At 37.5% G+C, this 57,671-nt stretch carries 52 protein-coding genes and 3 pseudogenes (1 of these 55 running past the window's edge); 6 read left to right on the top strand and 49 right to left on the bottom strand.

Annotation, left to right across the window (positions count from 1 at the left end):
* Positions 1-410 precede the first annotated feature (410 nt).
* The 32 genes from ACFFIX_RS19940 to ACFFIX_RS20095 all read right to left on the bottom strand — a co-directional run bounded on the left by ACFFIX_RS19940 (position 411) and on the right by ACFFIX_RS20095 (position 34,912).
* Complete coding sequence (locus ACFFIX_RS19940) at positions 411-683, bottom strand: hypothetical protein (protein ID WP_378937170.1); 273 nt, start codon at positions 681-683, stop codon at positions 411-413.
* Between the two features lie 4 nt (positions 684-687).
* Entirely contained in the window at positions 688-1,578 is an 891-nt protein-coding gene (locus tag ACFFIX_RS19945) for an acyl-ACP desaturase (RefSeq protein WP_378937172.1), read from the bottom strand.
* A 558-nt stretch (positions 1,579-2,136) separates the two neighbouring features.
* Positions 2,137-2,745 (bottom strand): branched-chain amino acid aminotransferase, encoded by a 609-nt coding sequence (locus ACFFIX_RS19950; RefSeq protein WP_378937173.1) that lies wholly within the window; start codon positions 2,743-2,745, stop codon positions 2,137-2,139.
* A 60-nt stretch (positions 2,746-2,805) separates the two neighbouring features.
* A complete protein-coding gene (locus tag ACFFIX_RS19955) occupies positions 2,806-3,165 on the bottom strand; it encodes an aminoacyl-tRNA hydrolase (protein ID WP_378937175.1) in 360 nt (119 codons plus the stop codon).
* Positions 3,166-3,202: 37 nt separating this feature from the next.
* Positions 3,203-5,284: a transglycosylase domain-containing protein gene (locus tag ACFFIX_RS19960; RefSeq protein ID WP_378937177.1), complete on the bottom strand. Its 2,082-nt coding sequence runs from the start codon at positions 5,282-5,284 to the stop codon at positions 3,203-3,205.
* 206 nt (positions 5,285-5,490) lie between these two features.
* A complete protein-coding gene (gene speD, locus ACFFIX_RS19965; protein ID WP_378937180.1) occupies positions 5,491-6,312 on the bottom strand; it encodes an adenosylmethionine decarboxylase in 822 nt (273 codons plus the stop codon).
* 114 nt (positions 6,313-6,426) lie between these two features.
* The gene (locus tag ACFFIX_RS19970) at positions 6,427-7,338 is read right to left on the bottom strand and encodes a CBASS cGAMP-activated phospholipase (RefSeq protein WP_378937182.1); all 912 of its coding nucleotides are present in this window, start codon (positions 7,336-7,338) and stop codon (positions 6,427-6,429) included.
* A 406-nt stretch (positions 7,339-7,744) separates the two neighbouring features.
* The gene (locus tag ACFFIX_RS19975; RefSeq protein ID WP_378937184.1) at positions 7,745-8,458 is read right to left on the bottom strand and encodes a DsbA family oxidoreductase; all 714 of its coding nucleotides are present in this window, start codon (positions 8,456-8,458) and stop codon (positions 7,745-7,747) included.
* A gap of 146 nt (positions 8,459-8,604) precedes the next feature.
* Complete coding sequence (locus ACFFIX_RS19980; protein ID WP_378937186.1) at positions 8,605-9,144, bottom strand: biotin transporter BioY; 540 nt, start codon at positions 9,142-9,144, stop codon at positions 8,605-8,607.
* Positions 9,145-9,299: 155 nt separating this feature from the next.
* Positions 9,300-10,460 (bottom strand): thiolase family protein, encoded by a 1,161-nt coding sequence (locus ACFFIX_RS19985; RefSeq protein ID WP_378937188.1) that lies wholly within the window; start codon positions 10,458-10,460, stop codon positions 9,300-9,302.
* Complete coding sequence (locus ACFFIX_RS19990) at positions 10,453-11,994, bottom strand: AMP-binding protein (protein ID WP_378937190.1); 1,542 nt, start codon at positions 11,992-11,994, stop codon at positions 10,453-10,455. Before ACFFIX_RS19990 ends, ACFFIX_RS19985 begins: the two co-directional genes overlap by 8 nt.
* A 188-nt stretch (positions 11,995-12,182) precedes the next feature.
* Complete coding sequence (locus tag ACFFIX_RS19995; protein WP_378937192.1) at positions 12,183-13,199, bottom strand: LLM class flavin-dependent oxidoreductase; 1,017 nt, start codon at positions 13,197-13,199, stop codon at positions 12,183-12,185.
* A gap of 172 nt (positions 13,200-13,371) precedes the next feature.
* Positions 13,372-14,463, bottom strand: coding sequence for a PRK06851 family protein (locus ACFFIX_RS20000; RefSeq protein WP_378937194.1), 1,092 nt, complete (start codon positions 14,461-14,463; stop codon positions 13,372-13,374).
* Positions 14,464-14,924: 461 nt separating this feature from the next.
* Complete coding sequence (locus ACFFIX_RS20005; protein WP_378937196.1) at positions 14,925-15,761, bottom strand: undecaprenyl-diphosphate phosphatase; 837 nt, start codon at positions 15,759-15,761, stop codon at positions 14,925-14,927.
* A 117-nt stretch (positions 15,762-15,878) separates the two neighbouring features.
* Positions 15,879-16,529 carry a peptidylprolyl isomerase gene (locus ACFFIX_RS20010; RefSeq protein ID WP_378937198.1) on the bottom strand — a complete coding sequence of 217 codons (651 nt, stop codon included), beginning with the start codon at positions 16,527-16,529 and terminating at the stop codon, positions 15,879-15,881.
* 25 nt (positions 16,530-16,554) lie between these two features.
* Complete coding sequence (locus ACFFIX_RS20015; protein ID WP_378937296.1) at positions 16,555-17,955, bottom strand: AAA domain-containing protein; 1,401 nt, start codon at positions 17,953-17,955, stop codon at positions 16,555-16,557.
* Complete coding sequence (locus ACFFIX_RS20020; RefSeq protein ID WP_378937200.1) at positions 17,895-18,800, bottom strand: AAA domain-containing protein; 906 nt, start codon at positions 18,798-18,800, stop codon at positions 17,895-17,897. Before ACFFIX_RS20020 ends, ACFFIX_RS20015 begins: the two co-directional genes overlap by 61 nt.
* 308 nt (positions 18,801-19,108) lie before the next feature.
* Positions 19,109-20,065 (bottom strand): LipP1 family hormone-sensitive lipase, encoded by a 957-nt coding sequence (gene lipP1, locus ACFFIX_RS20025; protein WP_378937202.1) that lies wholly within the window; start codon positions 20,063-20,065, stop codon positions 19,109-19,111.
* 187 nt (positions 20,066-20,252) lie between these two features.
* Positions 20,253-20,654 carry a MaoC/PaaZ C-terminal domain-containing protein gene (locus tag ACFFIX_RS20030; protein ID WP_378937204.1) on the bottom strand — a complete coding sequence of 134 codons (402 nt, stop codon included), beginning with the start codon at positions 20,652-20,654 and terminating at the stop codon, positions 20,253-20,255.
* Positions 20,651-21,103, bottom strand: a complete 453-nt coding sequence (locus ACFFIX_RS20035; protein ID WP_378937206.1) for a MaoC family dehydratase N-terminal domain-containing protein — start codon at positions 21,101-21,103, stop codon at positions 20,651-20,653. Before ACFFIX_RS20035 ends, ACFFIX_RS20030 begins: the two co-directional genes overlap by 4 nt.
* Before the next feature lie 28 nt (positions 21,104-21,131).
* Positions 21,132-21,896, bottom strand: a complete 765-nt coding sequence (fabG, locus tag ACFFIX_RS20040; protein WP_378937208.1) for a 3-oxoacyl-ACP reductase FabG — start codon at positions 21,894-21,896, stop codon at positions 21,132-21,134.
* A gap of 45 nt (positions 21,897-21,941) precedes the next feature.
* On the bottom strand, positions 21,942-23,117 hold the full coding sequence (locus ACFFIX_RS20045) for an acyl-CoA dehydrogenase family protein (RefSeq protein WP_378937210.1): 1,176 nt from the start codon (positions 23,115-23,117) through the stop codon (positions 21,942-21,944).
* A gap of 145 nt (positions 23,118-23,262) precedes the next feature.
* Positions 23,263-24,036 carry a 2,4-dienoyl-CoA reductase gene (gene fadH, locus ACFFIX_RS20050; protein WP_378937212.1) on the bottom strand — a complete coding sequence of 258 codons (774 nt, stop codon included), beginning with the start codon at positions 24,034-24,036 and terminating at the stop codon, positions 23,263-23,265.
* Between the two features lie 95 nt (positions 24,037-24,131).
* Positions 24,132-25,280 carry an acyl-CoA dehydrogenase family protein gene (locus tag ACFFIX_RS20055; RefSeq protein WP_378937214.1) on the bottom strand — a complete coding sequence of 383 codons (1,149 nt, stop codon included), beginning with the start codon at positions 25,278-25,280 and terminating at the stop codon, positions 24,132-24,134.
* Between the two features lie 214 nt (positions 25,281-25,494).
* Positions 25,495-26,712 carry an ABC transporter substrate-binding protein gene (locus ACFFIX_RS20060; RefSeq protein WP_378937216.1) on the bottom strand — a complete coding sequence of 406 codons (1,218 nt, stop codon included), beginning with the start codon at positions 26,710-26,712 and terminating at the stop codon, positions 25,495-25,497.
* 99 nt (positions 26,713-26,811) lie between these two features.
* Positions 26,812-27,519, bottom strand: a complete 708-nt coding sequence (locus ACFFIX_RS20065; protein ID WP_378937218.1) for an ABC transporter ATP-binding protein — start codon at positions 27,517-27,519, stop codon at positions 26,812-26,814.
* Entirely contained in the window at positions 27,503-28,276 is a 774-nt protein-coding gene (locus ACFFIX_RS20070; protein ID WP_378937220.1) for an ABC transporter ATP-binding protein, read from the bottom strand. Before ACFFIX_RS20070 ends, ACFFIX_RS20065 begins: the two co-directional genes overlap by 17 nt.
* 2 nt (positions 28,277-28,278) lie before the next feature.
* Positions 28,279-29,283: a branched-chain amino acid ABC transporter permease gene (locus ACFFIX_RS20075; protein ID WP_378937222.1), complete on the bottom strand. Its 1,005-nt coding sequence runs from the start codon at positions 29,281-29,283 to the stop codon at positions 28,279-28,281.
* Entirely contained in the window at positions 29,283-30,146 is an 864-nt protein-coding gene (locus ACFFIX_RS20080) for a branched-chain amino acid ABC transporter permease (protein WP_378937224.1), read from the bottom strand. The genes ACFFIX_RS20075 and ACFFIX_RS20080 overlap by 1 nt, the downstream gene beginning before the upstream one ends.
* 21 nt (positions 30,147-30,167) lie before the next feature.
* On the bottom strand, positions 30,168-31,748 hold the full coding sequence (locus ACFFIX_RS20085; protein ID WP_378937226.1) for a long-chain-fatty-acid--CoA ligase: 1,581 nt from the start codon (positions 31,746-31,748) through the stop codon (positions 30,168-30,170).
* 645 nt (positions 31,749-32,393) lie between these two features.
* Positions 32,394-33,473, bottom strand: coding sequence for a branched-chain amino acid aminotransferase (locus ACFFIX_RS20090; RefSeq protein ID WP_378937228.1), 1,080 nt, complete (start codon positions 33,471-33,473; stop codon positions 32,394-32,396).
* A gap of 74 nt (positions 33,474-33,547) precedes the next feature.
* Complete coding sequence (locus ACFFIX_RS20095) at positions 33,548-34,912, bottom strand: aspartate kinase (protein WP_378937230.1); 1,365 nt, start codon at positions 34,910-34,912, stop codon at positions 33,548-33,550.
* A 251-nt stretch (positions 34,913-35,163) separates the two neighbouring features.
* Between ACFFIX_RS20095 and ACFFIX_RS20100 the strand changes: the two genes are divergently transcribed.
* Complete coding sequence (locus ACFFIX_RS20100; RefSeq protein ID WP_378937232.1) at positions 35,164-36,399, top strand: MFS transporter; 1,236 nt, start codon at positions 35,164-35,166, stop codon at positions 36,397-36,399.
* A gap of 146 nt (positions 36,400-36,545) precedes the next feature.
* A complete protein-coding gene (locus tag ACFFIX_RS20105) occupies positions 36,546-37,751 on the top strand; it encodes a 3D domain-containing protein (RefSeq protein WP_378937234.1) in 1,206 nt (401 codons plus the stop codon).
* Positions 37,752-38,009: 258 nt separating this feature from the next.
* Here ACFFIX_RS20105 and ACFFIX_RS20110 read toward each other — a convergent pair whose 3' ends face one another.
* The 13 genes and pseudogenes from ACFFIX_RS20110 to ACFFIX_RS20170 all read right to left on the bottom strand — a co-directional run.
* Complete coding sequence (locus tag ACFFIX_RS20110) at positions 38,010-38,741, bottom strand: DUF4386 domain-containing protein (RefSeq protein WP_378937236.1); 732 nt, start codon at positions 38,739-38,741, stop codon at positions 38,010-38,012.
* Positions 38,742-38,804: 63 nt separating this feature from the next.
* A complete protein-coding gene (locus ACFFIX_RS20115; protein WP_378937238.1) occupies positions 38,805-39,029 on the bottom strand; it encodes a helix-turn-helix transcriptional regulator in 225 nt (74 codons plus the stop codon).
* A gap of 2 nt (positions 39,030-39,031) precedes the next feature.
* A complete protein-coding gene (locus ACFFIX_RS20120) occupies positions 39,032-39,478 on the bottom strand; it encodes a hypothetical protein (protein ID WP_378937240.1) in 447 nt (148 codons plus the stop codon).
* Positions 39,479-39,573: 95 nt separating this feature from the next.
* The gene (locus ACFFIX_RS20125; RefSeq protein ID WP_378937297.1) at positions 39,574-39,816 is read right to left on the bottom strand and encodes a GNAT family N-acetyltransferase; all 243 of its coding nucleotides are present in this window, start codon (positions 39,814-39,816) and stop codon (positions 39,574-39,576) included.
* A gap of 207 nt (positions 39,817-40,023) precedes the next feature.
* The gene (locus ACFFIX_RS20130) at positions 40,024-40,197 is read right to left on the bottom strand and encodes a hypothetical protein (protein ID WP_378937242.1); all 174 of its coding nucleotides are present in this window, start codon (positions 40,195-40,197) and stop codon (positions 40,024-40,026) included.
* Between the two features lie 141 nt (positions 40,198-40,338).
* Positions 40,339-40,806, bottom strand: a complete 468-nt coding sequence (locus tag ACFFIX_RS20135) for a UPF0158 family protein (protein ID WP_378937244.1) — start codon at positions 40,804-40,806, stop codon at positions 40,339-40,341.
* A 63-nt stretch (positions 40,807-40,869) separates the two neighbouring features.
* Positions 40,870-41,571: a Type 1 glutamine amidotransferase-like domain-containing protein gene (locus ACFFIX_RS20140; protein ID WP_378937246.1), complete on the bottom strand. Its 702-nt coding sequence runs from the start codon at positions 41,569-41,571 to the stop codon at positions 40,870-40,872.
* 487 nt (positions 41,572-42,058) lie between these two features.
* A pseudogene (locus ACFFIX_RS20145) lies at positions 42,059-42,922 on the bottom strand (transposase); the annotation flags it as partial.
* A gap of 512 nt (positions 42,923-43,434) precedes the next feature.
* Complete coding sequence (locus ACFFIX_RS20150) at positions 43,435-43,941, bottom strand: dihydrodipicolinate synthase family protein (protein ID WP_378937298.1); 507 nt, start codon at positions 43,939-43,941, stop codon at positions 43,435-43,437.
* Positions 43,929-44,303, bottom strand: a complete 375-nt coding sequence (locus ACFFIX_RS20155; protein WP_378937300.1) for a dihydrodipicolinate synthase family protein — start codon at positions 44,301-44,303, stop codon at positions 43,929-43,931. Before ACFFIX_RS20155 ends, ACFFIX_RS20150 begins: the two co-directional genes overlap by 13 nt.
* Before the next feature lie 551 nt (positions 44,304-44,854).
* Positions 44,855-45,070 (bottom strand): hypothetical protein, encoded by a 216-nt coding sequence (locus tag ACFFIX_RS20160; protein ID WP_378937248.1) that lies wholly within the window; start codon positions 45,068-45,070, stop codon positions 44,855-44,857.
* Positions 45,071-45,201: 131 nt separating this feature from the next.
* Positions 45,202-48,345, bottom strand: a complete 3,144-nt coding sequence (locus ACFFIX_RS20165; protein WP_378937250.1) for an alpha-L-rhamnosidase — start codon at positions 48,343-48,345, stop codon at positions 45,202-45,204.
* A gap of 98 nt (positions 48,346-48,443) precedes the next feature.
* Positions 48,444-48,569 (bottom strand): annotated as a pseudogene (locus ACFFIX_RS20170) (FIMAH domain-containing protein); the annotation flags it as partial.
* 847 nt (positions 48,570-49,416) lie between these two features.
* Here ACFFIX_RS20170 and ACFFIX_RS20175 point away from each other — a divergent pair.
* Complete coding sequence (locus ACFFIX_RS20175; RefSeq protein WP_378937252.1) at positions 49,417-49,578, top strand: hypothetical protein; 162 nt, start codon at positions 49,417-49,419, stop codon at positions 49,576-49,578.
* Positions 49,579-49,670: 92 nt separating this feature from the next.
* Here ACFFIX_RS20175 and ACFFIX_RS20180 read toward each other — a convergent pair.
* Positions 49,671-50,100 (bottom strand): annotated as a pseudogene (locus tag ACFFIX_RS20180) (reverse transcriptase domain-containing protein); the annotation flags it as partial.
* 606 nt (positions 50,101-50,706) lie between these two features.
* Entirely contained in the window at positions 50,707-50,898 is a 192-nt protein-coding gene (locus ACFFIX_RS20185) for an IDEAL domain-containing protein (RefSeq protein WP_378937254.1), read from the bottom strand.
* A 1,204-nt stretch (positions 50,899-52,102) separates the two neighbouring features.
* Between ACFFIX_RS20185 and ACFFIX_RS20190 the strand changes: the two genes are divergently transcribed.
* Complete coding sequence (locus ACFFIX_RS20190; RefSeq protein WP_378937256.1) at positions 52,103-53,290, top strand: MalY/PatB family protein; 1,188 nt, start codon at positions 52,103-52,105, stop codon at positions 53,288-53,290.
* Here ACFFIX_RS20190 and ACFFIX_RS20195 read toward each other — a convergent pair.
* A complete protein-coding gene (locus tag ACFFIX_RS20195) occupies positions 53,244-53,528 on the bottom strand; it encodes a hypothetical protein (protein ID WP_378937258.1) in 285 nt (94 codons plus the stop codon). The two genes, ACFFIX_RS20190 and ACFFIX_RS20195, sit on opposite strands and share 47 nt — an antisense overlap.
* 620 nt (positions 53,529-54,148) lie before the next feature.
* Positions 54,149-54,601, bottom strand: a complete 453-nt coding sequence (locus ACFFIX_RS20200; protein ID WP_378937260.1) for an ASCH domain-containing protein — start codon at positions 54,599-54,601, stop codon at positions 54,149-54,151.
* 404 nt (positions 54,602-55,005) lie between these two features.
* Between ACFFIX_RS20200 and ACFFIX_RS20205 the strand changes: the two genes are divergently transcribed.
* Both ACFFIX_RS20205 and ACFFIX_RS20210 read left to right on the top strand, forming a co-directional pair.
* Complete coding sequence (locus ACFFIX_RS20205) at positions 55,006-55,149, top strand: hypothetical protein (RefSeq protein ID WP_378937261.1); 144 nt, start codon at positions 55,006-55,008, stop codon at positions 55,147-55,149.
* A gap of 188 nt (positions 55,150-55,337) precedes the next feature.
* Positions 55,338-57,671 carry the 5' portion of a M36 family metallopeptidase gene (locus ACFFIX_RS20210; RefSeq protein ID WP_378937263.1) on the top strand. It continues 882 nt past the right edge of the window, so only the first 2,334 of its 3,216 coding nucleotides appear in the window; it begins with the start codon at positions 55,338-55,340; its stop codon lies off the right edge, out of view.

Genomic DNA, 57,671 nt, shown 5'->3' on the forward strand with positions numbered 1-57,671 from the left:
AGCCCTCCAAGACTCGCTACGAGCGAATGGCTAGTTCTTACTCGACGGGAATCCCACCCGCTATATGATACGACCTAAGCTCGGCCGCACAAGCACCAGTTCGTTTAAGTACATTTCTTCACAAACGATTAGTTCAATATATAATAAATAAAAAGCCAGTTTTCCGTAAACTAGAAAAACTGGCTTTTTATTATTGTGCTATGGAATCCTGATAGCTGCCGAAATGGAGTTAAGTAACCACGGTATTCATCGGTTAATCCATGGTAGGTTATCAAAAATGAAGAACTGAATTATAATTGGTCTAGCCCTTTGTATACTTACTCTTAGAGGACAAAAAAAAAATCCCTCCTTGAAAACTAGTCAAATTATTATTTCATATATTTTCTAAGTTAAGTAACTTGCAACTAGAATTAACTTTCGATTTCAAGAATAGCCTCGATTTCTTCTTGGATCTCTCTATTTACCGAAAGAGAACGTTTTTTTCTCAATTCAAGATCCATTTCTTTATCAATAAAATTATTGGTATGTTTGTCAAAACAATCAAAACAAATAGAGTAAAAATCTTTTTTCTCTTTGTTTAAAAAATCAAATTCCCACGTATCAAGCTCTAAATAACTTACTTTATCTTTCGTTTCTTTTTCACATATTTCGCAAGTTGTTTTCATTATAAAAAATCCTTTCATACATCTATTTTTTTGCTAGATGGCGATCTCTAATTCTTTTTAAACGCCCATGATATTTCAATATATTCGCTTGTGATTGTTTGGCATCTTCGCTAGTAGGTTGTAAGTTAGCAATATCCCAATAAGTCACAATTACATCTAATACCTGGTCAAAGTATTGTAGTGGGCCATAATTCGCATCTATTGCAATGGTTTTCATTCTATCGCTATAGTCTGGCATAACGGCGCCTGGCATAGAGAAATTAATAATTACATTCTCAAAATAAACAATGAAATTAGGATCAAGTTCAAGATGTGCTTTCACTGTGTCGCGATAGAATGCATAATGAAGTGCTTCGTCTTTCGCTAAACGTCGAAGTAATGTTGCTAAATCTTTGTCGTGTGGACTCGCTATTTTAGCTACATTATTATAAAAAACTAGTGTGGCTAACTCTTGCAATGAAGTATAGGCCATTGTTGCTAGAGGGTTAGTGAAGTCTGGAAACCAACCACTTTCAACTACTCGTCTTCTTAATTCATGCAATCTTGTAGGATTTACGTTTCGTGTCACCAATAAATACGTTTCAAGTAAGTTAGAGTGCTGGTCTTCTTCAGCCGTCCAAGTGCGTACGAAATCATTTATTACTTCCATTGCATTTTTAAATGTATAATCCAAATGCGAAGTATACCAAGGTAAATTTACTTCTGTAAGTAATGCTGTTTCTATCGCTACAATTACACCTTCTGGAAGAGTTACTTGACTCTCATCCCAAGGAACTCGTTTAAAGGACATGGCCTTGTCCCATGGAATAAATTCGTGATAGCTCCAGTCAATATTTGCAGAACGTTCCTTATGTAATTGGTATAATTCTTTAATGCGTGGTTCTAAGCGTATATCCAAATCAGAATTTAACATTATCTTTTCTCCTTAAGTTTTTTTCTTTTATGGCTATTTTAACAGTTTTCCTAATTATACAACACTGCTCGTTACTTGAATAAGAAAAGGCTCTACTCCTTATTTAAGTAAAACACTCGTTCGTGAAAATACGAGTAAAAAATTTTAAAAGAATTTATGGATTTGAATTTGTTGCCATACAATTTTATAATTGTATGAAAAAGGATGAGGATTGTGCCTATTAATTCGTTTGAAAATTATCCAATGACATGGAAGCCGACCTTTATTTGACTTATTGAAATCGATGTTACAAGAATCAGATTGTGCGAAATGGTTTGGAATATGGCCCTTTAATGGAATAAGAAAATGACTATTTGTTCCATTCTAAGAATATCGAAATATTAGGATGGTTACGGATGAGCTGGTCACCCTTCACCCGAGACATTTCTAAAAGTAATAGAAATACTTTAATAAATACGAAGAATGGAACTAGAGAAAGTTAACGTTAACATTAATTGCATGTTACAACTTACAACCTGATCATGAATTAATCCATAAGGCTTTTATAATTCATAAAAATCAAGGTTGTTCTCTTTTGTTCTCCTCAACCTCTTCTATCATTCTAAATAAAAACTGATAAACCATGCCATAAACTTCACTAAAGGACAATTCTTCATTGAATCCTTCTATGTCATCTAGCGCGAAATTCAAATCCCATAATCCATCTTTATCGTTAAACATCATTTGATAGCTTGTTTCTTTTCCACTAAGTTTAGTTGATAAAACGCTTTTTATCTTTTCTCCTACTTTTTTCTTTAGTTTCAATCCTAAAAGAACATTAATGCTTTTGAACACATCATCCTGCTCAATCATAAGAGCATCCACGTTAATAAGTTCGAGCCAAGGAGATTCCATGTAAATGAACTCATTTTTATGTTGTTTCACAAAGGATACTGGCTTTTTTAAAAACAGTTCTGCTGCCTCTTCTGAGATCAACTCTTCTGTCTCTTTGTCAACTCTCTCAACGTAAGAAGTAACAAATCTAGTTTGTGGTTCTTTAACGGTGACGTTTATACCTTCAGGTAGTAGTTCATGCTTTTCGGCAAATTCTTTTTCTTCTTGATAGAGAGCTAGTTCATGATCTAATGAGTTTTCTTTAATATAGAGTGAAATTGATTGTGTTAGCAAGGTAAAGTCCTCCTCGGGTGTAATCTCTTTATCATAACCTATTTAATACTATTTCAAAATTTATAACAATGCTAGATAGCCGACGATTTCTTTACCAAGAGATTTTGGCATTGGTGGCAATACGATGACAGTTAATGAACCAGATGCAATTTCTGTTCGCCCGCTATCATGAATTGCATAGTATTCTAGTTTTTCTAACTTCTCCAAGTCTTTCTGCCGCCCCTTAAGTATCACTTTCTTCATTCCTGTTTGGTACCATTCAACAAAATCCTCTTTATGTGTAGCGAATCTTGACGTGGGTGATAGGATATCAAGTGTACTAATTGTTGCAGCATGCGCGACTTGAGCAGCTATTTTCCCTGGTGACATGTTTAATTCTTTGTTTACAATATAGTATTGAACAAGATCTCTTTGTGTCATATAGCCTCCTACTATTCCAAATGTTAGAGATTTCTATTTAATTCTCAACGAATTCCTGCACCTTATCCTTAATAAGCCGACTAACTTTTTCAAAGTCTTGCTTTGCTTGTTCTAGCATGATTGGCCACTTCTTACTTTCTTCTTTTACAATCCCCTCAATTTCTTCTGCTTTTTCTTTAATTGCTTTCCTTGTTTCTTGCTTTTGTTGTTCTCCCGCTAACATCGCATTTACTGAGTTCACTTCAAATTCTGCTGGTTCAGTATATTGGAGTGATTTTTCCATGACCTTCTTAAATATTGGTACAACATCGTCAGAGCTTTTACCAGATAAATAGTGCTCTCTATCTGTTTGATCATATCCTAGCCATATTGATCCGACGAGATTTGGCGTATATCCGACAAACCATTGATCTTTTGTTCCATCAATATCGCTATAAGGAAGCTGAGTTGATCCGGTCTTACCTGCAAGTTGAACACCTGATATACTTGCCTCTTTACCTGTCCCTGTTTCAACAACATTTAAAAGCATTGATGTGATGTCGTTTGCTACAGCTTTGGATGTTACTTTTGTTGTTTTACCCTTGTGTTCAGTTATAATATTACCAGTTGGACCCACGATTTTCGTAATAAAATGGCTATCATTTCTTTTTCCTTGATTCGGAAATGCTGAATAAGCCTCAGCTAACTCTAGCGGAGAAATCCCTTTATGCATGCCGCCTAGAGCAATTCCTAAGTATTTATCTTCCTCATCCACTGAAATTCCAAAGCGATTCAAAGCGTCAAGGCCTTTTTCTAAACCAATTTCATTTAGAAGCCATACAGCCGGAACATTTAACGAGTGTTCCAATGCTTTATACATAGGAACATCTCCACCAAAGGTTTTTGAAAAGTTCTCAGGCTTGTAGCTTCCGACAACAATTGGCTCATCCTTGAGAATTGAATCGATCTCATATCCTTCTTCAAGGGCTGGCGTATATGCAGCTAATGGTTTCATTGTTGATCCAGGCTGTGCTTTTATGTGTGTGGCACGGTTAAACCCACGAAATACAGCATCGCCTCTTCCACCAACGAGTCCACGAACTCCTCCGGTGCTTGGATCCAAAAGCACTGCTCCACTTTGGACCATTGCACCTCCTTTATCACGTGGAAAAAGACGATCTTGTTTATAGACATCCTCAAGGGAAGCTTGAATGTTTTGATCAAGTTCAGTATAAATACGATATCCCCTTGTTAAAATTTCATCTTGAGATAATCCGTACTTGTTAATCGCTTCATCTAAAACAGCATCAACATAATAAGGAAAGTCGCGCTTAATAGTGCTTCCGCCACCATCTTTTAATTCAATTTTCTCTATTTTGGCGTTTTTGTATTCTGAATCTGAAATCATGCCCATTTCATTCATATTATTTAAAACAAGATTTCGTCTTTCCATTGCAGCTTTATAGTTATTATAAGGATCTAAAGCTGAAGGTGCTTTCAATAAACCAGCTAGAAGTGCTGCTTCACTTATACTAATGTTCTCGATGTTTTTGTTAAAGTATTTCTTTGACGCTTGGTTAATTCCCCATGCACCACTTCCAAAATAAACTTGATTTACATACATTTGCAGAATTTCATTTTTTGAATAATGCTTTTCAATTTCCACTGCTAAAAACAATTCCTCGACTTTGCGTTTATATGTCTGAGTTGATGACAGTAACGCGTTTTTAGTGAGCTGTTGGGTAATTGTGCTTCCACCACCGGTAATCCGTCCAGCAAACAGATTATTGAAAAAGGCTCTGGCCATTCCTTTAATATCAAAGCCATTGTGTTTATAAAAGCGTTCATCTTCGATTGCAATGATGGCATTTGGAACGTGATCCGGCACTTCATCAATCTCAATTCCCTCTGTTCGGTTTGTTGTGATTGCAGTGGCCGTTTCTTCATTTTTATCATAAATCACGGTTGATTGACTTAAACCTTCTTTTAACGAACTCACATTTGCTTGACTTGCCATGAAAGCAAAAAAGAGGATTGATAGTAAGAATAGAACTAATAATAATAGTAAAAGAATTTGATTAATATGTCTGTTTTTCCAAAAGCGTTTAATTGCTTTCCATAATGATCTTAATCTTTCCATAATGTCCCCTAGCTTTCTTAATGTGTATTCTACTATCATGCAAACTGGTGATTTGATTTATATTATAACTTAATTCGATAGTTAACAATGAAAATAACAGAAAAGAAGAGCAGTTTAGAACTGCTCCGCTTTGTTAATTAGATCCTTTACCAAGGAAGGTTTCTTTTTCTTAGATCGTCATTTGCATCTAGAATGTGATAGATTCATCATTCATATGAGGAAGAATTGATATTTTTCCCATAAAATATTTCATCCATCTCAATCGTTACTTTTTCAGTAATTTCTTCTACTTCCTTTGGATCAAGCTTTTCCTTTGTATAGCCAAATAAATAGTTATTGATATCAAATTCTTTTAACTTGCACTTCGTATGAAAGATATTTTCTTGGTAAATATTTACATCGATCATGTCATACAAGTTTGCTACTTCTTTTGGGATGTAATTTTGTATTGAATTGATGTCATGATCAATAAACAGCTTTTTACCTTTTATATCCCTAGTGAACCCTCTTACTCGATAGTCGAGTGTCATGATATCCGTTTCAAAAGAATGGATCAGGTAATTTAAGGCTTTAAGTGGAGAAATTTCTCCGCAGGTAGATACATCAATGTCCGCTCTGAATGTACTAATTCCCTCAAATGGGTGAAATTCAGGATATGTATGAACTGTAATATGACTTTTGTCTAATTGGCAAACAACAGAGTCTGGAAGTGGACCTGGAGATTCCTCAAGTGATTCGTTTGGGACCTCAACAATAGGTCCCTCTGAGACAAGAATCGTTACACTCGCTCCTTGTGGTACATAATCCTGTTTGGCGATATTTAAAACGTGAGCATCAATGATATCCGCAACATTTTTCAGAATTTTCGTTAGGCGTTCTGCATTATATTGCTCATCAATATATTCAATGTAGGCTTCCCGTTCTTCTCTAGTTTTTGTGTAGCATATGTCATACATATTAAAACTCAATGATTTTGTAAGGTTATTAAATCCGTGTAACGAGATGCGTTGCTCTGGTGTTAAATTCAAGGTGCAATCCCCCTGTTTTTTAATTACTATCACAATGGCTCAGAACAAAGAATAGTTTTATAATACCCTTACCTGTCAATTATAAAACAAGACGGTAACCCGTTGGTTATCTTTTTATTCATTCTCTAAAAACCTCTTAACCTCATCTAGTTGCTCTGTCAAAACTTGCTTTCCTAACATACTAAGCCCGTCCATGAATTTCACTTCATCAAATGGTACTTCTTCGCCAAGCTCCTCATTTATTCGGAGATAGTTGTCTCCTAAAAGATGCTGACAATGATAGGAAACCGATTCTGATGACAAGTTGAGAGCTAAATCGAGCAATTTTGGCGTTACTTTCATTGATGGGAAGTGGAAGGGTAGCCAGTGCTTAACACCCCAGTATTTATTATTTTCGATCGGAAATGAAATCTTCTGTAGTCCTGTCCCAAGAGACAAAATTTTCATTTCATTTATATTCTTCTTAAAGTGATGAAGTACCTCTGTTACACAGACTAAAGAGGGGTTATTCGCCCACATACCTCCATCAATCGATAAGTATTGATTTTTAATATTATTAGGAGGAAAATAAACAGGTGCAGAACAGGAAGAAAGAACAGCATCCCAAAGCTTTATCGTTAAATCCCCTGCTTTTGGGCCGTAATTTGATCGATGTACATATGGCTTTCCATGGGTAAGATCAACAGCTGGAATTAATAGGGGCTTCCCGATATCAGCTAGTGTTAAGTCACCGAACGTTTTTTGAAAAAATCGGCGTAAATAGCGATCACTATAAATACTCTTAAATAAACCAACCTTTGCTTGCCTAACAAAGATTTTTTCTCCGTACGTTTTATACCTTTCGTGAACAACGCTCATCTTCTTTTCTAAAGCAACGGATGCTGCGATTATCGCACCGGTACTCGTTCCCGCAATAACGTCAAAAAGTTCTCCAACTGGGTGTCCATACTCTTCCTCTAAGGCTTGTAAGATGGCAACAGCAAACACACCACGAATACCACCACCATCAATGCATAACATTTTCATTTCATTCACCTATAGACAATGTATTTTTCTTAGAGTTCCCAATTAGACTAATTCTATTATGGAAAAGACTCATTAGAACCAACTTTTAGTAAATAAGCGATAATCCATCAGAACAGAACAAAAGCGCGGGGCGCCTTGAACAGCCTTAGGCATAGCATAAGGCGATTATAAATAGAAGGTGTTCTTTACCTTCAATTTATAATTGACTTATGACCTCGAGGCAGTCAAAAACGCGACATCCTGTCGCATTGACTGCACTAGCACGTCCTGTGCGTCGGGGCTAGGCGCTGGAGCTGGATGCAGAAACGTTATCCACAGTACAAGAATTTTATAATTTTCTAAACAATAAAAAAAAACGCTTGGATCCAATATCTTCCAAGCGTTATTATCAATTGATAAATTCTTTTTACACTTCACAACCATCGTCAGTACATGTCGCACCTAATTCAGTTTTTGAAGTGATAGTCTGTAGAGGCGTTTTTGTGTTCTCTTCTTCCCATACCTTTTGTAAAGTTTCAAGAAAAACCTCTGTAGGTTGTGCGCCAGATATTGCGTATTTACGATTTAACACAAAAAATGGTACACCTTGGACACCAATTTCTCTTGCTTCCGCTTCATCAGCACGTACACTTTCTTCAAATTCCGTGCCACTTAATAACAATTCCACTTCTTCTCTGTTTAACTCTGCATCTTGTGTAATCTGAAGAAGTGTTTCGAGATTCCCAATGTGTTTAGAATCGATAAAATAAGACTTTAACAAACTTTCTGTGACTTCAGCTTCTTTGCCTTTTGTTTCTGCAAACTTAGCAAGACGATGAGCATTAAATGTATTAGTTGGCTTCATGCCATCAAAGTTAAAGTTTAAACCCACGGTCGTAGCTTGTTGTCCTACTCCCTCGCTCATTTTTTTAGCCTGTTCTACTGAAGTCCCGTATTTTTTTGCCAAAACTTCATGAATAGAAAGATTCGTTTCTGAACTAGAGTTAGGATCTAATTCAAAGCTTTTAAATGTAACCTCTACCTTATCTCGATGTGGAAACTGTTCTAATGCTGCCTCCAAACGACGTTTCCCTATATAACAAAATGGACAAACATAGTCAGACCATACTTCAATTTTCATGTTCAGCACCTCTTTAACTTTAATTGTATGATTATCATATCACTGGTTTGAAAATAACGAAAAAGATCTGCTTAAACATTAACTTCTACTTGTATACGTAAAAAGCACTCCCAAGTTGGAGTGCTTTTTACGTATAATAATCACTTTCATTTCCTTAAATTCAGTCTTTTAATCAATTGTGGAGCAAACGATGACACAATAGCTGCTTTGATAAGATCACCCGGTAGAAAAATCGCAGAACCGATCGCTGCTTGTGTTATTGAAATGTTTGTCATTACCGCTATCCAAGGTATACCAATTAAGTAGACTAGTAGAATTCCAGCTATAATATTAATGCCGAGCACTTTAATAAAATTTAAGTGCGGTACTGTTTTTTCAATTAGTAAGCCAATCACAAAAGCAGATATTGGCCAGCTTAAAATGAAGCCACCACTTGGTCCAAAGATTACACCTAAACCACCTCGTCCACCTGATAATACTGGTGCACCTGCTATTACAAGTAATAAAAATACGAGTAAACTTAGTCCCCCCAACCTAGCACCTAGAACTGTTCCAGCAAGCATAACTCCTAGTGTTTGGGCAGTTATTGGAACAGGAATGAAAGGTAATGTAACAGGAGGTAGAATTCCTAACGCTGCAACAATAGCAGTGAATAATGATACGTACATCATTTCTTTAGTTTTCATTTTATGTATCAGTCCTTTTGCTAAAATATAAGACTATTTTAACAAGTAAGAGAATCTAATGTCAACCAATATATTAAAATGGTTAACAATTAAGGTGATGAGCATTTTCCTTTGCACACCTCTCTAAACAGAGGACTATCCCATCCGAAAACTATTTATATATAACGCTCAAAAAGTGTTGCCAAGCCAATTCCCCCACCAATCCCAAGGGTTGCCAGTCCAGTTTTTGAGTTTCTATTTTGCATTTCTTTGCATAAACGGGTCACTAATATTGCCCCTGAAGCACCATATGGGTGACCGTAGGCAATAGCTCCTCCACCGACATTTAATTTTTCATATGGGATACTTAATTCTCTAGTAGAGGCAACAACTTGTGCAGCAAAGGCTTCGTTAAACTCTACAAGATCTATGTCATTTATTTCTTTTTGATTTTTAGCTAGTAGTTTTTGAACTGCTGCTACAGGACCTATCCCGAGGTAATTTGGATCTACTCCCGTTGCTTGCGAGTCAATAAATGAAAGAATAGGTTTCAATCCTAGCTGCTTTGCTCTTTGTTCTGACATGACGAGAACGATTGACGCTCCATCATTAACTGAACAAGAATTTCCAGCAGTAACTGTTCCATCTTGGTCAAAAACAGGTTGTGAACGTTTTAGTATTTTTTCGTAATTCGCCTTTTCTCTTGGGGTTTCATCACTTCTCGTTTCACACCCATCTTCGGTTAATAAAAAAGGAGTGATTTCATCATAGAAATTCCCGTTTTGTATAGATTGAATTGTTTTTTGATAACTCCTCAAAGCGAATGAATCTTGATCTTCACGTGATACATGATATTTTCTAGCAACATTTTCAGCTGCGACTCCCATATCAGGATCACCAATCTCATCAGGGGAAAATCGAGCTCGTTTAATGATTTCTAGGTTTCCTACTTTAAAATCTTGATAATCAATTTTGATCGGTTCTGTACTAGTGCTTTCAACTCCACCTGCTAAATAAATATCACCAGCACCTGCTTGAACGAATCTTGCGGCAAGGTTAATTGCCTCTAACCCTGAACCGCATTGACGGTCAATTGTGAGACCTGGGACATGAACAGGAAGTCCTGCCGAAAGTGATGAGAGACGAGCAATATTCCCACCTGGGCCGACTGCATTGCCGAGGATAACATCGCTTATTTCTTCAGGATCTAATTGACATTCTTCTATAATATTTTTTATGACAGTTGCTGCAAGTGTTTCACACCTAAGGTCTTTTAAAATGCCGCCCTTTTTGCCGATAGGGGATCTTTTTGCTTTTACAATCACAGCTTTATTCATAATAATCGTTCATCCCATTTTCTAGCCAATCTTTTAAACGTTTTCTTGCTATTTTTCCACTAGATGTGTAGGGGAAAAAATCGACTGTTACTATATCGCGCGGACATTTATATGCAGCAAGATGTTTGCGACAGTATGCTTTTAGTTCACGATCACTCAAAAGCTGATTTTCCTTAAATTTAACGACACACGTGATTTTTTCTCCCCAATAAGAATCAGAAACACCAATCACGATAACCTCATCAATTTCAGGTAAGTGTAGAAGTATTTTTTCTACTTCCTCTGGATAAATATTGAGTCCACCATAAATGATCATATTTTTTTCTCGTCCTACAATTGTTATATACCCATCTTTATCAACTACTGCCATATCACCTACTGTCGCCCAACCATCTTTGATAACTAATGCAGTTTCTGCTTCGTTTTGATAATAGCCAGAAAATATATACTCACTTTGCACATATAATTTTCCGACTTCCCCATCCTTAACTACCTGATTATTTGGATCTCGGAGTTCTATTTTGACGTTATGAAACGGGCGCCCAACAGAATCAGGTCTTTCTTCGTTTCCTTTAGGGTCTAGAATCGTAACAAAACTTAATTCCGATGCCCCATAAAATTCATACATATTCACATTTGGAAAGATTTCTTTTAAGTGCTGTTTGGATTTCGGACTCCATTTTGCACCAGAAGAAATCACAGTTTGCAATGAATATTCAGCAATATTAGGATTTTTTTTGCTAGACTGATGGATTGCTTCGAACATTGTTGGAACAAAATAAATGACAGATATCGACTCATGCTCAAGTATTTCAAGTGTTTTCGTAGGGGAAAACTTGGTTAATAAGGTAACATGTCCACCTATGAACAGGGTATGTATGGCAGCATATAAAAATAGAGAATGCACGAGTGGCCCTAGAACAAGTACTCGATCATTTGAGCTACATTCAAATTCAATGTTACCTCCTTTAAAGCTTTCTACCCAAGAATGATGTGAACGAACAAAAGCCTTTGGATTACCTGTCGTGCCTGATGTAAAGCCCATATAAAACAGTGAGTCTTTTGTAATTTCTAGCTTTGGTGGGATTTCGGACTGCAAATCGATCCATTGTTCTAGAGATTTCATTTTCAAAAGATTATTTTTACTCTTAAATGAAAGTACCAAACAAGACGAACCTGCTTGTTTCAGATTCTTTTGGTATTTTTCTTCAGTAATTAGGAAATCAGGAGAGCATTTATGTGTAATCGTTTCGATTTCATTTGAGTTCCATTTCGTATCGAACGGAACAGCAATCCAGCCTATTTTTGCAACTGCAAGAAAAGTTTCTAAAAATTCTATGCCATTATCGAGCAACAACGCTACTTTTGGAGTGCCTTTCACGGGTTTAATTACCCCTAAGGAAAGAAGTCCATTTGCAATTTGATTGATTCTCGTATTCAGTTCATTATATGTAATTTTCTTTTGATCGTTTTGGATCGCAATTTTAGTTGGGTTATTTTGTAAGATAGTCGAAAAATTATCAGTTATAAGCATTATAGAACTCCCTTTTAACAACAATTACGAGTTGATACTCTGTCTATATCTTCCCACTTTTCAGTTTTTATAGCAATCAAGTAAACTGAGTTTTTATAGCTTAATATATGTAAAAATCGCCTTGAAGCAGTCAAGGCGATTTCTACGTTTTATAAAATTTACATTTTAAAGGTTCTCATTTACCTGAGCTATGATTTAATAATCTCCGAAAGAATCTCATACGAACGCAATCGATCATAATGATCAAAAACTTGAGCATTAACCATAATTTCATCCGCCTGTGTTGCATGTAAAAAGTTTTCTAATTTCTCTTTAACTACAATCGGGCTTCCGACAATAGAAGAACCTAACTGTTGATGAATTGCTGATTTTTCATAATCACTCCATACTTCATCCATGTTTTCAACAGGGGGATTCAGTTTGCCGGGACGGTTACGAATTAGATTAAGAAATTGCTGTTGCATGGAGGTAGCTAGATATTCTGCCTTTTTATCGGTCTCTGCAGCAACAACATTAGCACATACCGTCGCATAGGGCTCATCTAGGACTTCAGAAGGTTGGAAACTGTTGCGATAGAGCTTCAATGCTGGCAATGTTTGATCTGGAGAAAAATGACTTGCAAAAGCAAACGGTAATCCTAGTTTCCCAGCCAATTGTGCACTAAAACCGCTCGACCCTAATAACCAAATTGGAATGTTCAATCCTTCACCAGGAATTGCTCTTACATGACGAGTTTCAGCCTCTGAAGCAACTCCTAGATATGATCTTAATTCTTCTAATTGTTCAGGGAAGTCCTCGCCATTGCTTCTAAGCTCACGCCGGAGAGCACGTGCTGTTAGTTGATCAGTTCCAGGTGCACGCCCAAGGCCAAGATCGATTCGTCCAGGGTATAACGATTCCAATGTACCGAATTGTTCTGCTATAACTAATGGTGCGTGATTCGGGAGCATAATTCCACCAGAACCTACACGAATTTTAGATGTACCTCCAGCTACATGTCCGATTACGAGCGAAGTAGCAGAGCTCGCAATTCCAGACATATTATGGTGTTCAGCTAACCAATATCGATTAAATCCCCATTTCTCAGCATGTTGAGCGAGATCTAATGTGTTCTTAAAAGAATCACTTGCGGATCCACCAACCACGACTGGAGCAAGATCCAATACAGAAAATGGAATTTCATTTAGGTTTTTCATACTGGACATTTTCCTCTCCTTCTATTTGCAATGTTCTTTTATATTTACTTCATAAAGTTAACATTTCTGATTATATCAATATAAATTGTTTTAATAAAATAGTATGCTCGTCCATCTTAAATTTAGTTGATTTCTTAATTGTATATCAAAAAAAGGAAGGGATTTCTCCTTCCTTCTAGGCTTATTTTAGTAACAACTCAATTTCACTCAATAGTGTTTGTTTAATATCTTTAACCTTATTAAAATCCATCGCTTCTATATAATATTTTTCTAACTCGTCATGGAGGACTTTTGCCTCTGCTAACAAGGCAGTTCCCTCCACCACTTTTGTTTTATATCCATCTGTTGTTTCTTGAATTTCTTTTGCGAATTTTTCATCGGTACCAGGTGCAATACATCTTGTGTACATATCTACAATCTCATCTGTTTCTCGGTTAGGAAAATACTCGTGAGGGGCCGTGCTATCAAAGATGGCAATACTTTGCTCAGGTAAAATCACCATATCTAGACTGTGTGGATCAAAACCACAATGATAGATTTCAACATCAAATCCACGATTTTCTGCTTCATTTGCAATTTTTTTAAGCATTGTAGATTTTCCAGAACCAGCTCTGCCCTTTATAAAATATCGCTTCTCGACCTCTTCGGTTAAATTTTGAATATAGTCGACTGGACCATTAGGTGTTGCTGCACCTAAGAAGCTATGTCTTACCTTAGATTTTTTACTTACTTCTTGATTACCATAAAAAATCTGGATTAATTCTTCCGAAAGTTTGTTCGCTTCCTCAAAATCCATATTGTTTATATAGATTTTTTCAATATCATCATGACGTCTAAGACCTTCTGCAAATGTTTTATATGCATGATCAAACTTGTTAGAAATTTCAACCGTTAATTCTAGGATTTTTTCTTTATGCTGGGCGAGCTTTTGTGAATCCCATGCAACGCCTAAGTTTACATACTCTTCAATTACACCCGGAGCTTTTGGTTCAATGATATGCGGTGCTGTTCCATCAACAATGCCTACCTTACATGATGGAATAATCACCCCATCAATTGAGTTGTTGTCAGACGCACAATGCAAATACTCGACAGATAAACCCTTTCCCACCATTTCCTCTCCTATTGCTTTCATTAAAGAGGACTTTCCGGTTCCTGGCCCACCCTTTAGAATATATATTCTTTCTAGGCCTTCAAATGCTGAATCATATAAACTAAAAAAACCTTTTGCTGTGTTTCCACCAGCATAAAAGTTACGAACTTTCCCTTTCATCCAGGTCACCCTTTCTGTAACGTTTACATTTTTAGCTTATGTGTTTTTCAATGAATAGGTGAATGCCTACTTAAGAAAATACGATTTTGGATAAGAAAAGCGCAAGGCGCCCTTATCGGCGACAAGCATAAGACGAGCCGGCTGGAAGGTTGTTCTTTAACCTTCTGGACGGATTGGCTTAGACCATAGAGCCGATGGCGCCTTGCGCTAGACACAAAAACTAAGTACAAAAAACTTATATTTTCTTATCTTTTTAAAAAAGCGCGGGGCACCTTGGTCAGACTTATGATCTCGAGGCAGTCAAAAACGCGACGTCAATCGCCATGACTGCACTAGCACATCCTATGCGTCGGAGCTGGCGAAACGCATACTTTATAATAAACTTTGTGATACTATAAAAAAGAGGACCCCAACTAGTAAACTGTTTCTAAACTAGTTGGGGTCCTCTTTTAGCTATACTGTTAAACAACAAAAACAAAAAAGATAATTGCTGCAAGTACAATTCGGTATATCGCAAAAGGTACTAATTTAATTTTGTTAATCAACTTTAGGAAGAATCGAATCGATATCCAAGCAACGACAAAGGCACTAATAAAACCAACGATAAAGAATAGAAGAGCGTCAGGGGTAAAGTGTTGCCAGTTCTTAAGTAAAGAAAGTCCACTTGCACCTAACATAATTGGCACAGCCATAATAAACGTGAAATCAGATGCGGCACGATGACTCATTCCTAAAAGCACACCACCTGATATTGTCGAACCGGATCGTGAAAAGCCAGGCCAAAGGGATATACATTGAAATAGCCCAACGATCAAGGCTTGCTTATATGTAATTTGATCCACAGATTCAACTTTTGGAGTGCTTGGTCGTAAAAAGTCAGCTGCAATCATTAGAATTGCACCAGCAACAAGTCCAATTAGCACGGTTTCTAGCGAAAATAAATTCTCATCAATATAGTCTTCAAAAAGTAGTCCCAGTACTGCTGCAGGTATTAAACCAACAATGACTTGTGTTAACTTAAGTTTCTTCGCTGATCCCACAGATTCAGAATTTACATGTTTTTTTAAGCCGAGTAGGTCCATAAAACGGTCTCTAAACAAAATAACAACTGCAAGAATTGATCCTAATTGTATGACGATTTTAAACGTATTTGCAACTGGTTGAGTATACAATTCTTTAGACTTTAGAAACATATCATCAACGATAATCATATGACCCGTTGAAGAAACAGGTGCAAATTCCGTTAAACCCTCAACTATTCCTAACACAAGTGCAACAAAAAATTCCCATAAACTCATAATTTTCACCTCATATTTTATTAACCTTTTCAATTCTATCACCTGAGATGAAATATTAAAATATCAAAATGAATTTAAAAAAGCCAACATAATTAGTTGACTTTTTGTTGATTCCATCTATTCTTCAATTACTTCTGGATCTTTATAGTCTTCACCGAAGGTCTCAACGGTAACAGTTTTCATTTTTTGGTCTTCTGTCGGTTTATCCTGTTGATCAGTTGTAACTTTAACGATATTGTCTGCTGTTTCCAGTCCCTCTATAACTTTGCCGAAAGCTGCATATTCCTCATCCAAACTCGCAGCATCTTCAACCATAATAAAAAACTGTGATCCCGCTGAATCCGGACTCTGTGATCTAGCCATAGAAATAACACCACGTTCATGCTTTAGCTCATTATCAAATCCATTGGAGCTAAATTCGCCCTTAATTCCGTATCCCGGGCCTCCTGTGCCAGTTCCTTCAGGATCGCCCCCTTGTATCATGAAGCCAGGAATCACTCTGTGAAAAATTAATCCATCGTAAAAGCCCTTTTCGACTAAGGATATAAAATTCGCGACTGTATTTGGTGCAATGTTCGGAAACAATTCAAGTTTAATCTGTTCATCGTTCTCCATTGTAATAGTAACGATTGGGTTTTTTTCTACTTTATTTTCAGTAGTCTTTTTATCGCTATTTCCTATGGAGTTGTCCTTCTTTATTCCACAGCCAACTAGTAAAATTGCTAAAAGAATGCAGGTAATAATACGAATAACGTATTTATTTTTCATTTTTTGAATTTCCTCCTGTTTCAAGTCATTTTATTGGTAATTGAGAAAGGAATTGCTCTGTAAAAGCAACAGAATCCAATCGGATCGCTAGATATGGTGGTTGTACACATTTGGCTCCTTCTATGGGTAAACCTAGCCATAGATAGCGTTTGTCAATGATCACAAACGGAAAAGGAATCGAAGAATACAACCACTCTTGAGAATCCACCCCTTCAATCTTTTCACTTGAAATCATCGTTAATTTTACCTTTTTATTCCTTTTGGTTAATTGATCGCTCCAATTTTCAGAAAGTGTTGTTTGCTCTGGAAGTGAGATGATAATAGATCGCTTTGAAGCCTGAATATCATTGAACACACGCTCTAGTTTTCTAGCATGCATCCATTGTACTTTTGAATGCTGATTTTTAATCCAAGATCCTACTTCCTTCATCTGCACATTTTGATTCGAACGTTTTTGATGTTCCACAAGCTGCCTTAAGGTTTTGCTAGGATAAACATGACGACCAATAAACGAGGTGTCACTTACTTGAATGAATTTACCTTTAGTTCGTGTTATTGCAACATTTATAAGTCGTTCACTTTCTTTTCCAGTGAGAAGCATACCCGCCCGTTCTTGTGGGTAGCTGTCAACTGTATCAAAAATCATTACATCACGTTCACTGCCTTGAAATCGATGAACAGTTGCTGAAATAATGTCTGCTGTTGAATGCTCCTGCTTATAAAGATCATTAAGTAGCGTTTCCATTAAATTAGCTTGGGCACGATATGGCGAAACATAGCCAATTGAACGAGCACCCGCTAGGTATGATTCATGAAGTAATTGAAAAGACAACATTAAATTGAAAAGATTCAATCGAGAGTTAGAAGTTCGCTCATTTATTGCGTGCTGACCTGTAAAGCTTGTGTCGATCATAATGGAAGCACGGTTTGGAAATGGGGCTTTTGCAACAATATCATTTCGATTCGTTATCACACTTTTATGATCGCCTACGAGCGACTTGTATATCACTCTGTTTGTAAAAGCTGAAATGTCAGGATGCATTCTTCGTTGTTCTTTTAATAGAAATAACTGTGGGTGAAGCTTACCTACTTGCAATGAATCAACAACATTAGCTCTGTGAAAAATATCCTCCTTCAGCCAGTGATTAACTAATGGATGACGTGCACTTGCAATAGGTGGTAATTGTTTAAAATCACCAGATATGATTACATGTTTTCCTAGTGAGGCTGCGAATCCGGCTTGTGGAACATATGCCATACTCGCTTCATCTACAATTACAATGTCATAATCCTTCTCATAAATAGTCGGATCGCTAGCTGCTTTTGCCAATGTTGTCCCAATAATTTGAGCTTCTTTTACAAATTCTATTTCTTTTTGGCGGATTTTCTCATGAACCCTAGCAATCTTTTTTCTAATTGCAATAATTGATCAGAGTCACGCTTACTGAATGAACGGGCTAGATCTTGCTTTAGCAAGCGTTTTTCTTCTGTTAACTCTTCCTTATTATCAAAAAGACTGGGCTCTCGCTTTTGAAGCAACTGACTTGTTGTGATTCCTTCATGCACTAACATACGCTCTCCGGATTGTGATCCATACCGAAGAATATCACCTAGTTGAAATCGGTCTTTCTTTTTAACAAAGAAGGAGACTTCACTAATCAGCACATCAACTGCTTGATTGCTGTGAGATAAGATAAGTACTTTTTTTTCTTTTAAATAATGATTTGCGGCAACTCTAGCAAGTGTATAGGTCTTACCAGTACCTGGTGGACCCCACACAAACGAAACGGAATTATATTTTGATCTTAGAAATAATTCATGAACACCACTCTTAAAATCAATGCTCGGATGCTTCACTGTCATCGTTGGAGTCATTAGTCTTTTAATTCGAAGTCGCTTTTTCTTACTTTTTTTCACTTCATCCAAGCGAGAAATTAATTGCTCTAGGAGCTCCCAAGGGTCGTGAAACAGAAACGCATCTTGAATTAAATCACCTATGTATTTGTCTAGCTCAATAATAACACTTTTCCCTTCGGAAGAGAGCATGCGACCGTTTTGTTTCAAATTTCCCCACTCAATACGGATCTGTGAACCAATTGGAGTTTTAATTGAGGAGCTTGTTTCAAAATAATACGTATATGTTTCGGCTTTAGTAAGCAAGCGTCCGTTTAGTAGAAGGTATTTCGTACTTCCAAATTTTTTAAGATGGTGAATTTCAATTTGTAATGCTTCTTGCCACTCTTTAATTAATGTGTTCGTTGATTTTTCCATCGATCTCTTCCTTTTGAATAAAAAAGCGCAAGCGCCTTGTTCAGCTCCGACAAGCATAAGGCGCTCTTTGCCTTCAATTTATGAGCGCCTTATGACCTCGAGGAGCTAGGCGCTGGAGCTAGATTCAGAAATGCAGACATAGTATCAAATTTTATACTATCTTATTTGAATAAAAAAAACTCAATCGTTTGGATTGAGCTTTCATGTTGATTTATTAAATATAGCATTAATTTGCTAGGGGTGCCAGGCACCCGTGGTTTTCACAAGTTTCAATGAATACTATGTACAAATCACTTGTGTCTGCCATCTTAAACTTGGCTTCGTTCGACCCTTTTAATATACTGCTCTCTCAAATGCTGGGCCACATCCTTAATCGCCTTTTTAGCATCGTCTAATGGATTTGTCATACATAGAAATCCATGAATCATTCCCGAAGAACAAACATACGTTGTATCTACTCCAGCATTCTTTAGTTTTGTAGCATAATTTTCTCCTCCGTCACATAGAGGATCATATTCTGCCGTCAATATATAAGCTGGAGGCAATTTTTTAGTTTCATGATCTGGAATCAACATTGGCGCGGCAAGGGGATTCATCATATCATCGACAGAGTTCAAATATTGTTCTTGAAACCATCGCATCGTAGATTTGTTTAAATTATAATTTTCACCATATTTTTCGTATGAATCCGTTTTTGCATAACCTGTAGAAGGGTAGAACAGAAATTGATAGGAGATCGATGGCCCTTTTCTTATGTCTGCGAGGTAACATACGACAGCCGCTAGGTTTCCTCCAGCACTGTCTCCACCAACCGCTATAAATTGCCTATCAATTCCTACCTCATCAGCGTGGTCTGCGACCCACTTTGTCGCAACGTAGGAATCTTCCAACGCAACTGGAAATTTTTCTTCTGGTGATAGACTATAATCTACTGAAACGACGATACTCCCTGCTTCATTAGCTAACGAGCGACAAAGCGCATCATGTGTGTCCAAATTACCAACTACCCAACCCCCTCCATGAAAATAAACAAGAGCTGGGAGATGTTTGGGTTCACTAGGGGTGTAGATTCTTAATTTAATATCATTTTTAAAGCCCTTGATTACTCGATCCTCAACCTTATAGATGTCTTCTTTTGTATTTAATTTTTGTGTCATTAAGGTAAAACCGGACCTCGCAGCTTGCAATGGCTGTTCCTCAATGGGTGGAAGATTTCTTGCTTCGAACATGGTTAGTAGTGATTTTACTTGTGGGTGCAAGCTCATAATTTCGACCTCCTTTGACAATGGGTGCCAGCGATTTGTTGGGGTGCCTGGCACCTACAGGGTATTTAGATAGGTAGACTTTTTTTAGCGCTTCCATCGGAGCCAGGCACCCGTGGTTTTTACAAAGTTCCAATGGGTACTAAGTTTCAAAATACTAGTGTCTGACACTCAAAAAAAGCGCTTTTAATCAATATCGTTTAAAAACAACTCTTCCCTTTATAACTTCAACCCCAGTTTGATTAATAGCTGCAACATCAAACTGAAGATCCTGCTCAGACATTTCAGCTAATGTTGCTTTCAACGTAATAACATCTTCTAAAAAAACCATGCCTCTGAATCTGATTGAGTAGTCTTGTATATAACCATCTTCATAGAATGGTGTGAATAGTTTTGCTAGGTTTCCCATAGTCCACATTCCGTGTGCAATGATACCTGGTAAGCCAGCTTTTGTAGCTTCTTCATCAATGGTGTGAATTGGATTATAATCACCAGAGGCGCCAGCATATTTAATTAAATCAAGTCTTGAGACAGGTGGTAGTTGCACCTCTTCTAGAGTTTCACCGATTTGTAGTTTTGGTAAAGTTTTCACACGCTCAACGCCTTTCTAACGACTTCATTTATAATGACAATTTGTTCGGCAGTAAAAATTAATTCCCCTACTGTATCTTCACCATATACCTTCAAAACTAAAAATCCCATTTCACCATTTTTTCCTTTTCGTTCATAATACTTCTTTACCTCGGTATAACAATTAATTTCTTCACCGACAAATAGTGGTCTAGTAAAATGATAAATTTGTTCCCCATGAATGAGTCCTTTATTTGGTAGATTTAAACCTTCTACTACACCATAATCAAATACTCTAGAAAATGTAGGTGGAGCGATGTTGTTTTTATACCTCGATTTTCTTCCTACCTCTTCATCGATGAAAATGGGATGCGGATCACCAATTGCTTCAGCAAACCTTTTTACTGCGCCTCTTTCGACGATGTTTTTTACTTTGTTAGAACGTTTTCCAACTGTCTCTTTTAGCCTCATTTTTTTCACCTCTATTGTGTTGTTTTTTTTAGTCCTTTGGTCCACCAGCTACATAGATTACTTGCCCATTAACAAAAGATGACTGCTCATCTGCAAAAAATGCAACGGCATTTGCGATATCAGATGGTTTCCCACTTCTCGCAACTGGAATTCGGCTTACACTTGCTTTAATTAATTCGTCAAAAGGAATTCCGATTCTTGCAGCCGTTTCTTTTGTCATTTCGGTCTCGATAAAGCCCGGTGCAACTGAATTTGATGTAATTCCATACTTGCCTAGCTCAATCGCAAGCGTTTTCGTAAAGCCTTGCAAGCCTGCTTTCGCTGTTGCGTAGTTTGCTTGACCACGGTTTCCAAGTGCGGATGTGGACGAAATGTTAACAATCCGACCATATTTTTTCGAAACCATATGAGACTGCACGGCACGAGCAGAATTAAAAGATCCTTTTAAATGAACGTCCATGACTGTATCCCAATCATTCTCTGTCATTTTAAATAATAAGTTATCTCGAATAACGCCTGCATTGTTGACAAGGATATCGATGGAACCAAACAATTCTACGATCTCTTCTACTGATTTTTCGACTTGCTCGTAATCGCAAACATTGGCGACTTTTGAATAAACTTCATACCCTTTTTCCTTTAATTCATTCGTCGTTTCATGTAACGCTTCTTCGTTTAAATCAATAAAGGCTACCTTTGCGCCTTCTTTAGCAAATTGTTCGACTATAGCTTTGCCTATTCCTCGACTACCTCCAGTAACAAATGCCACTCTTCCTTGAAATCTTTCAGACATAGTTATCTCCTCCTTAAATTTTTACAAAGTTTATTAAATCTATAATTAGACATATTGGCCGATTTTGACATACCCTTTTAATAAGTTTCTTGAAATAATTAAGCGCTGAATTTCATCTGTTCCATCGTAAATTCTCCAAAGTCTAGCTTCTCGATACCAACGTTCAATCGGTAATTCTCTCGTATACCCCATACCGCCATGTATTTGAAGAACACGGTCTACGACTCGATTACCCATGTTTGCTCCATATAATTTTGCCATTGACGCTAAGTGACGGTTGTCTTCACCTTGATCGAGTGTGAAGGCTGCATTCAGAACAAGCCATTTTGCTGCTTCAATTTCAACTGCTGAATCAGCAATCTGCCACTGAATTGCCTGTCTTTCCGAAATCGGCTTTCCAAAAGTTTCTCTTTCTTTTGAATAGTCAATCGCCATTTGCAATAACCTCTCTGCAGCTCCTACAGCGCGAGCACCTACGATCCATCTTGCAAAGCCAATCCACTCTAGTCCAAGCTTGTATCCTCCATTTACTTCTCCTAAAATATTTTCCTCTGGAACTCGAACATTATCAAAAACTAAAGCAGCAGGTCCCCATTCACCCATTGTGTGAATGTATTCGGATTTCCAGCCCATATCGCGATCTACAATAAAGCATGTCACTCCATCTTGACCTGATTCTTGATGTTTTTCTTTATCTGTAATCGCAATTACCATCACGAAATCTGCTTCATTCCCACCCGTAATGAACGTTTTCTCTCCATTAATTACCCACTCATTTCCATCTTTCACAGCCGTCATTTTGATGTTTCGAGTATCAGATCCAGCTCCTGGCTCAGTAATGGCAAAGCATGATTTTTTCTCTCCACTTATTGTCGGAATCAGGTATTTTTTCTTTTGTTCTTCATTTCCGTAGTAGAGAATATTATCAGCAGATCCACCGAACTGAAATGGGACAAATGTTTTAGCGACCTCCATTTGTACAATTGCAAGCATCATTTGTCCGATATCTGCTCCACCATATTCTTCAGGTGTATTAATTCCCCAAAAACCAGATGCCTTTGCTTTTAATTGAAGTTCTTTTAACTTTTCTTTAGGCAAGCCTGGTTTTCCTTCTCTTTCATTGCGCAAAACTTCATTTTCAAGAGGCATTAATTCATTTTCAACGAATTTTCGAATTGTTTTTTGCACCATAACTTGTTCTTCTGTTAATCGTAAATGCATTCTAATACACTCCATTCAATTCTATTTTTTCTCTATAAAAATTAGATACCTACTGGTTAGTATGTTACTGCTATTTTAGTTAGAAATTTCAGAAAATACAATGAAAACTTCTTTATTTTATTAAAGAAACTAAGTGTCTATATGTTTATTCTTTTAAAAATGTTCGTCGATTTAACCATTGCCCTCCATCGACTGTTAAACATTCTCCATTAATAAATGAAGCAGATTCGGATAAGAGATAGGATGCTGCATTGGCAATCTCCTCTGGTTGACCTAAGCGTTGTAATGGAATGCTTGCAACTGTTCGCTCATATGCACCTTGACTTGCCCACAAACGCTCAGCGGCACCAGTATTTTCAATTGGGCCAGGGGCAATTGCATTGACACGAATCCCATATTTTGTTCCCCATTCCACCGCAAGTGTTCTAGTCATTGCAAGGACACCTGCTTTTGCGCTTGCCGAGTGAATGACTCCAGGACCAGAAGTCCAAGCATATGTAGCTAGAATGTTAAGAATACTCCCTTTTTGCTGATTTGAAATCCACTCTTTTCCAACAGCTTGACTACAATACCAGGTGCCATTTAGGACAATATCGATAACAGCTCTCCAGCCGTTGATTGAAAGATCTTCTGCTGGACAAATAAAGTTTCCAGCAGCATTATTCACTAAATGATCAATTCTTTTAAAGGTATCCTTAGTCTCTTCAAGCATACGCTCAACGTCTTCAGGGTTACGAACATCCATTTGTACAGTTAAAACCTGTCCATTAAATGTCTCAATTTCAGCTTTTGTTACTTTTAGTTTTTCAGAATCTCTGCCGGTAATCGTTACAAATGCTCCTTGTTCAGCAAATTTTTTTGCCATTTCCTTCCCTAAACCACTGCTGCCACCTGTAACAATTGCAACTGAATTCTTCATAATTACCTCCTGAGGTGAATCTAAAATATAATTCAAAAGATAAGCCTCCCAACAAACGAAGTCACCCGCTCTAAAGAGACTCAAATTCAATTAACCTATACTTCTTCTAATATATGTCTAGCAACGATAATTCTTTGAATCTCATTTGTTCCTTCATAGATCTTTGTTATTCTTGCATCACGGTAAAACCTTTCGACAGGATATTCAGCAACATAGCCCATTCCACCATGTATTTGTACGGCTTTGTCAGCGACACGATTAAATACCTCTGTTGCAAACATTTTTGCCATCGACGCTTCTTTAATGGCCTTGTTCCCTTCGTCAACTAAACTTGCAGCTCGCATGGTGAGTGCCCTTGCCGCTTCGGTTTCAGTTGCCATGTCTGCTATCATCCATTGAATACCTTGATTATCTGCAATAGGTCTTCCAAATTGGTTACGTTCTTTAGCGTACCTAGCACTCATTTCAATTAACTTGTCACAAGAACCAACAGACCTCGCAGCTAGACCTATTCTACCTTCACCGAGAATCTTCAAGGCAGACATGTACCCCATGCCCACTTCACCGATGACATTCTCATCAGGTACCTCACAGTCTTCAAAAATAATTTGTGATGTGTAGGAACCTCTTAATCCCATCTTTTTATCATTTTTCCCGACAATTAGGCCTGGAAAATCCTTTTCTACTAAAAACGCGGTAATTCCACCCTTTGCTCCCTTAGCTTTGTCTGTCATTGCAATCACTGTAAAAACATCTGCAACAGGTCCATTTGTAATAAAGTGTTTCAAGCCGTTTAAAATCCATTTGTCACCCTTTTTTACTGCATTTGTTGAAAGATTCGTAGCATCAGACCCTGCACCTGGCTCTGATAAAGCAAAAGCGGCAATTTTCTCACCGGCAGCCATTTCAGGTAAGTACTTTTTCTTTAAAAAGGGAGATGCTAATTTGACTAGTCCAGTACTCCCGATACCTGTATGAGCACTGATCAGAGAAACGTACCCATTATGTGTTCTACCAAGCTGTTCTAACACAATTGCTTTGCCAACTGTATTTAAACCAATGCCCCCATATTCTTCAGGGATACTAATCCCAAATAACCCTAGTTGTTTAGCTTTTGTAATCAGGTGAATTGGTATTGCATCTTCTTCCTCAATTTGCTGTGCAAAAGGTTCCACTTCGTTTTCTACAAAGTTTCGAATCAGCGTTTTTATTTGAAGAATTTCATTTGATACTTTTGTCACCATTTTCCCACACCTCATTTGCTCTTTACCTATATATAAAGCAAGAATTATGCCAACAAAGAAATACACAATCTTCATAGTAAGAGAAGCTTTATTAATTCAATAGTGAATTATTTAATTCATTTCTGATTCCGTATTATAGAAAATAAAAAAAGAGGGCGACTCTTAGTGTCTGACCCTCTTCCTGCAGTTTATTATTATTTCTTCAACAGATTATTTATTTAGCCTCTGTTGATTGGTTAACTATTTTCCCATCTTCAACGACTGCCATACGTAGTGGTGTATACAAGCCACCGTCTTCTTCAACTTTTTCAATTTCATAAATCATTTTATCAGCTGGGATCGCTTCTAAACCTTTTTGTAAATTTGCCATAATTGCTTCAGAATCATCAACTGAACCAGCTGCTTTCATAGCTTCTACAAATAAATACATCGCTTGATAGTGGTAACCTGCTTCAGAGCCTGGATTTTTCCCATTTTCTGCTGCATAGTCTGCAATGAATTTTTCATTACCTTCGTATTTAGAGTTGATTAACGGTAATACACCTACAGAGCCTTCAATCATTTCTGGTCCACCTAAAACTGCTTCAATTTCATCAAGTTTTGCTTGGTCCATAATGAGGAAACCACCTTTAAAACCTAGCTGTCTAGCTTGTTTAATAACGAGTGCAGTTGGTTCAGAAGGACCTCCTACAAACATTACATCTGGTTTTTCCTTCAGTGCATTTGTTACGATTGTGAAAAAGTCTGTATCTTTACTAAAATCAATTGATCCTTTATAAACAACTTCTCCACCCATTTCCTTCCATTTCGGCTCTAACGTTTCAGCCCAATCTTTCCCATACTGAGATGATGTTGGTAACATTGCAATCTTCTTACCGAATCGCTCCATTTGGTATTCTGAGAATGGTTTAATATACGCATCGTATTTTGGTGGGATGCGCAATGTTAATTTATTTCCTTGTTCATTAATTTTCGGTTCACTTGAATATGCACCGATAATAAATTTGTCTTGCATGTTAAATACTTGTGTCGCAAAAATCCCTCCACTATGTGGAACGAAGATAATTGGTGTTTTATTTTCCTGTACAAGTCTTTTAGCATTTGATCCCGTTTCATTTGGTAAATATTTATCATCTAATGAAACGAGGTTTAATTTATGAGTTGCGCCGTTTACTTCAAATCCGCCGCTTTCATTAATTTCATCGACTGCCATTTTTAGTCCACCAAGTGTATTCTCCCCATAATAAGCAGCAGGACCACTTAGTGGGCCACTGTAACCGATGTTTACAACCTTTTCACCCTCTTCAGCTTTTGTATCCGTATCCTTTGTTCCGCTTTCAGCTGGTTGAGAAGTTGTATTACTACATGCAGCGACTACTAAGATCATTAATAAAAGTACTGTGTACAAAAATCCTTTTTTAAGTTGGTACATGAAATTGCCCCCTTTAATTTAGATGGTCACTCTTATGCACTGCTAGATGAAAATAACCAGTGTAACGAACGTTCACCCCCTTTAAGCGAGTTTAAGTGCTTAAGCTCCAATATAAGCTTTTCTGATTTCATCATTATCAAATAGCTCTTGACTTTGTCCTTCTAAGACAATTTTGCCGTTCTCAATTACATAGCCACGATCAGCAATTTTCAAGGCTGCATTTGCATTTTGTTCTGCAAGCAACACAGTCGTACCATCACGATTAATCTGCTGAATGACTTCAAAAACTTGTTCAACAATTAACGGTGCCAATCCAATAGAAGGTTCATCTAGTAAAATAAGTTTTGGATTTGCCATTAATGCTCTTCCAACCGCTAGCATTTGTTGTTGCCCACCACTTAATGAGCCTGCTTGATTATCTTTTTTTTCTCGTAAAATTGGAAAGAGTTCATAAGACTTCTCGATATTTTGTTTAATTCTTTCTTTATCCTTTCTATTTGAGAAACCACCTAAAAGCAAATTTTCTTTTACAGTCATTTGTGGGAAAAGCTTTCTTCCTTCTGCACATTGGACAATCCCTGATTGTACAAGCCGGTCTGGTGAAAGACCATTAACATTTTTATTCATAAATTCGATTTTTCCTTTTGACGGCTTACTTAAACCACTTATCGTTCTGAAAATAGTACTCTTACCTGCCCCGTTCGCGCCTAGCAGGACGACTAACTCGCCATCTTTTACTGATAGATTAATGTCACGTAGTGCTAAATACCCTCCATAATGAACAGATACATCAGTTAGCTCGAGCAACACCGCCACCTCCTAGATACGCTTCAATAACGACCTCGTTATTTTTAATTTCCTCAGGTGTACCTTCTGCAATTTTCTTCCCATAGTTAAGCACCATAATTTTATCTGCTAAATTCATAATCATTTGCATTTTGTGTTCAATTGTACATACAGTAATTCCTTTAGTTACCATTTTTTTCATTAATTCTGCCAAGCCATCCGTTTCCTCTGGATTTACACCCGCTGCGGGTTCATCTAAGAAAACAATCTCTGGATCGGTTGCCAACGCAAGTGCAAATGCAGTTCTTTTCTTCGCTTCTTGAGAAACCCCAGCAACAGGCATATCTGCTAGATTTGTTAATCCAACAAATTCAAGGACTTCGTAAGCTTTTTCTTTACATTCGTTTTCTTCTCTTTTTAACCTGGGTGTTTGAAAGATTGCATCAAATAGCCCTGATTTCGTTCGAAGTCTGTGTCCAATAATTACATTGTCTAATACGGTAGATTGTTCAAATAAATTTGTCGTCTGAAAGGTTCGCGCAATGCCTAGTTTAGCAATCTGATAGGACTTTAAAGGTGTAATATCTGTACCATTGTAAACAACTGACCCTGATGTAGGTGGATGAAAGCCACTTATGAGATTGAAGAATGTGGACTTTCCAGCTCCGTTAGGACCGATGATGGCCGTGATCTTTCCTTTTTCAATTTCAAAGTCTACGTTGTTTACTGCCGTTAACCCACCGAATGATTTAGTTAGTCCTTTTGTTTGTAAGAGCATCTTCACTCCTCCTTTACACTTACTTGGTTTATAGATTGATTGATGATAACTTGCCTTTTTTTAGCATCTCTCTTTGCCTTCCACATTTTGAATCCACCAACAATTCCGTATGGATAATAAATAATCAGGATGACTAACAAAGGTCCAAATAGGAGCATTCGATAATCTTGTAAGAATTGTAGGGATTGAGATAACCAAACGATCAATAATGTACCGATCAGTGGCCCAGATAATGTGCCGATACCTCCGACTAATAAATACATAAGCATGTCAAACACCACATTGGTATAACCTACATCAGGCCCAATAAAGCGGATAAATGAAGCATATAATGCTCCTCCTAAGCCTGCAAAAAAGGTTGATAGAATGAATGAAACTAATTTATGCTTCATCGTGGCAATTCCAATTGTTTGAGCAAGTTCCTCACTATTACGAATCGCAATATAGGTTCTTCCTGTTAATGATTCAATAATTCGTTTAACTAAGAAAATAACCAATACGAGAAAAAAGAGAACTAAGTAGTATTGTGATATTGGTGTTTCAAATTTTATTGGACCAATGGGAGAAGGTGCTGGAATTCCAATTAACCCTCGTACTCCTTCAGTAAGCCCTTCCCATTTATAAATAATTAGGTAGATGATATACCCGACACATAATGTATAAATTGCAAAGAAATGTTCTGTTGTCCGAAGTGCAATCAATCCAATCAAACCACCGATTGCTGTCGTAATTACACAAGCCAAGACAAGGGCGAGCCAGAAATTCATTTCCGCTTTTACCGTTAGCAATCCAAGCGAATAAGCACCGATTGCGAAGAAACCTGCATGTGCTAATGAAAGCTGTCCTGTGTAACCCCCAATAATATTTAATCCATAAACTGCAATCGTAAATATAAACGCTAGTGTCAAGACGTGTAAATAATATTGATTATCTATTAAAAGAGGGAATAAAACAGCCACTAGTAAAAGAACAATAATACTATTTCTTCCGTTTATAATATGAGACATTAATGAACCCCCTTAACAAATAACCCTTTTGGTCTGATTGTTAAGATTACAACTAACAGTAAAAATGCAATGATATCTTTATAATCGTTGGAAATAAATGTTGCACCTAAGCTTTCCGCAAACCCAAGAATAAACCCACCGATTATTGCTCCTGGTATACTTCCCATTCCACCAATAATGATGATGACAAATGCCTTTAAAATGACTAAGTGTCCCATTCCTGGAAAAACGAGATTAATAGGAGATGAAAGTGACGCTGCGATTGCCGCAAGTCCTCCTGAAATAAAAAACGTTAGCATCGCTATTTTGTTCGCGTTAATTCCTACTAAAAATGCTCCTTCACGGTTTTGAGACATGGCAATGATCGCGGCACCAATCATTGTCTTTTTCAAGAACAAATGAAGTATAATCATTACAACAATAGCCGTGACGATGATCAGTATTCTCTGTGCTGTAACGGTAAGACCAAATACGTTAACAACCTCACCATATGGTGTTGGCATACTTCTATACTCTGGTCCTAATAAAAACTGAACAAGTGCTTCTAAAAATAACAAAACACCGATTGCCGCAATTTTGTCATGAATTGGTGGAGCATGTCGTAATGGATTAAAAACAATACGCTCCATAAGAACTCCTAACAATCCAACGACAATGATTGATAAAAAAGTTGCAATCCAGTAATGCAATCCCATAGAAGTCATGAATAGTAGCGTGAAATAGCCCCCGACCATATATAATGCTCCATGAGCAAAGTTCGGGATATGTAAGATCCCATAAACAAGTGTTAACCCTAAAGCTACTAAGCTGTAAACGCTTCCAATGGTTAGTCCATTAAATAATTGCTGTAATAAAATATCCATACTCTACCCCCTCGTAACAACTTAATTTGATAACTGCTCCTGCAATGTTCTTTTTAAAATCTTACCAACTGCTGTTTTCGGCATTTCTTCTACAAAGACAACCTCCCCAGGCACCTTATACGTGGCTAGTCGTTCTCGACAAAATGAAATAACGTCAGCTTCATTTAATTCCCCTTCTTTTACCACAATAACTGCCTTAATTGTTTCGCCACGATATTCATCTGGTACTCCAAAAACAGCCGCTTCAAGTACTTTTGGGTGTGTATAAATCACATCCTCAACTTCGATTGGATAAACGTTAAAGCCACTCGCAATGATCATTTCTTTTTTTCGACCAACAATATAAAAATAACCATCTTCGTCCATTTTGGCTAAATCGCCTGTAAATAACCATCCATCACGAATTGTTTGCTTTGTTTCTTCAGGTCGATTCCAATAGCCCTTCATAATTTGCGGACCTTTTATAATTAGCTCCCCAACCTCTCCAATTGTTAATGTCACCTTTCCAGTCGCAATATCAACAATTTTTGCATCTGTATTAGGAATCGGTATACCAATACTGCCTGCCTTTTGGAGACCTACAATAGGATTACGATGGGTGACTGGTGAAGCTTCTGACAATCCGTAACCTTCTGCCACAGTGGTTCCACTTACTTTATTAAAATGATGTAAGATATGCACTGGTAGAGGAGCGGAACCACTCGTACATGTTAACAAACAGCTAAGATCAAACTGTTTTGTTTTATAATATTGCAATAAAGAAATATACATCGTCGGAACACCAGGAAAAACAGTTGGCTTCGTTTTCTCGATAACATCTACAACTTGTTCAACCTCGAACTTCGGAATTAATATCATGTTTCCACCATTATAAAAAGTCAGGTTCATCCCACTCGTCATTCCATACACATGGAACAATGGAGAAATGGTTAAAACTCTCTCTTGACCAGATCGTGTTTTCACGGCAGAGGTTGCTGCACTTTGTAAGGTGTTAGCGACTAAATTGTAATGAGTGAGCATCGCCCCTTTTGATCTTCCGGTTGTTCCACCCGTATATTGCAAAACAGCTACATCTCCTCTAGGATCAATGGAGATATCAGGAACCTTATCCCCCTCATCTTCTAAAAGGCTATTAAACTCACTTTCTTCGTCAAATGATACTGTGATTGTCGTAGAAATAGAGGTTTGATTTCCTAAGCTCTCCACCACAGGGAGAAGTTTATCCAAAACAATTAACACTTTTGAATTTGAATCGTTAAGAACATACAATAATTCTGAAGCCCTGTACATCGGGTTTACTTGAACAATTGTTGCCCCACATAGCAGTGCTGCATAATAGCTAATTGGATATTGGGGACAGTTCGGAAGCATAACAGCCACCCGGTCTCCTTTTTGAATTCCAAGTTTGGCTAGTGAACTTGCAACTTTTTGGATCGCTTGATTTAGCTGTCCGTATGAATAACACTCTTCATTAAAGGTTATAGCAGGATGACTTTCATATTTTCCAACAGATTGTCTAAATAATTGAGGTAAAGAAATTTCAGGAATCTCAATTTCAATTGGGTTCCCTTCTGCAACATGCTTAAACCAAGGTCTATCCACACACGCACCTCCTTGTTACGTTATTCTCAAAAAATAATTGAGCTTAATTGGACCTCATTTTCCAACCTGAGAATCCTCCCTTTTTTGCTTATAAGTTATAATGCAATAATCATGCCAATAAAAAAAAGCGCAAGCGCCTTGTTCAGCCTTAGGCATAGCATAAGGCGATTCTAAATAGAAGGCGTTCTTTACCTTCAATTTAGAATTGACTTATGACCTCGAGGCAGTTACACCCGCGACGTCCTGTCGCTGTAACTGCACTAGCACGTCCTGTGCGTCGGGGCTAGGCGCTGGAGCTGGATCAGAAACGCTAACCACAGTTAAAAAAATTTATAGTTTCCTATACAAGAACAAATTCACTTTTTAGCTAATTGAAGAAAAAATACATTAATATCTTGCTAATATAGAACTTTGGATCTATTATGGTTTTTAAAAATTGAGAGGCGTGTGAATAGAAGGATTTTAACAGGAATGATCAAATGGATTATTTACTGCTTTACTACTTTGAAGTAAAAAAACGCCAATTCACGGGAAAAAATCCACAGAATTGGCGTTTAATTCATTAATGAATTAATTATTTCAATATTCAATCGTTTTATAGCTTATCTTTTGATTTACAAATGAATCACATAATTCATTTGCAAATTATGATTGAACTTCTACCATCCAATTGAAAGGGTCAGGTTGTGTACCAAGTTGAATTCCAGTTAACGTATCATAAAGCTTCTTGGATAACTCTCCAGTTCGTCCATTATTTATTAAAATTTCTTGTTCATTCATAAACAATGCACCAACAGGCGAAATGACTGCTGCCGTTCCGGTTCCAAAAGCTTCTTCTAGTTCACCATCAATTGCTGCTTGATACACTTCATCAATCGATAATTTTCTCTCAGTTACTGGGACACCCCAATGATTCAAAAGCATTAAGATAGAATTTCGAGTGACACCTTCTAAAATACTTCCATTAAGTGCTGGCGTTATGACTTCTCCCTTTATCTTAAAGAAGATGTTCATACTACCGACTTCTTCTATGTATTTTCTATGAAGACCATCAAGCCAGAGCACTTGTGAATAACCTTTTGAGGTAGCCAATTCCTGGGCTTTTAAACTTGCTGCATAGTTGCCAGCTGTTTTTACAGTTCCAGTTCCTCCTGACACAGCTCGCACATATTCGTTTTCCACTAAAATTTTTACTGGGTGAATTCCCTCTTTATAGTAAGAGCCTACTGGAGATAAAATGATCATAAATTTATACTTTTTAGAAGGCGCTACACCAAGATAAGGCTCAGTAGCAATAACAAATGGTCTAATATAAAGGGATGTACCCTCAGAAGCTGGAATCCAATCCCTATCAATAGCAATTAGCTTTTTTAATGCTTGTAAAACTAATTCTTCATCGATAGGTGGAATACATAATCTTTCATTGGAACTATTCATTCTTGTCATGTTCTTTTCAGGTCTAAACAAGAGGACTCGATTATCTTCTGTTAAATAGGCTTTTAGCCCTTCAAATACAGTTTGACCATAATGGTAAACCATCGCTGCAGGGTCAATTATTAGTGGTTGGTATGGAACGATCTTTGGATCATGCCAGCCTTTTTCTTGATCATAGTCCATCATAAACATATGATCTGTAAATGTTTTTCCAAATTCAAGTTGATCAGTAAGAGGTTTTTCTTTTTTCATTTCAGTAGGTACAAATTTAATTCTATCTGTATAGTTCATTGAGAGTTCTCCTATTCTATTAACGATCTATTCCGAGCACTGCAGCGTTGTGTTAACAGTTTTACATATTCACTTTATATTAGTACTCCAACAAAGAATTCTTCGTAAAGTGCTTGAACTGCCTGAATTTCTTGAGCCTCTTTCACACCAAACATCATACTAACTTCAGAAGAACCTTGATTAATCATTTCAATGTTAATTCCAGCTTTCGCTAAAGCTTTTGCAGCTCTCGCAGTAGTACCAACGTTTTGCCTCATTCCTTCACCTACAATCATAATTAAGGATAAGTTATGTTCCACTTTTACTTCATCAGGATTTAATTCTTGGTTAATTCGAGCAAGCACATTGCGTTCGATATCTATGTCCATCTGTGTCTGCCTAAGTATAACCGTCAGATCATCTATACCTGAAGGAATATGCTCATAAGACAGGCCTAATTCTTCTAAAATAGTTAATAATTTGCGGCCAAAACCTATTTCTCTGTTCATCATATATTTACTTATATAGATACTGCAAAAATTATTGTCACTTGCAATGCCTATGACCGGACCATTTGTAAATTCTCGTTCTTTAACTATCTTTGTTCCTTGGGCAGTTGGATTGTTGGTATTTCTTATATGAACTGGTATTTCCGCATGATAAGCAGGTAATAGAGCCTCGTCATGGAAAACAGAAAAACCGGCATAAGATAGCTCTCTCATTTCTCGGTAGGTAAGCTCAGCAATTTCTTTTGGTCTTTCAATGATTGAAGGATTCACAGAATAAACCGCATCAACATCAGTGAAATTTTCATAAACATCTGCTTTGATAGCATTTGCCAAAATCGAACCAGTTATATCAGAGCCGCTTCGAGAAAAAGTAATAACGTCACCTTCCTCACTATACCCAAAAAAACCAGGAAAGATAAGAATTCCTCTTCTTTCTCTTAATAAACTTAAATTCTTATATGATTCAGCTAACACTTGTGCATTTCCAGCTTCATTACTAACAAATAATCCTGCCTCTTTTGGATTAATATAATGGGCTTCAATTCCTTGCTTTTGAAAAAAAGCAGCGATTAACTTCGCATGGTTATCCTCCCCACTTGCCATTACTGCATCAAGATAGCGATTTGGTTCTAGATTTAATTTGTTATCCAAAACCCTCTGTAAATCATTCTGTATTCGTGACATCACGTCGTCAGACAGATTTAATTCGTTTGCGATACTAGAATATCTTTTTAGAACTAATTCAACCAGATCCGTAGTCGTACCCTCTGATAAAATTCTTTGTGCACATTCAATCAATAAATCTGTTACCTTACGATCTTCTGAAAATCGCTTACCAGGAGCTGATACAACAACAATTCTCCGTGTGGGATCAGACATCACAATATCGAAAACCTTCTTAACTTGTTTAGCAGATGCAAGCGAAGATCCACCAAATTTTATTACTTTCATTTTGACAACCCCTGTTGTTATAATTTTCACGCAAATTTTATTATTTAATTATCACTCGTTTCCCTGGAAGAATCAAGGGTTTTCTTTTCGAAAAATACAGTTGTACTTTTTAAGTGGACATTCAGTTATTAAAGGCATGCTTTTTTATATTTGTAAATTTCTTCTTGCATTATCTCTAGGCGTTGTCAATAATATGATTATTGACTACCTTTCGTGTTCCGAAACAAAACATACAGAAGGGAACTTTTTAGATGGGCGCTACCACGTTAATTAAAAATAATCATCATAAGGTAAAAGATGATACCAAAACCATGTACAATATTTTATTTATAATTGGGTTTTGTCATTTGCTCAACGATTCAATTCAGTCTGTTATTCCAGCGATGTTTCCAATTTTAGAGAAATCAATGGGTCTTACTTTCACTCAGCTAGGTTTAATTGCTTTTACACTGAACATGGTTTCCTCTGTGATGCAACCCGTTGTTGGTTGGTATTCGGATAAAAGGCCAGTGCCTTATGCACTTCCAATCGGATTAGCGATTAGTTTAATAGGGATTTTAGGCTTAGCACTAGCTCCTTCGTTTTATACTATTTTGGCAAGTGTCGTATTTATTGGCCTAGGGTCAGCCATTTTTCACCCTGAAGGTTCTCGGGTTGCCTTTATGGCAGCTGGAAGTCGAAGAGGACTTGCCCAATCAATCTATCAAGTTGGCGGAAATACTGGTTCTGCTTCTGCCCCATTAATTACAGCACTCATTCTTGTTCCAATGGGGCAGATAGGTGCGATGTGGTTCACGATTACCGCTGCACTTGCCGTTATCTTTCTTATTTATATTGCGAATTGGTACACATATCGACTAATTGCAATTAAAGAAAGCGATAGGAACAAAACTTCATCCAGCAAAAAGAGTCAGACTACCATTTCAAAGAAAACCATAATGGCTCTAGTAATCATCGTCTTTTTAATTTTTGCACGGTCCTGGTACTTAAGTGCACTAGGGAACTTCTATACGTTTTATGTGATTGAAAAACATGGAGCATCTATCGCCCAATCGCAAGTATATATTTTTATCTTTCTATTCATGGGGGCCGTTGGTACCTTTTTAGGTGGTCCCTTAGCAGATCGATTTGGAAAAAGAACCGTCATCCTATTATCGTTACTTGGAACAGCACCATTAGCTCTACTCCTTCCCTTTGTAGGGCCAATTAGTGCATATTTTGTTTTAGCTTTAATTGGACTTTTGTTAATGTCCAGTTTTTCTGTCACAGTTGTCTATGCACAAGAACTCATTCCTGGAAAAATAGGAACAATGTCTGGTTTGACTGTTGGTCTTGCTTTTGGAATGGGAGCAATCGGAGCTGTGGCTTTGGGATCATTAATTGATTCGTATGGGTTAACATCTACTATGATTGCCATTGCGTTTCTACCATTGTTAGGACTTTTAGCTTTCGTACTTCCAAGTGATCAAAAGCTTAAGGAAGTTTAGTAGATTCAACATTTAACGGTGAGAGAGAATGTCCATTCTCTCTCTTTTTTTGGTTTTTCAAATGAAATCTACTAAATTTAATCTAATTGTAATCTTAGCAACTCCATTTTCATGCTATAACAGTATTATGAGAAAGGGGTTGTTTTATGCGCATTTCAGGTCGTATGATTGCCACGCTTTCTATAAGCTTAACATTGCTTTCAACTTCAGTCGTGGCACAAGCAGAAACGAGTAATGATTCTTTGGAGAATACGAAACAAAAGCTTGAACAGAACGAAGAAAAAATAATCGAAAAACAAAAAGAACAGCAATCTGCTAATGATGCAATTAATAACATTCAAGGTGAATTGCAATCACTAGAAGAAATCATCCATAATAATCAAGCAGAATTAACATCCATTGAACATAAAATGGAAACTACATATCAATTAATTGAACAAAAAAAAGAAGAGATTATCATTCTCCAAGATAAAACGTTCGAAAGACAAAAAGTCATGGAAAAGAGATTCATCTCTCTTCAGCATCATGATCGTACCAATCTCGTCATAGACACACTGATCAATTCTGAGAGTATTACAAATTTTGTTGAACGTATTGGTGCAGTCGCTACATTATTAAACGCTGATAAAGAATTACTAGATCAACAACAAGTCGATCTTAAACAAATTGAAGATGATAAAAAAGAAATTGATGAACAAGAAAAACAGCTAGCTTCCCAACAAGAATCTTTAATAACCAAACAAGACGATTTACAACAAAACATTCAAAAAAGAAACGAATCTTTACTAGCAATGGAGAAAAGTTACCAAAGCTTATCAAAAGAAGTAACATTAGCGAATCAAGAAAAAGCGAGTATTGAATCCCAGCTAAGTGCTATTCAAACCACTATTAAGAATGAGCAGGCCGCAGAAAAGGAGCGAGCTGCTAAAGTAGCAGCAGCTAAAAAGAAAGAAGCAATTATTGTCACACAGGCTCCCGTTCAGGCTCCAGCTAAAGCTCAAACCGTGGCAGCTAAGCCGGCGAAAAAAGAGTCGAATTCTACTAATCAAGAAAAGCCAAGTCAAGGCCGTCAGTTATATGTAAGTGCTACTGCTTATAGCCATGAAGATACTGCTAGTGATATTACTGCAGCAGGTTATAACATAAAGAAAAATGCAAACATGAAGTTAATTGCTGTTGACCCAGCTATTATCCCTTTAGGTACTAAAGTTTGGGTAGAAGGATATGGTGTTGCGATTGCGGGTGACACTGGTGGAGCAATTATTGGTCATAAAATTGATGTTCTAATGCCATCAAGCGCTCAAGCCATCGCATGGGGACGCAAAACTGTTAAAATTGAAATCTTAGATTAATAGATCAGCAAAAGAGAACGTTTGATTTTAATAACGGGTTCCGTTTCCTATCGCAGAACTTGAATTTACACGGAAAAATGTACAACAAAAGGCACCGCAAAATGCGGTGCCTTTTGTTTGCAAAAATAAAATAGCCCAGTTCGATATGAACTGAGCTATTTCTTGTATTTATTTACAATCACTTCTTCAACTAAAGCACCTGTTCGTTTAAGAACATAGCTTCACAAAGTTAATAAAATATATTTGCAAAGAATCAGCCTAATTTACGAGTGTGCTAATATCTCGTCGCTTTCTTTTTTCAGACAGGGAAGCAAGTGCAGATTCATTGAATCCTTTAACGAGGAGCCATACGGCTAAAATCATTTCATTTGCTGCTACTGGTAACGCCAAAATACCACCCCAAACAGAAACTTGTTGAATGACACCGAACATGACTAACAAGGCACAAATAAAAACAAGAGTTGCCCCTGTCATACCCAAGATTGATATAAACCTCGGTACGAGCTTTGTTTTATAAAATATATAACTGTACATCATCGTATTTAGCCCCAGCATGAAGAGGGGACCAAGCATAAATGTCCAGTCATGTACTGCCCTTAATACTATACCTGAAGCTTGAAAAGAAGCGGTATCCGGGGCTCCTGCTGCTACAAATTCCCGGCTTAAGGTCAATAGGGACAGTACGCTGATTACACCAACAGTAATGATAATCGCTTCAAGAAACCTGAAGCAAACATGCCAAAGAGCTATAGTTTCATTATACTTTCTTAAAATCGGAAACATGGTAGTTGAAGTACCAATCGCTGATGCGACTAGAGTTAACTCCATAAGCGCTCCTAATATCACCTGGTTGGCGTGCTCGGAACCTTTAATCAGGTAATCAGGGCCTTTTAGGATTGGAGCGTATAAATTAAGACCTATTATCGCCGTAACGGCTGCAAGTATAAACAGTACCCCCACAATTTTTGCTGCTTTTTTGTTTGAATTCATTTTTTATCCCCTTCTCTTAATAAATTCAATAACGGTAAAGCAAAAACAATACAATAATAGTTCTTACAGCGTTGTGTTGTCCCCATAAAAGAATACCTCTTCTAACGGTAAGTTAAAGGCGTGAGCAATGCGAAAAGCCAGTTCTAGAGATGGGGAGTAGTTTCCCTTTTCGAGAGCCACGATTGTTTGTCTTGTTACGCCCGCCTTGTCAGCTAATTGCTTCTGAGTCATTTCATCATGGTTGAATCGTAATTTACGGATGTGATTGCCGACAAGATTTTTGCCCACTCTTACACTCCTTTCCGATAGTGATAAAATTTTGTAACGGAGCCGGTCACATCGGAAATGAATCCTGAAATGATTAGGATAATGAACATCACCTGAGACGGCTGATAGATGAACAGCGAACCCATTGCAAGAAGAAAACCGACGATAAACACAAAAAAAGAATTTCGGTTCGCTTTCAAGTCAATTAACTTATCGAGTTCATCCGCAAATGCTGGTTCCTTTTCTCTGGTTGTTATTCTAAAGACAATGTTAAAAATTATGCTGATAATGATATGTGAGACTATTGAAAACAAAGTAAGGATGAGGACGAAGGTACCCCAATAACGAAAGGTTTCCGTCGACTCCAGACCCCCGCCAGGGTACCGCGGGTACATGTACAAACAATAAAAACCAAAAATGAGTATGGCACTGAACAACGATACGATGCTCTTCTTTTCTTGATAGGTCATGGTTTACACCTCCTGTCTATTCCATTTTACACCAAGTAAGGTATAATGTACATAATGTATTATAAACTTTACATAAAGTAAACTATAGATTACGTTTAATAGTCCGGACACATCCTTATAGGGCAGTGTTCCGAGCTTCTGAAGACGTAACTGGTATCAGCTTGTTCGGTATCTGTCTGAAGCACTAAAACTTTAAAATAGTTTTTTGCTTCGTAAATTATTTTTTTTAACAAGAGACTTCCAAGACCGTTTCTTCTATACTCTCTACTAACGTAAAACCTTCTCAACCTACCTATATTTGGTTCATTTGAGAAAGGGTCTATATTAAGTCCACCAATAGCAACAAGTACACCTTGTTCATTAAAAACACCATATAAAGCCTCGCCTAGATTATTAAAATTATTTGTACCTTTTTATAATCATCGACTAACCTTTTTACAAAAAGAAAACCCTCTTTTTTGCTTTCCGTCACTAAAATATTTAAATCAATATTAAGCAGATTAGTTATTTGCTTTATCTCGTACTCTCCCATATACCCTTAATTTCTAACTCTTATCCTTAAAAATTATCTTAGCAATTACTGCACCAACAATAGTTGTTATGCCTGCGAAAATACCCGCATATATTTGTTTATCCCATTCTATAAAAGAACTTGAAACGGTAACTACTGTGGCAACAAACGCCGATGTAAATATGATTTGTGGAGTATTTAATTTCATTTTTGATCTCCCCTTGTATTTTACAAAGAATTCCTGTACTATCCAGCCCCGTTAGTGAAAGATGAAAAGCATTACTTCTTGATTTGAAGCAATGCTCATCGTTAGCTAAAATCATCTAACCACCTTAGATTGATTATTAATTTATTCAATATAGTTTATTTTATTATCTCGGCACCATTTAATCACTATTTGTTTTAAACGATCATCACGATATGAATACCATTGATCCTCGATTTCATATTCTATTGTTTTGTCTTTAAATCTTCTAAAGGCACCCTTTCCCTTAATTGATCTTAATAATATATCTTGTTCTCTTTGGTCACTGATTGTTAGGCAAAAGTCTTCCATAATTTCATATTCATTGATTTCATATTTAGTTGGTAACTCTATGTAATTCTCAAAGTTTTCAACAACATCATTAGCAACCATTAAATTTTCTTGTTGCCAACGCTGTAAATGATCCAATGCTTCTTCATCTTCAACAGCTCTTATGTCATCTGAAGTTACTACAATTATTTCACCTGTTTTAATATTTAGAAATGTTCGAGACTCTTCAAACTGTATTTCCATTTCTTCAATAATAGCTTGAAGCTTTACTTGAATACTCATAGTTACTGAATCACCTCTATAATTTTTTACTATTGCACTCGTTAGTTGAAGATGAACAATTTATTATATTGAAGTTTTTGCTCTTTCGATAAACTTTTGTTTTAATAATTCATTTTCTATAACTTGAAACTCCCACGCCTTTGAAGGTTCTCCAATAATTTCATAAGTATCATTTGTTAAATACAAAGCACAATTGTCTTCTAAAGCAATTGCGTGTTCATTTTCATTGCCATTTTGCAATAGCAATCGATGAAACTCATTAGCTCTATCCATTTGATTGTAATGTGGACAAAAGATTTTGTTAATCATATTCCAGCCTGGACTCTCTATGTAGCCTTCACCTTCATAATTGGTACGTATTCCACATTTAAACCAACATATAGCTCCTGCACTAATGCCTGCGATTAAAGTGTCGTTTTGTAAAGCTTCGACTAATCTTTGGTTTATTTTGTATTCTTTCCACTTTTCCATCATATTTATATAATTTCCGCCACCAAGGTATATTAGGTCAGCAGAGTTAATCATCTTTTTTATTTCAGCTTCACTTGGATTATTATTTATACAACGCAGCACATTAACGTGACATTCTAACTGCTTTTCAAAAATCTCTGTGAATTCTGTTATATAATCCTCGTTATCATTGCTTGCGGTAGGTATAAACAAAACTTTGGGATTGGTCTTCTCAACAAGTTCAACAATTCTTTTATTAATATGAAAATTATCTGTATGTTTTACAAATCCTCCACCTATTAAAGCTAACCTCATTATTAAAGAACACCACGCATTCGATTATCTATCTTTTTAACCTTCGATACTGGAGCATAAATCCTTCTTCAACTCCCTCAGTTCAATACGTATATCTCTCGAATGCTCACTTATTCGCAGGATTTCATAACCCTTGTATTTGGAGTTACAGATAAATGAAATGAGTTCAGATCATTTTGGCTTCAGTTAAATAAAGGAGTCAGCTACCACTCCACATTTTACCATATAATGTACATCTCCACGCCGCCCCTGGAGGCTTTCCCTCCCATGTCTCAACGGGTCAAATTGCCCTCTCATTCCTTCGTCATGCCTATCCAAGGGGTGGAGGCCAGTTATGCTAACCTGATGGGTCACAGTGTCCTTTTGTTGAATAAACCTGGTACTCCGTACATATTTGAAATCCTACGAATAAGACAACATTCAAAATTAAAGATAACTAATTTAAGGTAATACTTTTTAAAACTAGTGTTTTAAAGTCTACTGATTCCTATGCTGCTAAAAAAGGGATTGAGGCTTGGATCTTATTTGGACAGTAAGACTCGTTTCGTCGTGCTATTCCTACAAAAATCCTTGCTAGTTTGCCTATCAGTTTCATGATTGATTTCATTTTCTTCATCTTCTTGACCTTTACATTATGGGAATGGATGGCTTTAAACTCAGGGTTATTCATCACAAGGCTAATGGTTGCTAGGTAGAGGAAACGCCTTAGTCTAGACCTTCCACGCTTTGAGATGACAATCTGACCTTTCCATTTTCCTGAACTTGCTTCAGCTAGATGTAATCCTCCATGTCGTAATAAAGAGTTCCCATGAGAAAAACCACTTAAATCTCCTGCCTCACCTAATATACCAGCTAATGAGATTTCACTTATTCCTTTAATCATAAGCAGTTTCTTTGCGTATGGTATTTGATTGAGAACATCTTTAACTTGTTGTTCAACTCTTTCGAGTTGTATTACAGCGAGGTCATATTCCTCTAATAATTGTTCTAAATGGAATTTATAAGCGTCTAGTGCTTGTCCAGTTCCAATAGAGGTTTTTGCTAGTTGGATCAGTAATTGTGCCTTTTTAGGCCCTGGTTGTCTTTTCATTAATGACTTCCATCCCCTCATAACATCTAGGGACTGCAGGCAAGAAATTTCATCTGGAGTAGGAAAGAGACGAAGGGTTGCGATTGCCCCTTTACACGTGACATCTTTAAATGCCTGTCTGAATTCTGGAAAGACAATATCTACCCATCTATTTATCTGATTACTAGAGCTAACGAGACGTTTAACAATCACATCACGATTAGACATTAGAACTCTAAGCTTTTCGAATGATTCTGATGTTGGACGAACATAGGAATAATAGCAATCCTCTGAACTTCCTACAATATATATCATTTGGTACGATGTTGATATGCCTGTGGACTTTCTCTCACTGGATAAACAATGAGTTTACCGATGATAGAGTGCAGGATAGAGATTTTTATTAGTCAACAATTTCAAAATATTCCGATGGAGTATATCTAGTATAATAGATAAATAAGAGTGAACACTATTTTCCATTAGAGACGCGCGCTTTATATTGAGCGGCCGGCATGATACCCTATTTAGGTTAAGTCAGATTCATTGGTACATCTGGCTTCATGGCTCATGATCTTGCCCTCATAGGCTCAATGTAAAGTGACAAAGTGACAATATGCCCCAGCTAACTTCCAGTAAAGTGTTCACTTCTATTTAGCATAAAGTATTCAAAGTTATCAGGCGGCTACACCGTTCTGGATTAACTGAGTAGTTCCTTTTAATAGTTGTTTCAAACAAAGATTAAAAAACAAACTGGATAAATGTTGAACTAGCATTATGAATAATCAAAGCGTACTTTAACTAATTCTTATATTAATCATAGCCTCATCGATAATGTTTTTCATCTTACTTTTATCATCTTGACTTATTTCTAGCATCGGACTTCTTACAAATCCTCCTTGGTATCCCATGAGGTCACACGCATACTTCAGTCCTGGAATGCCGTATGTTCCAGTAACTGCCGTATTCACAGGGAACATAGTTTGGTATATTTCCCTTGCTGCTAAAATATCTCCTGCTTCATAGAACTCTTGTACCTTTGCACATTCAATTGGATTACAGTTTGCTAAAGCCAAAATCGCTGCGTCTACTCCAAGGGTTAGAACAGGGAATAATGCTGAAGCCGTACCTACTATTAAATTAAAATCCTCGGGTACTATCCTTTTAAAAGTAGCAAGTTGTGGAACATCACCGGTACTATCCTTCATTCCAATAATGTTTGCATGATCGCTTAAAACCTCTACCGCATCAGCTTTTATATTAACTCCGGTAAACTTTGGAACGTTATAAATTAAAATTGGAATGTCGCTGTATTATTAGCTACATTAGTAAAGTATTTAATAAGTGCTTTAGAAGTCATTGCTCCGCTATAATAAAAAGGGGTTAATATTAATGCCGCTTGTACGCCAATCTTTGCAGCCTTGTTTGTAAGGTTAATAGTTTCCCTGGTAGACTCCATTCCAGTGCCAGCCATTATTAAAAGATCCTTTTCGGCTGATTGTACGGTTTCCTTCAAAATTGTCAATTTTTCATCTTCTGTTAGATAAACCGTTTCACTATTGGAGCCAAGCGCTAAATAGCCCGACACTTTGTTCTTGTTCCATTTTTCTATATTTTGTACAAAGCTCTCATAATCTACATTTCCATTTTCCTGAAATGGCGTTATAACAGGTGGAACTTCAACCTAAAGTTGGTCTTAGTCTTAGTGCAATATCTAGGCTGGTAACACGCATGGAAAGTTATCAAAATAACCACATTGTAAAGAAATCCACCTATTTTAGAAGATAAACGGAGTAGTACTGTTACGCTAACTATTGAAGGAGAAGAATTGCTCGCTTTAATTGAAGTGACATTAAACGATAAATTACGCGGATTTTTAACAGATAGTGACTTAGAACACATACTTAAAATTGCAAATGAATAAAAATTAGATAGCTGTATCTTACTATCAGTGGAGAATTCTGTAATAAATGAAGTGGAAAGCTCTCTCTAGTTTATAGTGAAATTCTATTTCTACTAAAGGGGGCTTTTTTCAAAGATTTGATCTGCAAATGCTGAGTTTTTTCTTAAATAACAAACGAGTTAGGTTAGTGGAATTCAAGAGATATTCGTATCAATCTGAGGGAGTCGAATAAAAAAAGCCGATACCCCTAAACACCTCAAAAACTGAAGCTACAACTACTTTTATCCATTCCATTACTATATACACCTCAATGTTTATTTTGCAAAAAAACAAAAGCCTAGGAGAAAACTGATAGCAGTTTCTCCTAGGCTTTTGTCCTTCCGTGAAACAAGATTGTACGAATAATTCTCTTCTTCTATGTGCATTTCCTTCATTTCTTGGTGAAAGAATTCTTCAAATGTTTGTTCTTTTAAACATCCAACTAAAAACACGATAAAAAGTAAACATCCGAAAATTATCTTTTTTTTCAATTTTATCCCCTATAAAAATCTTCTTATAATATCCTGCTCCGATTGCTTAATATCAATTATTTCAAAGCCAGGCGTCCAACTCAATCTTTTTTTCTTCGAAACGTTCAACAAGGGATTTAATTCGGATACATTTAATACTCTGCGTTAAATATATAGCTGCCGGAACCCACTTCGTAAACAGCATATCCGTCTTCCATACCAGTGAACTTTACACCATCCGCTTTATGAGCCAGCTGATCCCCCTCGGTAACTGCCTTCTGACTGTCAGCTGGGACATAAACGATTGCCGTGGTGTTCACAGGAATTTCAACTTTGAGTGAGATTTTTCCGTCCTTATGTTGTTTCCAACTGGACAAAACGTCACCTTTGACAGTTTTCAATCTCCCCTCTGCCTGTTTCAAATCTTTCGGCATGTATGGCTTGATCTTCACTTTTTTATAACCAGGTTCCTCCGGTTGGATCCCGGCAAGGTATGCGTAGAACCATTCACTAACCGAACCGAAAAAGTGGTGGCTCTGGGAACGGGAGGTCAGTTCCCAATTTTCAAGCAACGCTGTCGCGCCGTTTTCAATCCAGTGTCCCCAACTCGGAAACGTGCGCTGCGTAGCAATGGTGTAGGCAAGGTCTTTATAACCGTGTTCTGTCAGTACTGGAAGCAGAAACTTCGTCCCAACAATACCGGTGTTCAGATGATTACCATGCTTTTCAACGTCCTTCACGAGGTTGGCAACAACATCTTTTTCATGACCCTTAGGTACTAGACCAAACGCAAGTGGAACGGCGTTAGATGTCTGACGGTATCCGGCATCGCGGTCAGTATTGTAAACATTTGTTTCTTCATTAAAGAATTCTGCATTAAACGCAGCCTTAATGGCCGAAGCCCTTTCTTCGTACATACTTACTTTTGAGTCATCACCGAGAATCTTGGCTACGCTGGATAACGTAGTAGCAAAACGGTAATAGTATGCAGTAGAGGTAAGATCTGGCCCTTCTGGCGGTGTCCCGACGTATCCTGGCGAAATCCAGTCGCCAAGTCCCATCCGTACAATATGTCCGTCGGCTTTCGAACCAATATAATCTAAATAAAGCTTCATTTCTTCGTAGATGTTAGCTAGTATCCGTTTATCCCCATAGTGACGATACATCTCCCATGGAATTTCAAACATCACCGCATCCCATATCGGCGTCGGTCCTTGTGAAGCATTCCATCCGGGGGCACCTTCATAACTAAAGCCACTCGTCGGTACAATATCCGGAATTTCTCCGCTCGGTCTTTGTGAATCACGTACATCGTTGAGCCATTTTGTGTAAAAACGCGGCATATGGAAATTGTAAATGGATGATGCAGCCATAATTTGGGCATCACCGGTCCAACCGTTTTTCTCATAAACAGGAGTATCGGTTATTACATCGTACAAATTGTTTAAATAAGCACGTCGCACATTTTGGTTAATTTGATTAATGAGTGGATTTGAACTCGAAAATTCACCTGTTGAAGCAACCGATGTATGAATCACATATCCTTTAAGGCTATCGAGTGTCGGTTTCCCCGGGTAGCCTGAAACTCTAATGTACTGGTAACCCTTGTAACTGAATTTAGGTTTCCACGTTTCGACGCCTTCACCGTTTAAAATGTAATGATCTGTCTGAAGCGGCCCGCTAACAAAGGCTTGTCTGGTATTGACACCCTTTTCAGATTTCTCACCATAGCTAAGTGTTACCTCTGTCCCTCGGGGACCCTCCACTTGGAGCTCAGCCCAACCGGCTACATTTATTCCGAAATCGAACTCATAAACACCTGGCTCGATTTCTTCCACTGACTTAGGGCGGATGGTGTCAATTTCCTTAATCGGCTCATGCTGAAATGCATGCAATTCACCGTCAGGCGCTTCTACCTTCGATACCTTGTTCCACTCCTTGTCATTGAACCCTGAAGATGTCCAACCGTTCTGAACAAGCCGGGCATCGTACACTTCCCCTTCGTAAAGCGAATCAAAGCGCGTCGGACCTTCCGTTGCCCGCCAAGACTCGTCACTTACAATCGTATCTGTGCTACCGTCCTTATATTCAATGTCCAACCGTAACAATAACTTTGGATCATCGTGCCAAGGGGCCGTATGCCAAAACCATATAGTTGGTGAAGTTAAGCCATACTTTCCGCGTCCAAGCTCGACACCGATGGCATTGTCACCTTTATTAAGTTGCTTTGTTACGTCATAGGTTGTGTACAATACACGTTTCTCATAATTCGTAGAGTTCGGATCAAGCACACGATCTCCGACTTTTTCTCCGTTAAGAGCTAATTCATAAAACCCTAATCCGCTCACGTAGATCCGCGCCTGCTTTACTGGTTTCTCAACAGGAAACTCCTTGCGAAGAAGAGGAGCCGGAGCGGGCGATGTCTCAACACGCAAGGTTCGATCACCGTTGACCGGCTTACCGTCTGCAAAAGCCGTCCCGCCAGGGTAAACATCATCGGTATGACTATACCATCCAATATCCCCTTCTAGGTCGGAAGCTTCCAAGTAATATATTCCTGCCGGGAGCTCTTCCTCTAGCTCAAATGAAACCCAAGATGCGTTTCTAAAATTAGCAAATCGTTTTTCTGCAAGGACTTTCCCTTGCGGATCTTCCTCATAAATTTTCAAGGTAAAAGCAGAGTCCGGGTTCCCCCAATTGGGAATTTGTACGTCAAGAGTGGAAAACTTCCCTTTCATCGTAAATGACTGCCCTAATGTGTGCCCACTCTCTAATCTTGGCGTCACGTTACGAACAGAGGTATCGATGGGCACCCCGTATTCTCCTTCTAGACCTATCCACTCTGCCTGCCAAGCAGATTCATCAAGCAAACCCATCTCCCACCAAGCGGGCTTGCTCCACTTTGAGGGCTTTTCACCGTTTTTGTCCCACACTTTCACACGCCAATAATAGCGCTTTTTAGATTCTAATTCTTTTCCTTCGTACACGATGTTAACCGACTCGTCGGATTCAACCTTACCCGTATCCCAAAGGTCTGGTTTATTTTTTAATAATTGACTTTTATTACTTGCCACCTGGATTTGGTAAGCAGTTTGCTTCTGCCCTCTATCACTGGACTCCAACTCCCAGCTAAGCCGCGGTTCTGTCACATCAATGCCAAGTGGGTTGTTGGTATATTCTGTTCTCAAATTAGTAACCTCTATGTTCTTATCCGATTTACCGAATGCTTTGTTCGCTATTGGCAGTACCGTTATAATAAGAACAATGGACAATAATAGGCTTAAAGTTTTTCTCATATTTTTCTCTTCCCCCTTTTTCTTCTATTCATGACCTTTTAAATCTCCCTGTAACTAGTTCCTTCTTTCCTAGCGACAGGGTAGTAGATTTTGAAAACCTACCGCAACCTCTTGATCAAAGAATCAGTATTAGCCTTGAGCGTGTGATACAGCCCCCTGGTAATATGATCATTCTCGAGCTGATGATCAAGTAGTTGTATAAAGCTTTCTATGAGTTTGATGACTTTTTCCGTTAATCCCTATTCTTTATACAGTCCGGCCGCTGTTAAATGAATGGACTGCACTTGCGTTCGCTATTTCACCCCCTTAATAGTTGAATGGGTTCGGTTTGGAATCTTCCCATGGGTATATCAATCTAAAAATTCACATCAGTCTATTAAGTAAAGAATCCGTCTGATCCTTAAGTGTGTTATATGCCTGCTCGGTGATCAAATCATTTTCTTTCTTTCTCCCTCAACTAATGCGTGTGCTATCATTCCAGCCATATAGCCTATATCCATTGGGTTCCAAAGGTACTTCCTCACCACTTTCAAACTATGTTTAGGTCTTATTCACTACCTTCATAAGGATAACGCTTACAATCAATTAGTCGCTCTGAATTAAACAGGCACAAATTTGAAAGTTTATTTCCTTCCATCTCTATTCTAAATAATGGGAATATTCAATAAAAGGGGACGATCCTCTGATAAGGGGGGTAATTTTCGGAAGATCACCAAAAATCGAAAATGACCACCCATGACAGGGATACGAAAATGAGACTTTCGTGCATTCACATGAGTACCATTCTGGGTGTTTTTGCACATCCCCCGAAAAAGGGGAATAGCACCCGAACATTCACTGAATGGCGGGTGCGACCACTAAGTCAAGCTTTTCTAATTGACCCACGTTTTTCAATCTCACGATATAACGTTTTACATGATTCCCAGACTATTAATCTCTTATACATTTAAAATAAAATTTTTTTTATAAATTTTCTACTGAAAACAAAAAGTAATTGATTTCTTTCCAATTCTTGATGAAGGCCTCATTGAATTTTCTTTTGATTATTCCCTTATGTTTTGGGGTGTGAGGTTGGCTTTATCTACAACTCAAATCTATTTACATATCACAATTACTGATTTAAAAGAACTTTCAAAGCAACACCCTATGCGAAAAATGCGCACCATTATGGGGCTAAAGGGAGATCCCATCAGTTCTTTTCAGACACCTTACGGTATTCGAACAGGTACATAATAAAATAAAGAGTAATCATGCGATACAGTTAGCATTTAACAGTATTTTAGGTGTTTGTTCACCTTAAAGGTTATATTCCGTCATAAATTAATGTCGCTAAATCCTTGTAAGTCTATGTCGACTACCCAGCGATAACCTTCTTCTATATATCTCTTCGCTTGTCTGACTCCATCATGACCCCGTTTGTTTGGTCGAAACCCATAACTTTGTGTTGAAAAGGTTGGATCAAATAGAGGGGTTAACACTTGAGTAATCGCCTGTTGAATGAAGCGATCTGTTACGGTAGGTATACCTAATAACCTTATTCCTCCGTTCGGTTTTGGGATTTCAACACGACGGACAGGAGAAGGTTTATAGGTACCCTCTTTCAAGGAAGTTTTGAGTGTATCCCATGTTTCAAGGATATGTCTTCGTAGGTCTTTTACGGACATATTGTCTATTCCATGGCTTCTTTTTATTTCTTTCTACTCGTTTTAATGCGTGTAGGTGATTATCCCGTGACAAGATTCGTTCCATCAACATCAAGATGTTCCTTTCTACGTGAACATTACGTTCTCTTTAAATGAGTTCTTTACTAAGCCCTCCCAATGTCCCCTATGGAATTCACCATTTCCTCCATTTGGGTAGGTTCCGCTAGGAATTTTCTGCTTTCAGCCATAAGAACCGTTTGCCGAGTGTTTGTTCTCCTAAATGGTTCAGTCCTTCCTTAATTCTCTCGAGTGAATCAAGTACTATGACTTCGGTTGACTTCTGATTATTCAGCTATCTATCACTAGATAGCTTACCAAGTGTACTTGGCTTGTTAATCAGATCTCCCCGGGTAAGAATGCAATCTTTCCTTCCATCTATCTGCTTCATTTACTTTGTATCACCTTCGGCAGAAAGGACTTTGTTTTGTTAGGCAAACTCATCCAATGATACCTAGCCTTATATGAAGTTCGTGTTCCTCAGACCGGAAGTTTGCCGCTCGCTTCCTTCAGATTCCATGTCACCATGGACACCCTTGCGTTAAGCTAACTGTTACTTCTGCCTTCACAGTTCGGGACTCGCACCCTATAGATTGCACCCATGCCGGGCGCACCTACAAATAAAAAGACCTCCGAAGAGGTCCTTTTGGTTGTTACCATTTTAAGAAATAATCTTTAACTCCTCTATTAATCGTAGGAATTTCCCCTTGTCTCTAACTTGTAACGTCTGGTCGATTTCCTTAAGGATTTGATCTTTCCGGAAATCAAGCAGGGCTTTGTCTAACACCATTTCAGCAAATAGAGAATCCATGACATTTACAGGTTGTGGTGCATTAAGCAAATTGTTTTCCATAGGAATTCAACTCCTCAATCATTTTTCTATTACCTAAAATATCAGACTATTAAAATATTAGTTTTATGTAGGAACTTTCTGGTGCAAAACTAGACAAACTGAACACTAACCTTCTTATTTCGGAAGAAGCATGAAAGCTCCATAAAAAGGGTAAGTATCTATCTGCCCTTTTCCTTGTATAGGCCCCACCTACGCCAAATACAATGACGGCCACACGTGCCATCCAACCCATAATTATTATAACTGAAAACGCTTACATTTGTAAAGGTTAATAGACTGAAAGTTAAAATATTTGTAGATTAAGATCTGAAAAATTACATTCTTACAGCATCGAGAATTTCCTGTATTGTCTGATACATACCTATTATGAATATTTGTTTCAGAAAACAGTTCGTAATCACTTTTTGCCAGTTCTAGATTCATTATTGATGTAAGTATAGGTGTAGGATTCCCCTCCTGAAATAATGCACTTCCGAATCTTAATGGAATTAAACATATTGTTAAAATAAATAACAAAAGCATTACCAATAAGAACTTTTACAAATCCATCCCCCCCCTCGAATGTACGGTACTATTCTTCTATACTTTAACAAAAATTCCGGATTCCTTCTTCAACTATCCCGTTACTTAAATAAGAAAAAAGCCCTACTCCTTACTGAAGTACCACACAATGGTACTAACGCCATAGGCTGCAACTAATCCGATTCGTATGTTATAGGCTTTGCGTATTGATCTTCTCGAGCTTACTGTTGAATAATTACCATTGATTTCATGCCTGGCCTCTCTAAATTAACGTATAACATAACGGGGAGCCGGCTTCTTGAGTTAATGACCCCCATTTTTAGTGCTGGAAGTACCATGCCGCCCACAAGGTGATGTAGCCGGTCAAATTAATGTTGGCAATGGAACCTGGACTCAAGATCTGACGGAGAGGTTTACTGAAAGAGTTCTACGAATCGTAAGCAGACATAAAGCGTTTAATGGAATAACTAAATCTGAATACACATCCTTTTCTCCGGCTGTCGCTAATTCAAATATCACGGTGGCGCACACGACCTTTCAATTTCCCTTTAAATGCGTGACAGGCACAATACTCAGGAAAAATTTGTAAGGTTTCAGGTTCTTTTTTTTGTGCTTATAGTTTGGTAAATAGTATAGTTGGAGATAAATACGATATTTATAACTAGAGAAAGGTTGGATTTAAATGAAATATAACTTTGATGAAATAGTAAATCGGAGAGGGACCTATTCAGTAAAATGGGATGGCGGAGAGTTAATTAAAGAATTTGGCTTGACTGAAAGATATGATGAAGAGACTATACCTTTATTTACTGCAGACATGGATTTACCTGTACCTCAAGCCTTGATTGATGCTTTACATAAAACCGTGGATCATAAAATTTTTGGTTACTCAATATTTCCTAATGAGTACTATGAAGCCATACAACATTGGTTTAAAAAGCGACATGATTGGGAGATCAAGAAGGAAGAAATCATCTATAGCCCTGGAACGGTCCATGCATTAAATATTGCAGTAAGAGCTTTTACCAATCCAGGTGATGGGATCATTATTCAGCGCCCAGTTTACCCGCCTTTTACATCGGTGACAGAAGGTAATGGTAGAAAAATAAGAAATAATGCTCTTAAATGTGATAATGATGGGTATTATTCGATCGATTTTGATGATTTTGAAGCAAAAGCAAAAGAAGAAAAGACGAAAATGTTTATTTTATGTAATCCTCACAATCCTACAGGAAGAATATTTAATGTGAATGAACTCAAGAAAATATCCGATATTTGTGCAAAAAATGGTGTCCTTATCGTAGCAGACGAAATACACGGCGATTTAATTAGACGTGATCAAACCTTTACACCAATCGCAAAAGCTGCGGACAATACTGATCATATTATCACGTTAACCGCTATCAACAAAACATTTAATGTAGCAGGTCTTCATTGTACAAATACGATCATCCCAAACTCAGAGCTTAGAAAAATATTCGGTAAAGAAATGGGCTTTCAATTAGCATCGCCATTTACAATATCTGCACTCATCGCTGTATACAATGAGGGGGAAGATTGGTTAGAGCAACTGAAAGAATATATTGACGGCACCATGGAATGGGCTGTTAATTTCTTAGCTGAAAGAATGCCGAAAGTGAAAGTGAGAATTCCAGAAGGCACTTATATTATGTGGATGGATTTTAGCGAATATGGCCTTACACCAGAAGAAGTCCATGATCGCATCTATAACAAAGCGAACGTATTATTAGAAGATGGCGGCATGTTTGGAGAAGAAGGTGTACAATATCAAAGAATTTGTATTCCATCGCCAAGACCGATTATTAAGGAAGCATTCGAAAGGATTGCCAGAGAATTTGAGCAGGAATAGGTGCAAGGCACCTATTCCTGCTCGTTTCAGCATCTGCTTTGACATACATAGCCAGCATTAGCAACAAGCCTGGTATGTAAACGACAATCAATATCACGACTGCTGTTTGGAAACTCACATAATCATGATCACCGTCCAAATAGCATAATAAGAGAAACACAACAGCAAAAGTACCAGTATTCCACCATAAACCGCGAAGCAACTGCTTATCCTCCAATGCACGGATCTGCTTCAGCATCCTTTTCACTTCCCTAGTCCAAATTTATCCTTATTTTAAAAACACAATGATGATGGTAGTCTTTTCTATTTTTCTACTTTTATCCTTATCGTCAATATGCTCGATCTTCAACAATCTGGCCCTTTTCATGAAGAAAGACGCTTTCCTTATTTCAGAAAAGCGCCCGATAACGGAAGATCGTTTTGCAATACACTTGGTGCGGTAATATTGCTGCAGAAACGCCCCAGATAATTAAAGAAACATGACTTGTGTTATTAACAATATAGTACTACTGTTCAACGCCTATTCATTTAATAAGAAGATAGTCTAATTGTTTTGATTTCTTTACTCCATTACTAAAATTGTATGGATGTCACGTTAAATGTTATCTTCTTTGTTCCATTTGGTACTTTTACCCAAATTCCATCCTTAGGGTAATCAGTGTAAAAGCTAAGTATTTCAGGGGCTTGAAATTTATTGGTGGAGTAGGTTAGCTTATACTGCCCATTATCGAAACAGAAAAGGGATTGCCACAGCATTCCCTATCTTAAATATAAGCGCCCGATTGCGGAAGATCACTAAAGCCTCTATTAGCTGGTTTTGTCATAATATTATTGTATTTGCCATCTATAAACATTCTTCTATTTCTTTACATCAACCAATTCAAATCGCTCACAAACTAACATCATATCCTCTGTATATTCACGACCTATTTTACTTAGCTCTGCCTTAAAAAATTCTTCATGAACATCCTTCCAATAACGATATGTTTTATCTCCTTCTCCCTCTGCAATAGCAAAATCTTCAGGAACTTTGTTCATCGGCATAATCTCGACTTCTAGTGTTTTAATGATTGCAACTGGTAGATCCTTGCTATTTAGAATGATGCTATAGTCCCCAAAAGAAGGTATTTGTTCATTTTCCAATTCATAATTAATAAGTGCTGAACATGTAGCTGTTTTTATACCGTCAATCACTAATTGAGCTAAATGATCAGGATTACCTCCAAATTGCCACGCACTAACAGACTTAGGCTTTCCTCTACCTTGACCCTCCCAATATGCAGTCCAATACCTTTTAGCTAACTGATTCATTATTTTGTCTCCCGTACTTTTTAAACATATTGTAGCAAAAATTTATGAACTTTTCTGAATAATCTATGCTATTAAAAATAACACTTACCTTATTTCAGATAAGCGCCCGATTGCTTAAGATCGATCTTATAAGGTATTAGCCAAAGATTTTCCAGAAAAGCTCCCCTTTAATAGGATTTAAAAGGCATAAAGCATTTCAACATAATCAAAGCCCCCGCAAATTCATCGACCCTATACCTTCTTTAATATCATATATTTTGCTTTTTTTATCACCACTAACAAGGTTTATTTTTTAAATTTTCTTAATATGATATCATTAATTAAAAGATAACGGAAAAAGGAGACAGCCCAATGTAAACACCCCCTATAAATTAGACAACTGAATAAAGCAAAGGAGCATTTATATGGGGAAAAAATCGTTTCGTTTATTATGGATCGGACAAACGATGGCAAATGCTGGTGATATTTTATATATCGTGCCTGTTCCCTTTTTTAATTTGTCGGAGACAATTTGGTGGAAATATTTTATATTTATTGAGTTTTATTGATTCTATGCAACGTTAGTGGGCACTCGAACAACTTCTCCCTATTACTACTAAAACACTATACCTCCCTACTACAATGTATGTGTTTTACTAAAACCTATTGAGTATTTGTTGATTTTTGGGTAGGAATTAATATTAAATTTACGAATTCTTTTAAAGATCAACATTTTTAAAAGAAAAGGGGATTTAATATGGGTAATAAGAAAAAAGTATTCTCAGTATTGGGTACCGCCGTTTTAGCGAGCTCATTGTTTATTCCAATGTACTCGCAAGCAGTAAATGTGAATCCATTAGTTGAAACAAATGTAATGGATACGCATAACCATGAACAGTTATACGATATTCGAAATGTGTTAAATGGCGTAATTCCCTCAAAGGAACAGTTGCTCGCAACGAATAAATTAATCGAATCAATTGGAAGCGGTGCAAGAGTTCAGTGGAACACGATGTTTGGAACACCTTCATCAATTGTAAAGGATAAGGGGTATTTAACGAAACCTACGACTGGTGATGCTGAGACCATTGCTCGTCAATGGTTAAAAAACAATGCAGAAGTATTCGGGCTAACTTCCAATGACATTGATTCACTGCAAGTTATTCGAAACTATAAATTGCCTGGTACAGGGCTTCAGCCAGTTACTTTCCAACAGTCATTTGACGGAATACAGACAATCTTTGGTGGACGTGTGATCGTAGCAGTAAACAAAACTGGGCAAATATTATCGGTTACAAGCAATGTTACAAAAGCAAAGTCTTTCATAAATGATTTTACTTTAACAGAAACTGATGCACTTAAAAAAGTGGTTTCTTTAGAATCTCCCTCTTTAGCTTACACACCTGCTTTACTAGGCCAAGAAAATGGTTGGGATGTTTTTGATGGTGCTAAAGTTCTCCCTACCAAACAATATGTGAAAAAAGCTGTCTTTGCAAAAGGAGATGAAATTAGACCTGTTTACCGTGTGTTATATATTGAAGAACTTCAAAAGGGATCAGAAGTAATCATCGATGCAAAATCCGGAGAAAGGTTATATGAACGTTCACTGGCTCAACATTTAGATCCAGAAGGTTCTGTATTTGAAAATTATCCTGGTGCTAATGCAGGAGGAACCCTAGTCACGAAATCTTTTAAAGGAGATGCTACTGCATCACCGAATGGGTGGTTACTTCCGACAAGTGACCTAGGCGTAACGACACTCGGAAATAATGCGAGTTCCTTTGCAAACTGGAGTAACTTTATAGCTCCTGCCGATCAAGCGGTTCGTCCAGTAAGCCCATTAGGTCAGTTTAAATATCCATTCACAAATGCTTGGCAAAACACAAATGGTCAAACAACACCCCCTTCGTATGCTGATGATGTGAACAGTGCAACAACAAGCTTATTTTACCATCACAATCTATTTCATGATTATTTCTATAACCTTGGATGGGTTGAAGGCGCTGGTAATCTTCAAACAACGAACTTTGGTAAAGGTGGTTCTGAAGGCGATGCCATCATGGGATTGGTTCAAGCAGGAGCACTCTCAGGTGGAGAGCCAACCTATACAGGCCGAGATAACGCATATATGCTAACACTTCCAGATGGACTTCCATCTTGGAGTGGAATGTTCCTATGGGAGCCAATTCCAGGTTCTTTTGAAGGTCAATATGCAGATGGTGATTATGATGCAGGTATTATTTATCATGAATATTCTCACGCCTTATCAACACGATTAGTAGCAGGCGGAGAATCACTTGGTAGTCACCAGTCCGGATCTATGGGTGAAGCATGGGGTGATTGGTTTGCTATGCATTATCTTATCAAAAATGGTTTGCAAGAGAAAGCTGTTGTTGGTGCTTATGTAACTGGCAATGAGGAGCGAGGAATCCGAAGCTGGTCTTTAGAAGAAAGTCCATTACAATATGGAGATATCGGGTTTGACATTATTGGCCCTGAGGTCCATGCTGATGGCGAAATTTGGGCAGCTATCCTTTGGGAAGTAAGGGAAACACTACTTTCAACACTTGGAAAAGAAGAAGGAGAAAAGGTAGTTGAACAATTAGTTGTAGACGCAATGCCGATTTCAGCTCCAAATCCATCAATGGTGGATATGAGAGATGCAATCATTGCAGCTGACACTGCACGTTACGGTGGAAAACATACTGATTTATTATGGTCTGCATTTTCAAAACGTGGGTTAGGTGTTAGCGCGAGTTCAAATGGTGGAAACGATACAGATCCGACTCCTGCATACAATCATCCCACTCAAGATAAAAATGGTATATTCGCAGGTAAATTCATAAATGCAGCGACCAATAAGCCGATTGAAAATGTACGAATCATAATTGGTGAATTTGAGGCAAGAACTAGTCCGGTAGTAAAGACAACGGATAATGGCGCATTTGGAGTACCAATGTTAGCCGGAACTTATGACATTACCATTCAGGCTAAAGGTTTTGGTTCCCGTACGCTTAAAGACTTTAATATAGAGCCCGGGTCAAATAAAGCGCTCAGAATTTCTCTTGAACCAAACGTTGCATCATCATTT

The organism is Metabacillus herbersteinensis (genome assembly GCF_042433335.1).
GTDB lineage: Bacteria > Bacillota > Bacilli > Bacillales > Bacillaceae > Metabacillus > Metabacillus herbersteinensis.

Coding starts and splice junctions, on each gene's coding strand:
- ACFFIX_RS19940 (WP_378937170.1), bottom strand. CDS start 683: ATGAAAGGATTTTTTATAATGAAAACAACTTGCGAAATATGTGAAAAA.
- ACFFIX_RS19945 (WP_378937172.1), bottom strand. CDS start 1,578: ATGTTAAATTCTGATTTGGATATACGCTTAGAACCACGCATTAAAGAA.
- ACFFIX_RS19955 (WP_378937175.1), bottom strand. CDS start 3,165: ATGACACAAAGAGATCTTGTTCAATACTATATTGTAAACAAAGAATTA.
- ACFFIX_RS19960 (WP_378937177.1), bottom strand. CDS start 5,284: ATGGAAAGATTAAGATCATTATGGAAAGCAATTAAACGCTTTTGGAAA.
- ACFFIX_RS19970 (WP_378937182.1), bottom strand. CDS start 7,338: ATGAAAATGTTATGCATTGATGGTGGTGGTATTCGTGGTGTGTTTGCT.
- ACFFIX_RS19975 (WP_378937184.1), bottom strand. CDS start 8,458: ATGAAAATTGAAGTATGGTCTGACTATGTTTGTCCATTTTGTTATATA.
- ACFFIX_RS19980 (WP_378937186.1), bottom strand. CDS start 9,144: ATGAAAACTAAAGAAATGATGTACGTATCATTATTCACTGCTATTGTT.
- ACFFIX_RS19985 (WP_378937188.1), bottom strand. CDS start 10,460: ATGAATAAAGCTGTGATTGTAAAAGCAAAAAGATCCCCTATCGGCAAA.
- ACFFIX_RS19990 (WP_378937190.1), bottom strand. CDS start 11,994: ATGCTTATAACTGATAATTTTTCGACTATCTTACAAAATAACCCAACT.
- ACFFIX_RS19995 (WP_378937192.1), bottom strand. CDS start 13,199: ATGTCCAGTATGAAAAACCTAAATGAAATTCCATTTTCTGTATTGGAT.
- ACFFIX_RS20000 (WP_378937194.1), bottom strand. CDS start 14,463: ATGAAAGGGAAAGTTCGTAACTTTTATGCTGGTGGAAACACAGCAAAA.
- ACFFIX_RS20005 (WP_378937196.1), bottom strand. CDS start 15,761: ATGAGTTTATGGGAATTTTTTGTTGCACTTGTGTTAGGAATAGTTGAG.
- ACFFIX_RS20010 (WP_378937198.1), bottom strand. CDS start 16,529: ATGAAAAATAAATACGTTATTCGTATTATTACCTGCATTCTTTTAGCA.
- ACFFIX_RS20020 (WP_378937200.1), bottom strand. CDS start 18,800: ATGGAAAAATCAACGAACACATTAATTAAAGAGTGGCAAGAAGCATTA.
- lipP1 (WP_378937202.1), bottom strand. CDS start 20,065: ATGAGCTTGCACCCACAAGTAAAATCACTACTAACCATGTTCGAAGCA.
- ACFFIX_RS20035 (WP_378937206.1), bottom strand. CDS start 21,103: ATGAGGCTAAAAGAGACAGTTGGAAAACGTTCTAACAAAGTAAAAAAC.
- fabG (WP_378937208.1), bottom strand. CDS start 21,896: ATGTCTGAAAGATTTCAAGGAAGAGTGGCATTTGTTACTGGAGGTAGT.
- ACFFIX_RS20045 (WP_378937210.1), bottom strand. CDS start 23,117: ATGCATTTACGATTAACAGAAGAACAAGTTATGGTGCAAAAAACAATT.
- fadH (WP_378937212.1), bottom strand. CDS start 24,036: ATGAAGAATTCAGTTGCAATTGTTACAGGTGGCAGCAGTGGTTTAGGG.
- ACFFIX_RS20055 (WP_378937214.1), bottom strand. CDS start 25,280: ATGGTGACAAAAGTATCAAATGAAATTCTTCAAATAAAAACGCTGATT.
- ACFFIX_RS20060 (WP_378937216.1), bottom strand. CDS start 26,712: ATGTACCAACTTAAAAAAGGATTTTTGTACACAGTACTTTTATTAATG.
- ACFFIX_RS20070 (WP_378937220.1), bottom strand. CDS start 28,276: ATGCTCTTACAAACAAAAGGACTAACTAAATCATTCGGTGGGTTAACG.
- ACFFIX_RS20075 (WP_378937222.1), bottom strand. CDS start 29,283: ATGTCTCATATTATAAACGGAAGAAATAGTATTATTGTTCTTTTACTA.
- ACFFIX_RS20080 (WP_378937224.1), bottom strand. CDS start 30,146: ATGGATATTTTATTACAGCAATTATTTAATGGACTAACCATTGGAAGC.
- ACFFIX_RS20090 (WP_378937228.1), bottom strand. CDS start 33,473: ATGAACTATACAGATAGAATTAAATTTGTACCTACTGAAATGAAAAAA.
- ACFFIX_RS20095 (WP_378937230.1), bottom strand. CDS start 34,912: ATGAAAGTAATAAAATTTGGTGGATCTTCGCTTGCATCTGCTAAACAA.
- ACFFIX_RS20100 (WP_378937232.1), top strand. CDS start 35,164: ATGGGCGCTACCACGTTAATTAAAAATAATCATCATAAGGTAAAAGAT.
- ACFFIX_RS20105 (WP_378937234.1), top strand. CDS start 36,546: ATGCGCATTTCAGGTCGTATGATTGCCACGCTTTCTATAAGCTTAACA.
- ACFFIX_RS20110 (WP_378937236.1), bottom strand. CDS start 38,741: ATGAATTCAAACAAAAAAGCAGCAAAAATTGTGGGGGTACTGTTTATA.
- ACFFIX_RS20120 (WP_378937240.1), bottom strand. CDS start 39,478: ATGACCTATCAAGAAAAGAAGAGCATCGTATCGTTGTTCAGTGCCATA.
- ACFFIX_RS20130 (WP_378937242.1), bottom strand. CDS start 40,197: ATGAAATTAAATACTCCACAAATCATATTTACATCGGCGTTTGTTGCC.
- ACFFIX_RS20135 (WP_378937244.1), bottom strand. CDS start 40,806: ATGAGTATTCAAGTAAAGCTTCAAGCTATTATTGAAGAAATGGAAATA.
- ACFFIX_RS20140 (WP_378937246.1), bottom strand. CDS start 41,571: ATGAGGTTAGCTTTAATAGGTGGAGGATTTGTAAAACATACAGATAAT.
- ACFFIX_RS20165 (WP_378937250.1), bottom strand. CDS start 48,345: ATGAGAAAAACTTTAAGCCTATTATTGTCCATTGTTCTTATTATAACG.
- ACFFIX_RS20185 (WP_378937254.1), bottom strand. CDS start 50,898: ATGGAAAACAATTTGCTTAATGCACCACAACCTGTAAATGTCATGGAT.
- ACFFIX_RS20190 (WP_378937256.1), top strand. CDS start 52,103: ATGAAATATAACTTTGATGAAATAGTAAATCGGAGAGGGACCTATTCA.
- ACFFIX_RS20195 (WP_378937258.1), bottom strand. CDS start 53,528: ATGCTGAAGCAGATCCGTGCATTGGAGGATAAGCAGTTGCTTCGCGGT.
- ACFFIX_RS20200 (WP_378937260.1), bottom strand. CDS start 54,601: ATGAATCAGTTAGCTAAAAGGTATTGGACTGCATATTGGGAGGGTCAA.
- ACFFIX_RS20205 (WP_378937261.1), top strand. CDS start 55,006: ATGGGGAAAAAATCGTTTCGTTTATTATGGATCGGACAAACGATGGCA.